Source organism: Brevibacillus brevis (assembly GCF_001039275.2).
Taxonomy (GTDB): domain Bacteria; phylum Bacillota; class Bacilli; order Brevibacillales; family Brevibacillaceae; genus Brevibacillus; species Brevibacillus brevis_C.
On record NZ_CP030117.1, the window covers coordinates 2,285,343 to 2,343,013 of the forward strand.

58 protein-coding genes and 1 riboswitch (2 of these 59 cut by a window edge) are annotated in these 57,671 nt (G+C 47.5%); of the genes, 33 read left to right on the top strand and 25 right to left on the bottom strand.

Translation table 11 applies throughout. The features are described from left to right. From AB432_RS11550 to AB432_RS11560, 3 genes are all read left to right on the top strand, one after another. Positions 1–726, top strand: partial view of a patatin-like phospholipase family protein gene (locus AB432_RS11550; RefSeq protein ID WP_235617666.1) — the 3' portion only. The gene continues 210 nt to the left of window position 1, outside the view; 726 of the gene's 936 nt are visible here — the last part of the coding sequence; its start codon lies off the left edge, out of view; the stop codon is at positions 724–726. Between the two features lie 119 nt (positions 727–845). Further along, on the top strand, positions 846–1,907 hold the full coding sequence (locus AB432_RS11555) for an HD-GYP domain-containing protein (protein WP_048032402.1): 1,062 nt from the start codon (positions 846–848) through the stop codon (positions 1,905–1,907). A gap of 163 nt (positions 1,908–2,070) precedes the next feature. After that, entirely contained in the window at positions 2,071–2,937 is an 867-nt protein-coding gene (locus AB432_RS11560) for a universal stress protein (protein ID WP_048035772.1), read from the top strand. 57 nt (positions 2,938–2,994) lie between these two features. Here AB432_RS11560 and AB432_RS11565 read toward each other — a convergent pair whose 3' ends face one another. Continuing rightward, the gene (locus AB432_RS11565; RefSeq protein WP_048032403.1) at positions 2,995–4,242 is read right to left on the bottom strand and encodes an MFS transporter; all 1,248 of its coding nucleotides are present in this window, start codon (positions 4,240–4,242) and stop codon (positions 2,995–2,997) included. A gap of 62 nt (positions 4,243–4,304) precedes the next feature. After that, positions 4,305–4,898 (bottom strand): TetR/AcrR family transcriptional regulator, encoded by a 594-nt coding sequence (locus AB432_RS11570; RefSeq protein ID WP_048032404.1) that lies wholly within the window; start codon positions 4,896–4,898, stop codon positions 4,305–4,307. A 141-nt stretch (positions 4,899–5,039) separates the two neighbouring features. On the opposite strand from AB432_RS11570, the gene AB432_RS11575 reads away from it, so the two are divergent. From AB432_RS11575 to AB432_RS11630, 12 genes are all read left to right on the top strand, one after another. Beyond that, positions 5,040–5,882 (top strand): deoxyribonuclease IV, encoded by an 843-nt coding sequence (locus AB432_RS11575; protein WP_048032405.1) that lies wholly within the window; start codon positions 5,040–5,042, stop codon positions 5,880–5,882. Positions 5,883–5,933: 51 nt separating this feature from the next. Next, complete coding sequence (locus tag AB432_RS11580) at positions 5,934–6,335, top strand: hypothetical protein (protein WP_048032406.1); 402 nt, start codon at positions 5,934–5,936, stop codon at positions 6,333–6,335. Positions 6,336–6,690: 355 nt separating this feature from the next. Next, positions 6,691–7,812 carry an ABC transporter substrate-binding protein gene (locus tag AB432_RS11585; protein WP_082195907.1) on the top strand — a complete coding sequence of 374 codons (1,122 nt, stop codon included), beginning with the start codon at positions 6,691–6,693 and terminating at the stop codon, positions 7,810–7,812. 11 nt (positions 7,813–7,823) lie between these two features. After that, positions 7,824–8,642, top strand: coding sequence for an alkaline phosphatase family protein (locus AB432_RS11590; RefSeq protein WP_048032407.1), 819 nt, complete (start codon positions 7,824–7,826; stop codon positions 8,640–8,642). A gap of 73 nt (positions 8,643–8,715) precedes the next feature. Further along, the gene (locus AB432_RS11595; protein WP_048032408.1) at positions 8,716–9,558 is read left to right on the top strand and encodes an ABC transporter permease; all 843 of its coding nucleotides are present in this window, start codon (positions 8,716–8,718) and stop codon (positions 9,556–9,558) included. Beyond that, complete coding sequence (locus tag AB432_RS11600; RefSeq protein ID WP_048032409.1) at positions 9,555–10,361, top strand: ABC transporter permease; 807 nt, start codon at positions 9,555–9,557, stop codon at positions 10,359–10,361. The genes AB432_RS11595 and AB432_RS11600 overlap by 4 nt, the downstream gene beginning before the upstream one ends. Continuing rightward, on the top strand, positions 10,358–11,377 hold the full coding sequence (locus AB432_RS11605) for an ABC transporter ATP-binding protein (RefSeq protein WP_048032410.1): 1,020 nt from the start codon (positions 10,358–10,360) through the stop codon (positions 11,375–11,377). The genes AB432_RS11600 and AB432_RS11605 overlap by 4 nt, the downstream gene beginning before the upstream one ends. 17 nt (positions 11,378–11,394) lie before the next feature. Continuing rightward, positions 11,395–12,201: a DeoR/GlpR family DNA-binding transcription regulator gene (locus tag AB432_RS11610; RefSeq protein ID WP_048032411.1), complete on the top strand. Its 807-nt coding sequence runs from the start codon at positions 11,395–11,397 to the stop codon at positions 12,199–12,201. Positions 12,202–12,216: 15 nt separating this feature from the next. After that, positions 12,217–12,993, top strand: coding sequence for an HAD family hydrolase (locus tag AB432_RS11615; RefSeq protein ID WP_048032412.1), 777 nt, complete (start codon positions 12,217–12,219; stop codon positions 12,991–12,993). 48 nt (positions 12,994–13,041) lie between these two features. Continuing rightward, the gene (locus AB432_RS11620; RefSeq protein WP_048032413.1) at positions 13,042–13,383 is read left to right on the top strand and encodes a DMT family transporter; all 342 of its coding nucleotides are present in this window, start codon (positions 13,042–13,044) and stop codon (positions 13,381–13,383) included. Next, the gene (locus tag AB432_RS11625; protein WP_048032414.1) at positions 13,383–13,697 is read left to right on the top strand and encodes a DMT family transporter; all 315 of its coding nucleotides are present in this window, start codon (positions 13,383–13,385) and stop codon (positions 13,695–13,697) included. Before AB432_RS11620 ends, AB432_RS11625 begins: the two co-directional genes overlap by 1 nt. Positions 13,698–13,719: 22 nt before the next feature. Continuing rightward, positions 13,720–15,087: a D-serine ammonia-lyase gene (locus AB432_RS11630; RefSeq protein ID WP_048032415.1), complete on the top strand. Its 1,368-nt coding sequence runs from the start codon at positions 13,720–13,722 to the stop codon at positions 15,085–15,087. A gap of 490 nt (positions 15,088–15,577) precedes the next feature. On the opposite strand, the gene AB432_RS11635 is transcribed toward AB432_RS11630, so the two are convergent. Continuing rightward, on the bottom strand, positions 15,578–16,999 hold the full coding sequence (locus tag AB432_RS11635; protein WP_048032416.1) for a sigma-54 interaction domain-containing protein: 1,422 nt from the start codon (positions 16,997–16,999) through the stop codon (positions 15,578–15,580). 281 nt (positions 17,000–17,280) lie between these two features. On the opposite strand from AB432_RS11635, the gene AB432_RS11640 reads away from it, so the two are divergent. The 6 genes from AB432_RS11640 to AB432_RS11665 are packed head-to-tail and all read left to right on the top strand — an operon-like array spanning position 17,281 to position 22,154. Further along, entirely contained in the window at positions 17,281–17,946 is a 666-nt protein-coding gene (locus AB432_RS11640) for a CoA transferase subunit A (RefSeq protein WP_082196042.1), read from the top strand. Beyond that, positions 17,946–18,608: a 3-oxoacid CoA-transferase subunit B gene (locus AB432_RS11645; RefSeq protein ID WP_048032418.1), complete on the top strand. Its 663-nt coding sequence runs from the start codon at positions 17,946–17,948 to the stop codon at positions 18,606–18,608. The genes AB432_RS11640 and AB432_RS11645 overlap by 1 nt, the downstream gene beginning before the upstream one ends. A gap of 44 nt (positions 18,609–18,652) precedes the next feature. Further along, positions 18,653–19,471, top strand: coding sequence for an ABC transporter substrate-binding protein (locus AB432_RS11650; RefSeq protein ID WP_048035774.1), 819 nt, complete (start codon positions 18,653–18,655; stop codon positions 19,469–19,471). A gap of 49 nt (positions 19,472–19,520) precedes the next feature. Next, positions 19,521–20,186, top strand: a complete 666-nt coding sequence (locus AB432_RS11655) for an amino acid ABC transporter permease (RefSeq protein WP_048032419.1) — start codon at positions 19,521–19,523, stop codon at positions 20,184–20,186. Positions 20,187–20,203: 17 nt separating this feature from the next. Then, on the top strand, positions 20,204–20,944 hold the full coding sequence (locus AB432_RS11660; protein WP_048032420.1) for an amino acid ABC transporter ATP-binding protein: 741 nt from the start codon (positions 20,204–20,206) through the stop codon (positions 20,942–20,944). A 28-nt stretch (positions 20,945–20,972) separates the two neighbouring features. Beyond that, complete coding sequence (locus tag AB432_RS11665) at positions 20,973–22,154, top strand: thiolase family protein (protein WP_048032421.1); 1,182 nt, start codon at positions 20,973–20,975, stop codon at positions 22,152–22,154. Positions 22,155–22,237: 83 nt separating this feature from the next. On the opposite strand, the gene AB432_RS11670 is transcribed toward AB432_RS11665, so the two are convergent. The 3 genes from AB432_RS11670 to AB432_RS11685 all read right to left on the bottom strand — a co-directional run bounded on the left by AB432_RS11670 (position 22,238) and on the right by AB432_RS11685 (position 25,402). Further along, complete coding sequence (locus tag AB432_RS11670) at positions 22,238–22,600, bottom strand: hypothetical protein (protein WP_048032422.1); 363 nt, start codon at positions 22,598–22,600, stop codon at positions 22,238–22,240. A gap of 125 nt (positions 22,601–22,725) precedes the next feature. Continuing rightward, on the bottom strand, positions 22,726–24,441 hold the full coding sequence (gene argS, locus AB432_RS11675; protein WP_048032423.1) for an arginine--tRNA ligase: 1,716 nt from the start codon (positions 24,439–24,441) through the stop codon (positions 22,726–22,728). A 466-nt stretch (positions 24,442–24,907) separates the two neighbouring features. Then, positions 24,908–25,402: a hypothetical protein gene (locus AB432_RS11685; protein WP_048032424.1), complete on the bottom strand. Its 495-nt coding sequence runs from the start codon at positions 25,400–25,402 to the stop codon at positions 24,908–24,910. Between the two features lie 198 nt (positions 25,403–25,600). Between AB432_RS11685 and AB432_RS11690 the strand changes: the two genes are divergently transcribed. Together AB432_RS11690 and AB432_RS11695 are read left to right on the top strand one after the other, a co-directional pair. Further along, positions 25,601–26,173: a sigma-70 family RNA polymerase sigma factor gene (locus tag AB432_RS11690; protein WP_048032425.1), complete on the top strand. Its 573-nt coding sequence runs from the start codon at positions 25,601–25,603 to the stop codon at positions 26,171–26,173. Beyond that, positions 26,164–28,368, top strand: coding sequence for a YcdB/YcdC domain-containing protein (locus tag AB432_RS11695; protein WP_048032426.1), 2,205 nt, complete (start codon positions 26,164–26,166; stop codon positions 28,366–28,368). The genes AB432_RS11690 and AB432_RS11695 overlap by 10 nt, the downstream gene beginning before the upstream one ends. A gap of 67 nt (positions 28,369–28,435) precedes the next feature. Here AB432_RS11695 and AB432_RS11700 read toward each other — a convergent pair whose 3' ends face one another. Then, positions 28,436–28,543 carry a YjcZ family sporulation protein gene (locus AB432_RS11700; protein WP_007724452.1) on the bottom strand — a complete coding sequence of 36 codons (108 nt, stop codon included), beginning with the start codon at positions 28,541–28,543 and terminating at the stop codon, positions 28,436–28,438. Between the two features lie 213 nt (positions 28,544–28,756). After that, positions 28,757–28,858: riboswitch (SAM riboswitch) on the top strand. A 121-nt stretch (positions 28,859–28,979) separates the two neighbouring features. Between AB432_RS11700 and metH the strand changes: the two genes are divergently transcribed. After that, a complete protein-coding gene (metH, locus tag AB432_RS11705) occupies positions 28,980–32,426 on the top strand; it encodes a methionine synthase (protein WP_048032427.1) in 3,447 nt (1,148 codons plus the stop codon). A 31-nt stretch (positions 32,427–32,457) separates the two neighbouring features. Then, entirely contained in the window at positions 32,458–34,323 is a 1,866-nt protein-coding gene (locus tag AB432_RS11710) for a bifunctional homocysteine S-methyltransferase/methylenetetrahydrofolate reductase (RefSeq protein ID WP_048032428.1), read from the top strand. 62 nt (positions 34,324–34,385) lie between these two features. Here AB432_RS11710 and AB432_RS11715 read toward each other — a convergent pair whose 3' ends face one another. The 7 genes from AB432_RS11715 to AB432_RS11740 all read right to left on the bottom strand — a co-directional run bounded on the left by AB432_RS11715 (position 34,386) and on the right by AB432_RS11740 (position 40,252). Then, the gene (locus AB432_RS11715) at positions 34,386–35,372 is read right to left on the bottom strand and encodes a phosphotransferase (protein WP_048032429.1); all 987 of its coding nucleotides are present in this window, start codon (positions 35,370–35,372) and stop codon (positions 34,386–34,388) included. Between the two features lie 73 nt (positions 35,373–35,445). Next, positions 35,446–36,024, bottom strand: coding sequence for a mismatch-specific DNA-glycosylase (locus AB432_RS11720; protein ID WP_048032430.1), 579 nt, complete (start codon positions 36,022–36,024; stop codon positions 35,446–35,448). Positions 36,025–36,137: 113 nt separating this feature from the next. Continuing rightward, positions 36,138–36,287 carry a hypothetical protein gene (locus tag AB432_RS30715; protein WP_016739809.1) on the bottom strand — a complete coding sequence of 50 codons (150 nt, stop codon included), beginning with the start codon at positions 36,285–36,287 and terminating at the stop codon, positions 36,138–36,140. A 131-nt stretch (positions 36,288–36,418) separates the two neighbouring features. Then, complete coding sequence (locus AB432_RS11725; RefSeq protein ID WP_053079570.1) at positions 36,419–37,381, bottom strand: hypothetical protein; 963 nt, start codon at positions 37,379–37,381, stop codon at positions 36,419–36,421. 143 nt (positions 37,382–37,524) lie between these two features. After that, positions 37,525–38,244, bottom strand: coding sequence for a 3-ketoacyl-ACP reductase (locus AB432_RS11730; RefSeq protein ID WP_048032431.1), 720 nt, complete (start codon positions 38,242–38,244; stop codon positions 37,525–37,527). Between the two features lie 203 nt (positions 38,245–38,447). Further along, entirely contained in the window at positions 38,448–39,569 is a 1,122-nt protein-coding gene (locus tag AB432_RS11735; protein WP_048032432.1) for a sensor histidine kinase, read from the bottom strand. Further along, a complete protein-coding gene (locus tag AB432_RS11740) occupies positions 39,566–40,252 on the bottom strand; it encodes a response regulator (RefSeq protein ID WP_048035776.1) in 687 nt (228 codons plus the stop codon). Before AB432_RS11740 ends, AB432_RS11735 begins: the two co-directional genes overlap by 4 nt. Positions 40,253–40,678: 426 nt before the next feature. Between AB432_RS11740 and AB432_RS11745 the strand changes: the two genes are divergently transcribed. After that, entirely contained in the window at positions 40,679–41,083 is a 405-nt protein-coding gene (locus tag AB432_RS11745) for a DUF6223 family protein (RefSeq protein ID WP_048032433.1), read from the top strand. Between the two features lie 212 nt (positions 41,084–41,295). Here AB432_RS11745 and AB432_RS11750 read toward each other — a convergent pair whose 3' ends face one another. Further along, complete coding sequence (locus AB432_RS11750) at positions 41,296–42,822, bottom strand: carboxypeptidase M32 (RefSeq protein WP_048032434.1); 1,527 nt, start codon at positions 42,820–42,822, stop codon at positions 41,296–41,298. A 275-nt stretch (positions 42,823–43,097) separates the two neighbouring features. Between AB432_RS11750 and AB432_RS11755 the strand changes: the two genes are divergently transcribed. Both AB432_RS11755 and AB432_RS11760 read left to right on the top strand, forming a co-directional pair. Continuing rightward, positions 43,098–44,696 (top strand): peptide chain release factor 3, encoded by a 1,599-nt coding sequence (locus tag AB432_RS11755; protein ID WP_048032435.1) that lies wholly within the window; start codon positions 43,098–43,100, stop codon positions 44,694–44,696. A 70-nt stretch (positions 44,697–44,766) separates the two neighbouring features. Continuing rightward, entirely contained in the window at positions 44,767–45,363 is a 597-nt protein-coding gene (locus AB432_RS11760; protein ID WP_048032436.1) for a histidine phosphatase family protein, read from the top strand. Here AB432_RS11760 and AB432_RS11765 read toward each other — a convergent pair. From AB432_RS11765 to AB432_RS11775, 3 genes are read right to left on the bottom strand one after another with little or no spacing between them, the layout of a single operon-like run. Then, positions 45,360–45,899, bottom strand: coding sequence for a GNAT family N-acetyltransferase (locus AB432_RS11765; RefSeq protein ID WP_082195908.1), 540 nt, complete (start codon positions 45,897–45,899; stop codon positions 45,360–45,362). The two genes, AB432_RS11760 and AB432_RS11765, sit on opposite strands and share 4 nt — an antisense overlap. After that, positions 45,900–46,988, bottom strand: coding sequence for a M24 family metallopeptidase (locus AB432_RS11770; RefSeq protein ID WP_048032437.1), 1,089 nt, complete (start codon positions 46,986–46,988; stop codon positions 45,900–45,902). It lies immediately after the preceding gene. A gap of 49 nt (positions 46,989–47,037) precedes the next feature. Further along, positions 47,038–47,589, bottom strand: a complete 552-nt coding sequence (locus AB432_RS11775; protein ID WP_048032438.1) for a helix-turn-helix domain-containing protein — start codon at positions 47,587–47,589, stop codon at positions 47,038–47,040. A gap of 170 nt (positions 47,590–47,759) precedes the next feature. Here AB432_RS11775 and AB432_RS11780 point away from each other — a divergent pair, with 170 nt between their 5' ends. Further along, on the top strand, positions 47,760–48,908 hold the full coding sequence (locus tag AB432_RS11780) for an MFS transporter (RefSeq protein WP_048032439.1): 1,149 nt from the start codon (positions 47,760–47,762) through the stop codon (positions 48,906–48,908). A gap of 197 nt (positions 48,909–49,105) precedes the next feature. Then, complete coding sequence (locus tag AB432_RS11785) at positions 49,106–50,089, top strand: ABC transporter substrate-binding protein (protein WP_048032440.1); 984 nt, start codon at positions 49,106–49,108, stop codon at positions 50,087–50,089. Between the two features lie 51 nt (positions 50,090–50,140). Here the strand turns inward: AB432_RS11785 and AB432_RS11790 are convergent, their stop codons facing one another. From AB432_RS11790 to AB432_RS11810, 5 genes are all read right to left on the bottom strand, one after another. Further along, positions 50,141–50,935 carry a DUF817 domain-containing protein gene (locus AB432_RS11790; RefSeq protein ID WP_048032441.1) on the bottom strand — a complete coding sequence of 265 codons (795 nt, stop codon included), beginning with the start codon at positions 50,933–50,935 and terminating at the stop codon, positions 50,141–50,143. A 39-nt stretch (positions 50,936–50,974) separates the two neighbouring features. Next, on the bottom strand, positions 50,975–51,778 hold the full coding sequence (locus AB432_RS11795; RefSeq protein ID WP_048032442.1) for an alpha/beta hydrolase: 804 nt from the start codon (positions 51,776–51,778) through the stop codon (positions 50,975–50,977). Beyond that, complete coding sequence (locus AB432_RS11800; protein WP_048032443.1) at positions 51,775–52,776, bottom strand: ABC transporter substrate-binding protein; 1,002 nt, start codon at positions 52,774–52,776, stop codon at positions 51,775–51,777. The genes AB432_RS11795 and AB432_RS11800 overlap by 4 nt, the downstream gene beginning before the upstream one ends. Positions 52,777–52,822: 46 nt before the next feature. Further along, positions 52,823–54,013 (bottom strand): helix-turn-helix domain-containing protein, encoded by a 1,191-nt coding sequence (locus AB432_RS11805; RefSeq protein ID WP_048032444.1) that lies wholly within the window; start codon positions 54,011–54,013, stop codon positions 52,823–52,825. Between the two features lie 150 nt (positions 54,014–54,163). Then, the gene (locus AB432_RS11810) at positions 54,164–54,991 is read right to left on the bottom strand and encodes a sulfurtransferase (RefSeq protein ID WP_048032445.1); all 828 of its coding nucleotides are present in this window, start codon (positions 54,989–54,991) and stop codon (positions 54,164–54,166) included. A 99-nt stretch (positions 54,992–55,090) separates the two neighbouring features. On the opposite strand from AB432_RS11810, the gene AB432_RS11815 reads away from it, so the two are divergent. After that, positions 55,091–55,690 (top strand): DUF502 domain-containing protein, encoded by a 600-nt coding sequence (locus tag AB432_RS11815; protein ID WP_048032446.1) that lies wholly within the window; start codon positions 55,091–55,093, stop codon positions 55,688–55,690. Positions 55,691–55,854: 164 nt separating this feature from the next. Here the strand turns inward: AB432_RS11815 and AB432_RS11820 are convergent, their stop codons facing one another. Beyond that, the gene (locus AB432_RS11820; protein WP_007724492.1) at positions 55,855–56,097 is read right to left on the bottom strand and encodes a hypothetical protein; all 243 of its coding nucleotides are present in this window, start codon (positions 56,095–56,097) and stop codon (positions 55,855–55,857) included. A gap of 65 nt (positions 56,098–56,162) precedes the next feature. Continuing rightward, positions 56,163–56,606: a DUF2621 domain-containing protein gene (locus tag AB432_RS11825; protein ID WP_048032447.1), complete on the bottom strand. Its 444-nt coding sequence runs from the start codon at positions 56,604–56,606 to the stop codon at positions 56,163–56,165. 167 nt (positions 56,607–56,773) lie between these two features. Here AB432_RS11825 and AB432_RS11830 point away from each other — a divergent pair, with 167 nt between their 5' ends. Both AB432_RS11830 and AB432_RS11835 read left to right on the top strand, forming a co-directional pair. Further along, positions 56,774–57,148: a hypothetical protein gene (locus AB432_RS11830; protein WP_048032448.1), complete on the top strand. Its 375-nt coding sequence runs from the start codon at positions 56,774–56,776 to the stop codon at positions 57,146–57,148. Between the two features lie 54 nt (positions 57,149–57,202). After that, a protein-coding gene (locus tag AB432_RS11835; RefSeq protein WP_048032449.1) for a tetratricopeptide repeat protein crosses the window boundary here: on the top strand, positions 57,203–57,671 show its start. Its footprint extends 491 nt past the window's final position; the window shows 469 of its 960 coding nt (coding positions 1–469); its start codon is at positions 57,203–57,205; its stop codon lies beyond the right edge, outside the window.

The window sequence follows — 57,671 nt, forward strand, 5'->3', positions numbered from 1 at the left end:
GGAGCGGCATACTTGGCGAGGCAGTGCGGATTGGGCAAGATTTATCATACGAAATACATTCACGATCCCCGTTACTTTCACTATAAAAACTTAATTACGAAGCGCTCGCTGTTTGGCATGGATTTTATTTTCAATGAAATGCCTTACAAGCTGGAGCCGTTCGCCTTTGATCGGTTTCGTGAAGCAAAGGAACAGTTTGTCGTCGTCACAACGGATTGCGCGACAGGGGAAGCCGTTTACTTTACGAAAGACGACTGTGAGGATATTTTCCATGTGATTCGAGCTTCGTGCAGTCTTCCGTTTCTATCACCAAAGGTTACGGTCAATGGACGTAAGCTATGGGATGGGGGCATTGTGCATCCGGTACCTTTCATGAAGTCCATTCTTGATGGCAATCAAAAGCATATTATTGTGCTGACTTCTTCTTGTCCGCCAGGTGAATGGATGCGCAAGCTTTCGCGTGTCGAGCGTCTTTTTTCCAGAAGTACGAGCTTGTGCCAGGCGTTCATTCGCCATTTTCGCATCTATTGCGAGGCTATAGAGCAGGTCAAAGAGATGCAGAAGGAAGGCAGAGCGTTTGTCATCGCACCACCAGCGGGTACCTTTTTACGAGGTTTTGAACGTCAAGAGGAGAAGCTCGAGCATTATTACCGGCAAGGCTACCAGGATGCACGCGCCCAATTTTCTGGGCTTTGTACATGGCTTGATCTTGGCAGGAACAAGTGAAAAATGAGGAGGCATTGTCCCGTGGATGTTTTTTCGGCAAAATCATGCGAAAAAGGTTTTTCCAAAGCGAAGATAGGGAAGAAGCATCAGGGGAGGATGGAATCAGGAGGAAAGACCCCATGAAATATGTGAATGTAGACCTAGTAGAGCCAGGGGACGTTTTGGCTCGAAGCATTTATACAAGCGAGGGCTTGACGCTCTTGCATGCAGGTGTCCAACTGACTGTCGGAATGATTAATAAATTGCGTCGGTTTGGCGTCACGATGCTAAGCATCAAAGACCCGCTGCTCGATGAAGTGAAAGAGCAGGAGGTCGTCACGGAGACTACTCGGAAGGACGCCATCCGCAATCTGTCGCAAGCGATTTCGTGTGTACAGACTGGAAAAAATTTTGATGTCCGCGGTATTCAAAAATCAGTGGGAAGTATTATCGACGAAACCTTGAGAAATCGCCGCGTGCTCTTGAATCTGGGAGAAATTCGCACGAATGACAACGCTATGTACATTCATTCCTTGAATGTGTGCATGATGGCAACCGTAATGGGCGTAGGTTTAGGCTATAATTCGGCTCAATTAAAAGAGCTCGCCATCGGAGCCCTCTTGCATGACATTGGAAAGCTGTCAGTCGACAAGGAAGCCCCAGCCTACAAAAAGAACAGCAAAACCAATCATCATACGTGGCTGGGCTTTAATCTGTTGCGAAAAAAACATGAAATGAGCATTGTCTCCGCACACGTTCCTTTGCAGCATCATGAATGGGTGGATGGTAGTGGGCAGCCACGAGGATTGACTGGCGATGAGATTCATGATTTCGCCAAGATTGTTGCGATTTGCAACTACTATGATAATCTCATCTCGCCTTTCTCAGAGGAAGAGGAGACGTTGCCAGCGTATGAGGCTTGCGAAAAAGTCATGGGGCTCGCGGAGAAACGCTTTGATCATAAAATGGTCATTCACTTTTTGCGCTCGATTGCCATGTACCCGACAGGAACCTCGCTGAAGCTGTCGACAGGAGAGATCGGTGTGATCATTGACCAAAATAGAGGCTTGCCTTCGCGCCCAGTCGTTCGGGTCATTCGAAGAGACCAGCAGGCGAATCGGCGGATGGTGGATGATCATGAGATTACGGATATTGATTTGAGTGAAAAGCCTACTATTTTTATCACAGCTATCATGGACTAGAACCTGGAAAGAATAGGACTCCCTATCAGGGAATATCCCTACCAAGATCAGGGAATACCCCTACATACACGTAGGGCTCACAGGGCTACAATGAACTCAAGGCAGATGGATACATAGAGTAACACCACATTTGCCAGATGAAAAAGAGGAAGGACGTGTCATTATGTCCCGTATTCTAGTCCCTGTCGATTTCTCAGCGCAGTCCATTCAGGCGGTCCGCTTCGCGCTGGCCTACGCCAAAAATAAGCATGATATCACATTGCTTCATGCCATCCCGCCGTTCCCTTCACGCAATGTTGTCAGAAGGTTGGGACGAGAGGTCGTTGAAGATTATCAATTGGATGAAGCAAGAGATGATCTGAAAAAATTCCTGTCGATCGTAGAAGAAGCCGGTATCACCTATGAACTGGAGATTGAGTTCGGAGAGCCGCATGAAGTCATTGCGAAGCACGCAGCGAATGACTATGCTGCCATCGTAATGGGTACACATGGCTACGGTCGCATTACAGGCTTCCTGTTGCAAAGCGTCAGCTATCCGACACTCCACGATGTCAAAGTTCCGGTCTTCCTCATTGCGGAGGAGACAGATGAGAGTCGTTTCCCTTGGAATCAAGTACTCATTGCAGTAGATGGCTCCGATCATTCGATGGAAGCTGCGAAAAAAGCCATCGAGATGGGGCAGCATCTCCCGGATGTATCGTATACGCTCCTGTCCGTAGTCATCCCACCAGTCACATACGCAGGTGTGTACGGCGTAGGCTGGGATAACATGAATACACTCGAAGGTTGGGGACGTGAAACGCTAAAACCTTGCGAGGAGTTGCTTGAAGCTGCATCGCTTCCTTTTGAAAGCAAGGTTGTAGTTGGAGATCCAGCTACTGTGATCCGCCAGACGGCAGAAGAAATCAACGCTGGACTGGTTGTGCTCGGTCATCATGGCCAAGGTGCAGTTGCAGGGACGCTGCTTGGTAGTGTTACATTTAAAACGATTCATCGTACGAAAACACCACTCCTCATTGTAAAAACATAGCATTTAGTAGAAAAAGCTGTCCGTATGGTGGACAGCTTTTTGCTTGGGCGCATTCTCTTACGATAGAGTTTGCGCTTGTTTGTGTTCGAGCAGATGGCTAGCCCCATCTGGTGTAACCTCTGGCGAATCCCACTTGATTCGTGCACATCCCCATGCAGCGAGTAAAATGATTACGGATGCTATCAGAAAAACCGTGATCAACGAAGTTATCTGCATGAGTGGGCCTGCCAAAAAAGAACCGACCATCATGAGTCCGATCATGAGCGGTGAAATCGTTCCATTCACTCGTCCAATAAACGCTTCATCAACGAGCTTGATCATGAACGTACTGATCACGATCTGTAAAAATGCCATTCCAATTCCGGTGAAAAAGCGCATCGCTGCGGTTACGTATACCCAAATAGAGAGAACTTCTACGGCGACAGAGAGCGCGAAGAAGATTAATCCACCTGTAATAATCCAGCGACCATTCAGGCGATCGAGGTAAATGGAAGCAATAATGCCGCCCAACAGCATCCCCAATCCGTCTAAAGCAGTAAACCATTGAATGGCTTCTTTGGAGAGTAAAAGACGATCCGTGACGACGAATACCTCTAGCGAATTAATAAACCCCGAGGATAACCCCAGACATGCAAAGGTAATCGCGATCCCGCGCAAGGCTGGTCGCTTTTTTACATAGGCAAAACCTGCTTTAATCTCAGAAAGGAGGGTTCCGCCTTCTTCTGTTGCAGTGGCAGTTGAGGTAGGGAGCGTCAAGAGAATCAGTGCCGAGACGAAGAAGAGGCCAGCCATCGTTAACAGGGAAGGGTAGATGCCCCACTTTTCAAAGAAGAAAGTACCGACAATCGGGCCAAGCAGTAGAAAAATAGAACCCGTACTTTGTGAAATGGACACAGCTGCGGCAACTTGCTCATCAGGAATATAACGCTTCATCATCTTGGCAGAAGAAGGCTGGGAGAACTGCGACGCCACAGCAGAGATAAATGTCGCAAAGAATACAGCAATCCACATTCCTTGCCAGAGCAAATACACGATGACCAAAACAGAGAGGGCGCTTAACAGGTTCCCGGCTATCATCGTTCGCTTCGGATTCCAGCGATCAGCCAATGCCCCGCCAATAATCGAAAAAACCAGGATCGGTGCAAGTTCGATAGCGGTCAAGAGCGATACGGCAGTCGGATTGTTGCCACTCGTCTCCATCACATAGTAGAGCAAGGCCATGTTCCGAATCCATATACCGATATTTTCTAATGTATCCGTGATAAAAACGGTGAGAAAAACTTTGTTTCCCCAAAGACCTTTCATAGGTCATATCACTCCCAAAAAGTTATACCGAACGTCCGGTCTAATTAAAGGTGAAAAAAATGCTACTTGGCAATAATGCCATGCAGCAAAACGTCAATGCTCCTCTTCAACAGTGCATGAAGACGCTCGTCATCCATTTGATAACCTACGTTAATGATTCCGTTCATGAGCCCCTCCAGTATCATCGCCATTTCTTCGGGATCGCATGGAGCGAACTCGCCTCGGTCGATTCCTTCTTGGAAGAGGGAAGTATAGAGGGTATACGTGGAGCCGAGCATTTCCAGCACTTGTTCCAAAATGACTGGATCAGCGAGCTGGCTACCGGAGAACTCTTCGCCTGCTTTTTTTAGAGGGTGGGACAAAAAATCCTCCAGGAAAAAAGCAGCTAAGCCGTACAGTTTATCGATGGATGTCTCGAATTCTTTTTCTTTTTCCTGCCACAGATCTACCCATTCGTTGTATTGCTTTTCAAGCAGATGAAGGAACAACTGCTCCTTGTTTTTGAAGTGGTAATAGAGGCTGCCCTTACTCGCTCCAGTTGCTTGGCAAATGTCCTCAATGGAAGTGGCTGAATAGCCTTTCTGAGAAAATAACTCGGTGGCTTTCTCTACGATATGTTGTTTGGTTTTCTCCCCATCGAGACGACGCTTTGACATTTTAGAAAAGCTCCTTATTCTAGACTGAACGTTCGGTTTAGTTTTAGTTTATTCGATCTGACAGGGATACGCAAGTGCTCGATTGAGAAAAAGGGACAGAGGGAAAAATGATAAGAAGCTAGCGAGAGAGGAGGGATTGCCTTGCAAATCGGTTGTCATGTCAGTATTCGTCATGGGTACGAGGAGGCGGCAAGAACTGCATACAAAGAAGGAGCGTTAGCATTTCAATTTTTCCCGAAAAACCCGAGAAGCTTAGGTATCAAGCAATTCGATGCCCGGGACGCAGAGCGGTGTCGCTCGTTTTGTCAGCAAAACGGTATGCTATCGATCGCTCATACGCCATACCCGGTGAATCTTTGCGTCGAGGAGCAGGAGCTATTCGCCGTCACAGTGGGCTCCGTACGAAATGACCTTGAAATTGCCGAAGCTTGTGGAGCGTTGGGCGTGGTTGTTCATTTTGGCCAATATAAAGGCGTTGATGTACTAACCGGTTACAAAATCATGATCCAGATGGTCAATCAAATACTGGATGGCTGGAATGGAAAAGCCCAGCTGTTAATCGAAAACAATGCCGGGCAAGGCAACCGGATGGGCACGACACTCGAAGAGCTTACACAGGTTCGACAATTGTTTGCTGAGCCACAGAAGGTAGGCTTTTGCTTAGATACGTGTCATGCATTTGCCAGCGGATTGTGGAAAGGGAATGATTGGGGGGAGGTAGCCGATCACATGCGTGAGCTCGATTATTTCACGAGCTTGCGTGCCGTTCATCTGAACGATTCCGTTTATCCGAGTGGTTCCTTTCGTGACCGGCATGCCTCCATCGGAAAAGGGATGATCGGTGATGCAGCCATCGCCACCTTTTTGCAAACACCCGAATTGCAAGGACTTCCCATCGTCCTGGAAACGGCGAGAGGCTCAGAAGGGGGACATCGCGAAGAAATCAAACATGTTCGTCTGCTTAGAGACAATTGGCAGGGCTGACCATGTTGTGGTAGAGTGTGAAATGATGTGTTCAACACGGGAGGGGTACCTATGAAAAAGCGTATTAAGGTGACGATTGCGGATTTTACTCATCTTACAGAAAACTTGAATAACCCGGAGGAGCTCGCACTGTACGAAGCGGCGAACGGAAATACATACGATGCTGAAATCGAGCATGATGGCTATGCGATTGTGGATGTGACAGACGAGGATTACATCGAGCTGGCTCCGGGAGAGTATCAGCTGATGATCGAAGAGTGGACAAGCGCCGGACAAATCGGTGAGTGGACACTGCAAACCATGTCAGACCCAGCAGATGACAAAGCTTTGCTGTACCGCACAGTGGACAAGGCCGGAACGGAAATACAAGCACCACAATCATTGCCGAAGCAAGTAGTCGAGCTGGTTGCGAACACGTGGTTTGGCAAAAAAGCAAAGAAGATTGAGGAGTAATTCATGAAAGAAGAGGAGCGCTGCGAGATAGCGCTCCTTTTTTTTATACAGATAAGAATTTATAAGTTTTAGGGAACCTCTTTTGCTGTTTTCGACTATCGCTAAATAAATCATTTTAAATTCCCGATGTGACTAAACTCTCTTTATTATCCGGTTCAATACTCTATTATTCAGTCTAAAACTTTATTGTCGCTGCGCATTCGCTCCGGGTTTTCTTATGTTTGCATCCTCCATTTACATGAAATTAATCTTTTAAACAAGATAAATTCATATGTGTTTAATATTGCGATTTTATATTATACATGTAGCAAATCACAACCAAACGCACACGAACCGCAAATTGGAGGGGAACGAAGTGATAAGAATATCGGCTCTGAAAACAGTACTGGCAATGGGTTTAATGACAATTACCATTACGGGATGTGGAGGTCAACAAAATACTGCCACTCCAAATACGGCATCAGATGCAACAGCGGAGCACACAAGAAAAGAACTGTCGCTCGAAGAGATCACCAATCTGGCGAAAAAAGAAGGAAAAGTTGTGAGTTTGGGAATGCCAGACGGGTGGGCCAACTGGAAGGATACTTGGACTGATCTTGACAAGAAATATGGGTTGCAGCACATCGATACAGATATGTCTAGTGCAGAAGAAATCGCAAAATTTGAAGCTGAGAAGGATAATCCAACAGCGGATATTGGGGATGTCGGCATCTCATTTGGCCCTGTCGCAGTCGAAAAAGGGGTAACAATTCCATACAAAACATCCTATTGGAACGACATTCCTGATTGGGCAAAAGACGATCAGGGACACTGGACAGTTGCTTATCAGGGAACGATCGCGGTTCTCACAGACAAGAAGCTTGTCAATAACCCACCTACATCATGGGATGATCTGCTAAAAGGCGACTATAAAGTAGTTATGGACGATGTTGCAGTATCGAATCAGGCACAAATGACCGTTTTGGCAGCCGCCATGGCACGCGGCGGAAATGAAGGAAATATCCAACCTGGTTTGGACTTTTTTGCGGAGTTGGCGAAGCAAGGCCGGTTAGCATCGATGGATGTAAAACCAACTAACCTGGAGAAGGGGGAAGTGCCAGTTGCGCTTTTGTGGGATTTTTCGGCTTTGGGGTACCGGGACAAAATCGATCCAAACCGTTACGAAGTATCGATTCTAAAAGAGGGCAGCGTTGTCAGCGGTTATACGACTATTATCAATAAATATGCGCCGCATCCACACGCAGCGATGCTTGCCCGTGAGTACATTTTGAGTGATGAAGGTCAAATCAATTTGGCCAAAGGCTACGCTCGACCAATACGAGCAAATGTAAAGTTGCCGGAAGATGTAATGAAAAAAATGATTCCATTCGAGCAGTATCAAAATGCGAAGCCGATCAATGATTACAAAGTCTGGGCAGAAACAGCAAAACGGCTTCCTCAAATGTGGCAAGAACAAGTATTAGTTAACGTACAATAGGAGGATTTGACATGAACAAAGTGATTATGGTCGTGATTGACGGCTTGCAGTATAAAGTTGCCACTTCCCAAATGGGCTATTTAAACCATCTGGTTGAACTGAATAAAGCCGCATCGTACAAAGTAAAGTCCGAACTGCCAAGTATGTCGAGACCTCTTTATGAGGTGCTGTTGACTGGTACCCCATCATCTGTTAATGGGATCACAAGTAATGACACGGTTCGACTGTCTACCCAAAAGAGCCTGTTTCATTTGACAAAAGAATTTGGGATGCGCAATGCAGCAACCGCTTTTTATTGGGTAAGCGAGCTTTACAACCAGGCTCCATTTGACAAATTTGTTGATCGCCACCAGGCGGATGAGTCTAAGGCCATTCAATACGGTTCGTTTTATTACGACGATTTCTATCCGGATTCTCATCTTCTGTTGGACGCTGAAGCACTGCGCAGAAAACATGACCCTCACTTTCTCTATATCCATACCATGGGGGTTGACAATGCAGGACACCTGTACGGATCAGATTCGAAACAGTATCGAAAATCTGCTATTAAAATGGACAGCTATTTAGCCGAGTTGATCCCTCTATGGTCGCAGGAAGGATATCACATCGTCATTACGGCAGACCACGGGATGAATACGGATGGGGATCACGGTGGTACCGGTAGTGATGAGAGGGATGTTCCTTTGTTTATCATTGGTGAACGAGTGAAGCCGGGCTATCATGAGCAGGTGATCCCGCAGCTTGCAATGGCGCCATTTATTTGCCAGTTGCTTGGAATCTCTAAGTCCGAAGTGATGATCGATTATGATTTTTCAGGAATGATCGTTTAAATCTGAACCAATCACAGGAAGACCATTGCTAGAAGGGAATGGTCTTCCTCAATTAAAGCTAGGAGTTGTCCAAATGAAACAGAAGATAACCTGGTTCTCCGTGCTTGCATTGCTGCCTTTTGCCGTGCTGGTCATTGCGTTTGAAATCGTGCCTCTCATTGGAATGATCCTCGACAGCTTTCAGTCTGATAATGCATACAGCTGGGTTCATTATGTAACAGCTTTGACAAATCCCTATTATTTTAAAGGAATACTCAATAGTTTGCAGATATCCTTGTATTCCAGTCTGATTGGGATTGTAATTGCCCTGGTCGCCTCTTATTCCATTACGCAAATGCCAAAAAAGATTCAAACGATCATGATTACATTCTCTAATATGACTTCTAATTTTTCAGGAATTCCACTTGCCTTTGCTTACATCATTTTACTTGGAAGCAGCGGGGTGTTTACCTTGTTATCCAAGGAACTAGGTTGGAATATACTCTCTTCCTTTGATTTATATAGCTGGAGTGGACTCGTAGCGGTGTACGTCTATTTCCAAATACCATTAGCGATACTGATGCTCTACCCGACATATTCCGGCATCCAAAAATCCTGGCGTGAATCCGCGGCTCTCTTGGGAGCCTCTCCATTGCAATTTTGGTGGCATATCGGACTTCCAGTGATTTTTCCAGGACTTGTTGGTACGTTTAGTATCCTCTTTGCTAATGCCATGGGGGCGTATGCAACCGCATTTGCGTTAGTAGGGGGCAGTTATAATATCGTGCCGATACGCATCGGTGCTTTGGTAAGCGGAGATGCTATCAGCCAGCCCCATTTGGGAAGCGCGTTGGCTGTCATCTTGGGCTTGATGATGATTGGAGCGATGTGGTTTAACGAACGAATGATGCGTCGGGTTAGGAGAGATTTGCAATGAGAAAAGGATCAATCCACTATCTTGTCATCTTCGTGGTAGGGATGTATCTTTTCCTGCCTTTGGCCGCAACATTTTTGTACTCGATATCCAATACGTGGGCGAATACGATCTTGCCTTCAGATTTTACGCTCTCATGGTACCAAGAGCTGTTTTCCGATCAGCGCTTTATCCTGGCGATGGGAAGAACCTTGCTGATCTGTATCCTGGCTCTCTTCGTCAGCATGATTACCATGGTGATGGCTGTTTTTACGATCACCGTCTATTTTCCAAAATGGGAACGTTTTATCCAGGCGCTAGTGATGCTTCCGTATGCTATTCCAGGTGTGGTAGCTGCTGTGGGACTGATCAAAATGTATTCCAGCAAGCCGATTGTCCTGACGGGAACCGTATGGATCATCGTTGGAGCTTATTATGTGTTGATTCTTCCATACATGTATCAGGGGATTCGAAACAGCTTGAGAACGATTGATGTCAAGAGGCTGATCGAAGCCGCAGAGATATTGGGAGCAAGTAAATGGATAGCTTTCCTTAAAGTGATAGTGCCTAACATTATTCCAGGAATTCTTGTTTCGTCTCTGTTATCTCTTTCGATTTTGTTCGGAGAATTTGTCTTGGCTAACATTCTCGTAGGCGGGCACTTTGAAACGATTCAAATCTATCTAATGAAACGCCTTAAAGAAAATGGGCATTTGTCCAGTGCGGTTGTGATAACGTATTTTGTGATCGTTCTGATCAGTTCGCTGGTGATGTTGAAGCTGGGCTCAAGACTTCAAAATGGAAAGACAAAGGAGAAGGTGTCATGAGTTATGTACAGATTGAAAGGGTTGAAAAAAATTATGCTGGCACCAGCGTGCTTCAGCAGGTCTCCCTTCAGATTGAAAAGGGTGAATTTATCACATTGCTTGGTCCGAGCGGATGCGGAAAGAGTACATTGCTCCGTTGCATTGCCGGATTGGAAACAGCAGACAGCGGAACGATCACAGTCAATGGTACGAACATTACCAACCTATCTCCCCAAAAGCGGAATGTCGGGATGGTATTTCAATCGTATGCATTGTTTCCTAATATGACGATATTTGATAATATCGCCTTTGGATTGAAAATGCAAAAGATGGACAAGATCCAAACAGAAAGAAAAGTGCGTCAGGTAATTGAGCTGATTCATCTGTCAGAAAAAGAAAAAGCCTATCCCCACGAACTTTCCGGAGGACAGCAACAGCGTGTAGCGCTTGCGAGAGCGATCGTGACAGAACCAGATATATTGTTGCTGGATGAACCGCTAAGCGCACTGGACGCAAAAATCCGCAAAAGCCTGCAAATGGAACTCAGAAACATTCAGAAGAATTTACAAATGACGATGATCTTTGTAACGCATGACCAAGAAGAAGCGATGACCATTTCAGATCGGATCTTTGTGATGGACCAGGGTGAGGTTGTACAGAGTGGGGTACCGGAGCATATTTATGCGTCGCCCAAAAACGAATTTGTTGCCCGCTTTATCGGTAGCTATAACGTATTAACTCACGCAGACATTTATCGATTAACGGGGGAGTCGCTTCAAGCAGGAACCTATGCTGTTAGGCCCGAAGTAATCGGATTATTTGACAGCAGTATTCCTTCCAAGATGAAAACATCAGGTTATTGGGTAAACGGATGTGTCATGAGTGTAACCATCAAAGGAAACGTACGTCGTTATGAAATTCAGGCGAATGATTGCTTGATACATGCTGACGAACTGAACGTGCCTCAAACCTCATCCTTAACAGTAGGCATGCAGGTTCAAGCCTGGATACCGGAAAAAGAGTGCATATTACTTTAACAGAAAGGTGAGTCCCGATGTCGATTCAGGCTGTAGAACGAAAAAAAAACATTCTCGATCAGTTGCAAGCTACCGGAAAGGTGAACGCATCTACATTGGCTCGATTGTTTAATGTTTCCATGGAGACAATTCGTCGAGACCTTGATCTTCTGGAGAAGGAAGGTTTATTAAAACGCGTGCATGGTGGGGCAGTCAAAAGCAATTTTGAACTTGGAGAGCCTCCTTTTGTGCAAAGGCAAAGTCTTATGATCGAGTCCAAACAGCAAGTCGCAAAACGTGCGGTACAATTGATCCAAAATGGAGATACGATCGTACTTGGTGGAGGCACCACGATCGTGGAACTGGCGCATGCGATTCGCGGCCTGACGAACCTCAACATTTTAACGAATTCACTCCCCACAGCTAATGTCTTATTGGATTCGTTGTACCAAGGAGTTTTCCACGGGAATGTCATCCTATTGGGAGGAGCGTTAAACGTGGAACAGCACTCAAGTGCAGGGACCATTTGCGAGAAAACGTTAGAGGTGTTTCATGTAAACAAAGCCTTCATTTCTCCGGGTGGAATCTCTTTGAATGGAATTACAGAGTACGCTCTCGAAGAGTCTGCAATTTCCAGGAAGATGATCGAAGTAGCGAAGGAGGCTGTCATTCTCGTAGATCATTCCAAGCTCGGAATGGAAGCCTTTTGCAAGGTTTCACCAATACATGGGGTTGATGTGATTGTCTGTGATCAGGATATGCCTGCAGCATGGAAAAAGCAAATAGACAGCATTGAATGGATAACAGCAGGAAACGAACAAGAAGGTAATTCCGCGGCATCGTAAAGAGAGGCAGAAAGGTTGGGTGCATTAGAATTGGGTCAGATTAAAGGAATCCTTTTTGACAAGGATGGTACGTTACTGGATTTTCATGCTTTCTTTGTTCCAGTAGCCAGACAACTGGTTACTCAATTGCTTGATGATTTGGGATTATCAGATGATCGCCAGTTGGAACAAGAACTGTTGAAAGTGATTGGATTAAGGGAGACTCAGGTAGATCCAAAGGGAATTCTCGCCAGCGGTACATCCCGTGACATTTATGAAGCCTTTTCTGAATTGCTTCAGGATAAACATGTGAGGGCGGACCGACTGAAACAATTGGAGTCCTGGGTTCCCGAAAAACTATATGAACTGACCAAATCAAGCGCTGCTCAAATACAGCCAACTGCTGATTTAAAAAAACTGTTTGCACATCTCCAGTCCCTTGGAATGAAGGTAGGGATCGCAACCGCAGATGATTGGGAATCAACTGTTTACGGTTTGAAAAGCTTGGGAATTCATAATTATTTTGAATTCATTGGAACATCGGATCACTATGATAAAAAGCCAGATCCATGCATGCTTCATGCATTCTGTGAAAAACATCAGTTGGATACGACTGAAGTAGCTGTGGTCGGGGATACGGTAGTAGATCTTCTGCTTGCCCGAAATGGGACGGCTGGTCTCGCAGTTGGAGTGCTATCCGGTGTAAGCGGAACAAGTGAATTGGAAGAATTGGCCGATATCCTGTTGCACTCCGTTGGAGACATCGTTCGAGAAGATGGATGCTTGATATGGGAAAACAGCATCATTCGCTAAATGCGAGTGATGTTGTTTTTTAGGAACTGTCGCTGGGGAGATGAACGTATGAATGGAAATTGGGTATACATTCTTGTCGCTGGTTTTTTTGAAGTGTTATGGGTAATTGGATTGAAACATTCATCGAACGGGTGGATGTGGCTAGGTACGATTGTAGCGATCTTCCTTAGTTTTGCTTTTTTGATCCGTGCTTCCAAACAATTGCCGCTGGGGACGGTCTATGCAGTCTTTACTGGTATTGGAACAATGGGAACAGTATTGATAGAAATACTTATTTTCGGAGAGCCGTTCAAGTGGATAAAATTGCTTTTGATTCTCATTCTGTTAGCAGGGATCGTCGGCTTAAAGGTAATCACCAAAGACATGGACACAAAAGGAGAAGCCGCATAATGGGATGGGTATATCTACTCTTGGCTGGTGTATGTGAAGTGGTTAGCGTAACAAGTATTCATCATGTAAACGTAGGTGGTGGCTGGAGGGCAAAGATTGTGTTGGTTAGTGGTTTTACGTTAAGTTTTTTACTCCTTTCCCTTGCCATGAAAACCATTCCGATGGGGACCGCGTACGCAATCTGGACTGGAATAGGGACAGTAGGCAGTACAATCGTATGCATGGTAGGATACGGGGAATCAAGAGATTGGCGTCGAATGATCTGCATGAGTATGATTTTATTTGCAGTAGTCGGTTTAAAGATCGTATCCTGACATGTCGGAAGGAGAGAAGTATATGAGAGCAGGTAAGCTGATCGCAGGAAAAACGATCAATCACTGGATTGCCGAGCATCCTCTGTTGGAAGATATCATTTCAACCAAAAAGGTTTTCTGGTCAAATCCAGATAATGGCTTACAAAAGGGAGAGCCCTGTTCTTTGGGAGCAGAGGACATAAAGGATGCAGAGGAGAGATTGTTGAGATTCGCGCCGTATCTCGCGAAGGTATTCCCGGAAACAAAAGGGACAAACGGAATCATAGAATCACCCATTATGCCTATTCCCAATATGAAAAGATACATGGCGGAACGTTACAAGCAAGAGATCCCAGGGAGATTATTTTTGAAGTGTGACAGCCATCTCCCCGTCTCAGGATCAATTAAAGCCCGGGGCGGAATTTATGAAGTGCTGAAACACGCTGAAGCCCTGGCATTTGCACATAACATGCTTACGATGGATGATTCCTATGAGATGATCGACTCGGAAAGGTTTAGGCAAATTTTTTCTCAGTATTCCATTGCTGTAGGCTCTACCGGGAACTTGGGGTTAAGCATAGGCATTATGGGTGCCAGAATGGGATTTAACGTGACCGTTCATATGTCAGCCGACGCAAAACAGTGGAAAAAAGACTTGCTTAGAAGCAAAGGCGTAACGGTTATTGAATATATGTCGGACTATAGCAAAGCAGTAGAAGAAGGAAGAAAACAGGTGGAAGAAGATCCAACCTGCTATTTTATTGACGATGAGAATTCAAAGCATCTTTTTTTAGGGTACGCCGTCGCAGCCCGAAGATTACACAAACAATTGGATGAGTTAGGGGTCATTGTTGATGAGGACCATCCATTGTTCGTATATCTCCCCTGTGGTGTAGGCGGGGGCCCAGGAGGCATCACGTTTGGATTAAAATTATTGTACAAGGATCATGTACATCCCTTCTTTGCTGAACCTACCCATTCCCCATGCATGTTGCTAGGTTTATTAACTGGATTGCATAACCAGGTCTGTGTGCAGGACTTCTGCATAGATAATCGAACAGAGGCGGATGGGCTTGCAGTAGGCAGACCTTCACGCTTTGTCGGCAAGACCATTGAGTCCTTACTCAGCGGAATATATACTATTGATGACGATTCGTTGCATGTACTATTGCAAGCGCTGACTGATATCGAAAACATAAAGCTTGAACCGTCTGCCTTGGCAGGAATGCTGGGTCCCGTCAATCTGATTGGAACCGAAGCAGGCAAACAATTTCTCGCAACGAATCATCTGGATTCGAAAATGAATCAAAGTACACATATTATTTGGGCTACTGGTGGAAGTATGGTACCGCCAGAAATAATGAAAGAATATTACGAGAAAGGGCTGCTTTTATCAAAGGGCAGCAGGTAAGCTTTTCATTTTGCCCCAGTAATTCTGGTTGTACAGGATAAACTCCGCTTGTGTAATTCAGCTGTCGGGAAATTCTCGACAGCTATTTTAATATATCCCGGGATATTGCAGCATTTTTATAAGACGGCTACGAATGTGTAGACTTTCCTTCCGATAACAGTGATTAAGTCAGTACAATGAAGCTCATAACATTTCCCTATCGTGCTAGTATAAGATACTTGGTATAAGAAGTAAAAAGGTACCGATGAACAAAAAAAGCTGGTGAGAAGAAAAAGCGCAGGACTCGCAGACCTTGACAACGCCTACCCAGTCGGAACTTAAAAAAGGGGACCACGCTTGTCGAACACTTCTTCCCTGAGAAACGTCCGCCCGTAGGGTGGCTTTGGCTCGACGGTCCCCTTTTTTAAGTGGAGACGGGCAGCCAATCCCCTTTGCGGGCGTGTCAGAGTCGAAGAGAACTGCGCTTTTTCTTCTCCTCCACAATGTTGACTCACTCGTCCTCAGAATCCAGCTGAATCCCATACTTTCTAATCCGCCGCATAAGTAGGGACTGGGTTATGCCGAGGGCCGCTGCTGTTTTGCGAGTCGTTTTGTGTGTACGCAATGCTTGCAGAATAAATTCCATCTCTATTTTCTCCATCCGCTCTGTAAGAGAAAGAGAACCGAGCGAAAGAATTCCGTCCTCCAGCTCCCGAATACTCCGCAGTTCTTCTGGCAAATCACTGACTTGGATTTCATCCAGTTTGGACGTAATAACGATTCGTTCTACCAAATTTTCCAACTCCCGCACATTCCCAGGCCATTCGTACTGATGCAAAACATCCAGCGCTTCCGGGGAAAAACGCCGTTTCTGGTTATGCTTGCTATTGAAACGCTGTAAATTGTGGTGGAGTAACGGGAAAATATCGTCCTTTCTCTCCCGTAATGGCGGAACATTGATTGGCAAAATATTAAGACGATAGTACAGGTCGTGTCTGAATTTGCCCAGGCGCACGAGCTCCTGAAGGTTGGCATTGGTTGCCGTTATGATGCGGATGTCAGCTGTGTATGTTTTCGTGCCGCCGATCGGCATAAACGTTTTGTTTTGCAAAAGCAGCAGTAATTTCGATTGCAAGTGGTAGGGTAGCTCGCTGATTTCGTCCAAGAAAAGCGTCCCTTTGTCCGCCATTTTCACTAATCCGATTTTCCCTGAGTGACTCGCCCCCGTAAAGGCCCCTTTGTGGTAGCCGAACAGCTCTGACTCGATCAAGGTTTCAGGAATGGCGCTACAGTTGACGTGGACGAATGGCCCGCTGCTTCGTTCGCTCAACAGGTGGATTTGCTCGGCAAGATAGCTTTTTCCTACACCTGTTTCACCTGTAATAAATACGGTCGTGTCGACAGGGGCTGCTTTTTTCATTAATTCCAGCAGGGCGAGATAGGAACGGCTGTTGCCAATCAAGGTTTGGGAGGAGCTCTGGCTCGCTTCCCACTTCATGAGCTGAATCTCTTCGCTGTACCTCTTAAGCAAAGCAACCGTCTCTTCTAGTTGTGAACTGGCACGGGCTGCCTCCGTGATATCGCGTGAGTGGGAAACGATCAGCTCCGGTCTCCCCTCCTCATCCGGGATGATATGTCCAGTCACCAGAAATTTCCCCTTATTATTGACGAGCTGAATGGTTGTGGTCGGTTTTCCCGTTTCCAAAACCAAGCGGGTGACAGAAGGGCTGAAAATCCCCATTTCTTCAAGGTCGGATACGTTTTGCCCGATGAGTTCGGCTTTTGGTAGACCACACAGGTTTTCACTAGCATTGTTTAGCCATAAAGTAGTTCCCTGCGCATCAGCAATGAATATGCCATCTGCCAGTGTGTTCAGGATGTCAATAAAACGATCAACAGAAGACAGTGCTAGTATCTCCGCAGCTTTTTCCATGTTGAGTAGCTCCCCGGTTTTTCAACTGATTGTACAAGATGAAATTGATTGTTGTATAGTGAGTCGAATTTAAAATTAGTTGAGTCGAAATCGATTCGAGCGAAAAGTTAGACTTTTCCTGCCTTTTCGATTCAAAAGTGAGTCTATTTCGACTCGGCAATAGGAATTGCTTTTACCTTGATTGTGCTTTCTTGCCGTTTTGAGGCTTGGCACAAGAGTTGCTATTACATAGTGGGACGTAAGCGATCTACCCAAGAATAAGAGATAAGGAAATGCATGCGATGTTATCAAAACTGGTGACGCACGAACAAGCAGTGGAGCATGTTCTGGATGGCACGCGGCTGATGTATGGCGGATTCGGCACGATTGGCTCCCCAGCACACTTGATTGATGCGATCTTGCACAAAGGCGTGCAAAGTTTGACACTCATCGGAATTGATGCGGGGTATCCGGAAATCGGGATCGGAAAGCTGATCAGTCATGGACGGGTGAGGCGGCTGATAACTACACATATTGGCTCCAATCCCGAGGCAGGTCAACAAATGATGGACGGAATGCTGGAAGTGACATTTTGTCCACAAGGAATTTTCGCAGAAAAGATTCGGGCAGGAGGTGTTGGCATTCCGGGAATCGTTGTAGATGCACATGTGAGAGGAGAGCGAATGGAAGGAGCAGAGCCGTTTGCTTTTGCCGGAAGAACTTGTCAGATTGAGGCCGCCCTTACAGCGGAGGTAGGAATCGTCTATGCGAAACAGGCGGACACCTACGGAAATCTCATTTATGACAAGGCGGCAAGGAATTTGAATCCGCTAGTAGCGATGGCAGCAGATATCACGATTGCTGAGGTGGAGGAGATCGTTCCAGCAGGAGAGCTGGACCCGGATAAAATCGTGACGCCCGGCATTTTTGTGGATTATATCGTGGTTCGTAGCGGAGGGAACAGCTAATGGGGTTGGAAATGGATCAGCGAAATATGGTTGCGTGGCGTGCAGCCAAAGAGGTCGCTCCAGGAATGGCAGTGAACTTGGGGATCGGGATACCTGAGCTCGTCGCTGATTTTATCCCGTATGAATGGCAAGTCATGTTTCACTCAGTGAATGGAATCTTGGGTGTCGGACCTACGCCATTAAAGGGAGAAGAGGACCAGCATGTTTCCAACGCAGGTGGAGCACCTGTTACGGTTGTTCCGGGGGCATCGTATTTCGACAGCACCATCGCGTATGGCATGATCCGAAGAAGAAAGCTGGATGCAGCGTTTATCGGAGCTTTGCAGGTGAATCGCCGAGGAGATCTGGCAAACTGGATTGTTCCTGGCTCACGCGTACATGGAGTTGGTGGAGGAGCGGAGCTGGCTTATTACGCCAAAAAAGTGATCGTGCTCATGAGCCATGTCAATCAAGCAGGTGAGCCCAAAATACGCAGGGAGTGCACATTGCCGCTGACGGCGAAGGGCTGCGTCGATCTCATTATCACCGAAAGGGCCGTTATCGAGGTCACGCAAAGAGGCTTGCTTTTGACAGAGGTAATGTACCCGTACACTTTGGAGAATGTCATCACGAATACTGGAGCACCTCTAATGATTTCAGAAAATTTACAAATGGTGGAGTAATGAAAAATGTAAGCGCGAACAAAAAGAATTGGGGGATGGAACAGATGAAAAAAACATGGAAAACAATCGCAGGAGTTGTATTCTCGTTGTCACTACTTGTAAGCGGATGTAGCGAAGGCGCTTCCACTAACAGTGCGGGAGGTCAAGCGGGTGGGGCTCCTGCTGGAAATGTATCGTCTATGACAAAAGAGGCAGGCGTATTTGTTTACGCGGCTTCCGGTGAATATCAACCATTCAGCTACTTCAAGGATGGTCAATTGACCGGATTTGATGTCGAGATTGGCAATGAGATCGCCAAACGCTTGGGGCTTGAGCCAAAGCCAGTAACATCACCTTTTTCCGGCATTATCGCAGGGGTAAAGGAAGGACGCTACGACGCAGCGATTGCCAGCCATGCGATTACAGAAGAGCGGAAGCAGCAGGTTGATTTCGCAGACCCGTACTACTTGTCCGGTGGTCAACTGTTCGTTCGCCCGGATGGGACGATTAGCACGCTAGAAGGATTAAAAGGCAAAGAAGTGGCAGTCGCACTCGGCACTACACATGAAAAGATGGCACGGGAGTATACGGATAACATCAAAACGTATGACAGCGATGTAACGGCTCTGCGTGCCTTGGAGCAGGGAAAACACGATGTCGTGATTACAGATAGCGTCGTAGGGGAGATTGCCATTACGCAAGGCTTGAAGCTCAAGAAAAGCGGGTCGCCACTCTCGGAAGTCAAGCATGGAATCGCAGTGCGCAAAGGAAATACGGAATTGCTGAACAAGATCAACGAAGCGCTCAAGCAAATGATGGAGGATGGTACCTATGTTAAATTGAGCGAAAAGTATTTCAAACGCGACATCAGCAAAGCCGAGTAGTGAGTTGGTATGACGAGTATATTCCATTACGAGTGAGGGGTGGCATCAAGTGCCCAGTTTTGCCCATCTGACAGAAGAGTTTTTCCGCACATTGCCGTTTTTTTGGAAGCCGTTGCTGCTGACATTTCAGTTGACAATCGCTTCTGTTATCGTTGGCTCGATTATCGGATTGTTTGTCGCCTTGTTAAAGGTATCCAAGCTTCCAGTAGCACGTTTTATCGCCAATGCGTACATCATGATCATTCGTGGTACGCCGCTGGTCGTGCAAATTTTCGTTTTGTATTTCGGTTTTTACAAAATCATTGACCTCGGTCAATTTTGGTCGGCAGCGCTCGCTCTGGCGATTCACAGCGGAGCCTATATCGCAGAGATTTTCCGGGGCTCTATTCAGTCGATTGATAAAGGACAAATGGAGGCTGGGCTGTCTTTGGGTATGTCTGCTCGTCAGACCATGCGTCGGATCATTTTGCCGCAAGCGATGAAACGATCGATCCCGCCGCTTGGCAACCAATTTATTTTGTCTTTGAAGGAATCGTCTCTGGCCGCTTTCATTGCCATGGATGAGCTGTTCTCACTGGCCCGCCGCTTGTCTGCGGAAACCTTTGATGAAATGACGTACTTTTTGATTGTGGCGCTCTATTACTTGGTTATTGTCATGGCGTTTACGTATGTGGTCCACATCATGGAGAAGCGTCTGGCAAAAGGAGAGGCGTAAAGCGGAGGGGAAAGACGATGGAAAAGCAAAGAGAAATGATACGCGTGCAAAATTTGAAGAAAAGCTTCGGAAAAGTGGAAGTTCTCAAGGATGTTACCCTGGAAGTCGGAAAGGGCGAGGTCGTCGTTTTGATCGGTGCCAGTGGGTCGGGGAAAAGCACATTGATTCGATGCATTAATTTTCTGGAGATCAAGGACGGCGGAGAGATTTATATCGAAGGGAAAAGCATCGATCCGAAAAAGGATGACTTGACCAAAGTACGGCAAAAGGTAGGAATGGTGTTCCAGCACTTCAATCTGTTTCCACATAAAACCGTTCTGGAAAACATCATGGAGGCACCGCTGATTGCGAAGAAAGCGGACAAGGAAGAAACGAAGCAGGAAGCGCTCCGGTTGCTGAAAAAGGTAGGTCTTTCTGAAAAAGCGGACGCTTACCCGTCGAGCCTCTCCGGTGGACAAAAGCAACGCGTGGCCATTGCTCGTTCGCTGGCGATGAAGCCTGAGATCATGCTCTTCGACGAGCCAACCTCAGCGCTTGACCCAGAGCTGGTAGGGGAAGTGCTGGAGACAATGAAACAGCTCGCGCAAGAAGGAATGACGATGATTATTGTGACGCACGAAATGGGGTTCGCCAAGGAAGTGGCGGATTGGGTGGCGTTTATGAATCAAGGCAAGATCATCGAGATGGCTAGACCCCAAGAAATTTTCAACAACCCGAAAGAAGAGCGCACGAGAGAATTTTTGAACCGTGTACTGTAATGGCGTAAAAACGAAGGGGAGCTGTAGCATGAGAGACGTGGTCATTGTCGCGGGTGTGCGCAGTGCTGTGGGTGCATTCGGAAAAAGCCTGCGTGATGTACCAGCAACAGAGCTGGGGCGGCAAGTGTTGGAAGGCTTGATGAATAAAGTTGATTTGCCGAAGGAACAGGTTAATGAAGTGATTTTTGGCAATGGGTACGTACACGGGGGAGGACTCAATGCTGCACGTATCAGCTCGCATCTGGCGGGATTTCCACGCAATGTCTATGGTCACATCGTCATCAAAGCGTGTGGTTCAGGATTGAAGGCGATTGGCAACGGTGCGCTAGCGATAGCAGCAGGTCAAGAGGACGTGGTGATTGCAGGGGGAGTGGAGTCCATGAGCAGTGTTCCCTACCTGGTGAAGAACCGCTGGGGCAGCAAATTCGGCAATTTGTCCATGGAGGATGCTCTCTTGTCCGATGGTTTGATCTGCTCGCTGACCGGTGAGCATATGGGGATGACGGCAGAAAGGCTGGCTGTACAGTACGGTATTTCCCGTGAAGAGCAGGATCGTTATGCCTATGACAGTCACGTAAGAGCAGCGGCAGCAATCGAAGCGGGCACGTTCACGAATGAGATCGTACCGATTGAAATCAAGGATCGCAAAGGCACCCGTGTTTTTGCGCAGGATGAATCCGTGCGCCATGATATTAAGTTGGAAGAGCTGGCTAAGCTGAAAAGTGTTTTTCAAAAAGAAGGAACCATCACTGCCGGAAATGCGTGTCCGATGAATGACGGTGCAGCCGCTGTATTGATGATGTCTCGTGAAAAGGCGGAGGAAGCGGGGTTGACTCCGCTCGTGAAAATAAAGGCTTTTGCCAGCGCAGGAGTCGAACCTGACGTGATGGGGATCGGACCAGTTCCCGCCACGCAAAAGGTACTGGAAAAAGCGGGATTGACGCTGGGTGACATTGGGCTCATCGAATTGAATGAGGCATTTGCCGCTCAGGCTTTGTCTGTCATCAAATGCTTGGAGTTAGACACGAGCAAGGTGAATGTCAATGGAGGCGCGATTGCCCTGGGTCACCCCGTGGGAGCAACTGGTGCCAAATTGACTGTGACATTGATGAACGAAATGATCCGCAGACGGGAGAAGTATGGCATGGTGACGCTGTGCATGGCAGGTGGCATGGGGATGTCAGTGATCTATGAAAATTTGACGATGTAAACTTCTCATATGCATAGGCAAAAGCCCCGAACGTGGATATGTCGGGGCTTTTGCCATGAAGGCGTGATCGCTTATGAGGAGAACTACTGTTCGTGTACATGTTTTCGCAGTGTGGCTGCTACTTCTGTTGGGTTTTCCAACTGTACAATGACGTGCTGATATTTGACATGACCCTCTACCTCCAGGATCAACAACGAATCCGTCTGGGCAAAAGAAAGGAAGTACCATTCATTTCGATGCTGAAAGCTTCCTTCATAAATGTTCAAAGGTCCAATCGACGTTCCTGGCAAGCGCAACATCCATTTTGGCGGAACAAAAGAACCGACCTCGACATGCTTGATCGATTGATAAGGTAGCGTGATCGTGTTCTTCAAGGCTAAGAGCGTATGCAAGCCAGTGAGACGCAAGGTAAAATCCGTTTTGCCAAAATGTACACTTCTTCCCATCGTTGCTCACCTCATTCATCTGCCATCGTTCCATTATCGCACAGATGAATGAGGATGACACGGGACAATCAAAAAAGCCGGCGTTTCCCCAAAAGAGGAAGGCAACCGGCTTTTCGTATTCTTTCTTACATTTCTTCTGGAGCAGCCAGACCGAGCAGACGCAGACCTTCCTTCAGTACAGCAACGACTGCTGCTACGAGCTGGAGACGGGATGCTTTCACATCTTCTTCTTCAGCCAGGATGCGTACATTCGCATAGAACTTGTTGAACGTTTGCGCCAGGTCGATTACATACTTGCCGATTTGTGACGGATCGAAGTGATCGGCAGCACGTTCGATTACCTCTGGGAACGCGTTCAAGAGGGTAATCACTGCCCAAGCCTCTTTGCTGTCGAGTGCACCGGAAGCCAGGTTCACTGTCGTTGCTGGCTGGTAGCCACCTCTGCGCAGCAGCGAGCATGCACGAGCGTGTGCGTATTGCACGTATGGTCCTGTTTCCCCTTCGAAGGTCAGCATCTCTTCCCAGGAGAAGTTGACATCATTCAGGCGGAAGTTTTTCAAGTCATGGAAAATGACTGCGCCTACCCCGACTTGACGAGCCACTTCTTCTTTATTGGCCAGCGTAGGGTTTTTCTCTTCGATGACTTTTTGGACATCAGAAATGGCTTGTGCCAACACTTCTTCCAAGAGAACAACTTTCCCTTTACGGGTGGACATTTTCTTGCCGTCCTTGAGCATCATGCCGAATGGGATGTGGTGCATATTTGCGGACCACGCATAGCCCATTTTTTCCAACACTTTATAGAGCTGCTGGAAGTGGAGGCGTTGCTCGTTTCCTACGACATAGAGCGCTTTTGCAAAATCGTACGATTCGTGGCGGAAGAGGGCAGCAGCCAGATCACGCGTTGCGTACAAGGTAGCGCCGTCTGATTTTTTGATCAGGCATGGCGGCATGTTGTATTCATCGAGGTTCACGACCATCGCACCGTCGGATTCAGTCAAGAGACCTTTTTCCTCGAGCAACGTAACGACGCGATCCATTTTGTCATTGTAGAATGCTTCACCATGTGTAGAGTCAAAGGCTACGTTCATCAGGTCATAAATCTTCATGAATTCCTTGAGAGACTCATCACGGAACCATTTCCACAGATGCTGTGCTTCTTCGTCGCCATCCTCGAGCTTTTTGAACCATTCACGGCCTTGGTCTTCCAGCGTAGGATCGTTTTCGACTTCTTCGTGGAAGCGAACGTAGAGGCTGAGCAGCTCCTTGATCGGTTCTGCCTTTACCTTTGCTTCGTCACCCCAGAGGCGATACGCAACGATCAGTTTACCGAACTGCGTTCCCCAGTCACCCAAGTGATTGATGCGCACTGGCTCGTAGCCTTGCTTTTCCATGATGTTGGCAATCGCGTTTCCGATTACAGTAGAGCGCAGGTGTCCCATGGAAAACGGCTTCGCGATATTTGGGGAGGAGAGGTCGATTGGTACTTTGCGTCCATCACCGACATTGCTGCTTCCGTATGTGCTGCCTTGGGTAAGGATGGTTCCGATTACTTGCTCTGCCACATTTTCTTGATCCAGGAACAGGTTCACGTATGGACCAACTGCTTGCGATTCGCGCAATGGTGCACCGGAGAGCTGTCCAGCCAGCTCTGCTGCGATCATCGGTGGAGCTTTGCGCAATGCTTTTGCCAATTGGAAGCATGGGAAGGCAACATCGCCCATCGCAGAGTTTGGTGGTGTTTCCAGCATGCCGTATACGGCTTCTTTGGTCAGTGTGTCTACGCCCATCGAGGAAAGCGCAGCGGCAATCTTTTCAGCGACCTGGTGTTTGTAACTCATCTAAATTTCCCCTTTCGAAAAATACGAAAAACACTATCGAGGCCTCCCAAGGAGGAGCGACCGCGATATAGCGGAATTTTTTCCGCTATATCAGGAAGCCATGTCAGTGCAGTTATTACTTTCTGATATAGTAAAAAAACCTCTACGTCTCCTGTGAAAAAGAGACGAGAGGTTATACTCCCGCGGTGCCACTCTTGTTGTTTTTCCCTTCCATCAAACAGGAAGGCAAAAACCGCTTGATCTGCTGTAACGGGCAGTCCCGGCATAAGCCCTACACGATCCGTTGCCCATAATAGCTAGCGTAGGATGTTCAGGCCGCATCTCCGAGGGGCGCTTCCTCACATGGTTTGGCATCGGGCTCACACCGTCCCCGACTCGCTTTCGTCCTCACACAAGGAGTACTTTCCTCATCAACGATTCGTTTGTGTCTCTAGAATTATAGCTGTATTAACCGTCAGGATGCAACTCACTGTTGCGGTTTTTTCAAAATCTTATCTAATTCCGCGAAATATTGCTTGGTCAGCTCCTCCTTTTCTTCCGTGCTGAGGTTATCCGCGTTCATCATTTGCTCTTTGTATTGTTCCAGCTTTTCGAGCATGGCCAGCTCGGCTGCAGCGGCCTCGTCCAGATCGTAATTTTCCGATGGATCGAACGGGATCAATCGATTGTCGTTACCACTCCGCAAATAAGCGGAGCGCCAGTTCTCCGGAAACTGGTATGGCTGTTCGCCAAACATAATCGCTAAAATATCGTCGGATTCAATCGGCAGGAAGTGATCGTAATCGTCTCTTCTTCCTCCCTCGGACAAGTTAATGTGGGACAAAAAATAGTGGAGATAATGTTCCCCGGTTTCGGTATTCTTAACGATGGAATAGGTTTCAAATTCGGATTTGGATAGTTCTTTTATAGTCTCCAAACAGGACAGAAATTTATCTTTTTCTCGTGCTTGCAAGTCATCCATGTCATCTCGTTCCTTTCGCTCTACAATAAGCCTCATGATAGCAAAAGCAATGTGCGCTGACAATGAAAGCAACGCAACGGAGTGCAGCAGTAGAAGAAGGGAAAAGGATTATAGATAAAATAGTTGGATAATCTTGTCACAAAAATAAGCCAGCTGGATCAAATACATATCAACACGAAACAAGGAGGTGAACAGCGCGTGAATGCAAGTGCCAAAAGTAGCGAAGCGGACTGGACGCTGCAATTGACCAACGAGGAGAAGCTGACAAGACTCATGAGCGAGTACGGAGACAACATCGTGCAGCTCGCCTACCTGATCGTCAAGGATCGGGGAATCGCGGAAGACATCACCCAGGAAGTGTTCCTGAAGGCGTATCGGGGTCTGGATCAGTTCCGCCATCAGAGCAGCGTGAAAACGTGGCTTTACCGAATTGCGATCAACGAGTCCCGCAAATATTTGCGTTCGTGGTCCTTTCGCCAGATTTTTTCTACATACCTCTCCAAAGAGGAAGCACCGCCGGAAAAGGTGGACAACGCAAATGTTGAATCGGCTGTCATCGGACAAATGAGCAAGGTACAGGTAGCGGAGCAGGTGATGAAGCTCTCGCCTTTATACCGAAAAGTTATGGTACTTCATTACTATGAAGATTTGTCGATAAAAGAGATTGCGCAAGTGTTGGATATTTCAGAAGATGCCGTACGAACCCAATTGTCCCGCGCCCGAAAACATTTTAAGGCATTGTGTGAAAAGGAGGGATTGGAATGGACGTAGATAAGCAAATTCGCGAAGCGGTACGGAATGGGAGTCAAGAATCTCTCGAAGAAGTGAGGTTTACAAAAGAGATGGAGTTGCGGATCAGAGGTGCGATTGCACAGAGCAAACACAAGAACCGAAACAGAATATTCATGGCAGGATCACTTGCTGCTTGCTTGGCGGTAACTGCTGTGGGCATGCACCAGCAAGGCTGGTTTTCGCAGATGCCGAGTGGAAAAAATTTAGCGAGTGCGGTCGCAACGACTGGAACGGATAAAAAGAATACAGAGGCAAAGCAGAACGGCGTAAAGGTATCGGCAGAAGAGGCGATTTTGCCCTTGAAAAAGGCGATCCCAGCTTTGAGCAACATGACAATAAGAGTGGATCGTACAAGCCATGGAATCAGTGACCTCATGTTACTGGAAGGCGATAATGCGCGTGCCAATGTTGCTTATGATATACAGACAGGACAAATTGAGAGCTTTACAATCAATGGTGATCGAGGAGAACAGAAGGAAGAGAAATTGCCATCAGCCAAGACTGCGGAGAAAGCAGCAAACGCATTTCTACAAGCTTTCCTTGGGGAGGGAAGCCAGTCCTATCAGCACGTCGAGACTCAGATCTATACCGACGAGTATAAGGTAAAAGGCCCATGGATGAGCGTGAATTATCAACGTATGGAAAACGGCCAGCCCGTTCCGTTCGACGTATTGTCGGTTGGAATTGACGAACGTGAGCAAGTCGCGTTTTTCGGGCGATTAAACAAGAGCGAACAAGCCTTTTTCACCAAGCTGACAGATGCCATGCCCGATTTGAGCCCATCCCTTCTTCTTTTGGATAAAGAAAAGAACCACGATGGCATGTCATTCATCTTGGGGAAAACGAACAAGGAGGGGCATCAGGTTTCGCTTGTGATCTATGGAAATGGTCAAGCACTGGAATCGTATAGACTTTTGAATAGGGATGAAAAGGAAGCAGCGAGCCGGAAAGAAGCAGAAGGAGAAAAAGCCTTGCAGCAAGAGCGACAGTTCCTGAACAAACTGCTCGGTGCGGATAGTGATAACTATCGGTTATTGGACGCCAACGATCCAGGGTTGTATCTGCGATATCATAACGAACTGCCAGTGTTGTCTGATGAAATTAGCATAATAACAACTGACTCTGGCCACGTCCAATCTTTTAGGATGGAGCCCGAAACATTCGAGCCGTCGCAGTACCCGGATGTATCGACTGCTGTGTCAGAAGAGGAAGCCATCAAAGAGCTGAGTGAGCATATGAAGCTTCGATACGTGCAGAACCCGAGAATACGGCCAGAATCAAGACAAGGGGAGAAGTGGCAACCTATTCTGGAGTACACACCCGCTGTTTCCTTCATGCAAAGAGGACGTGAAGATGGTACGGAGTGGCATATCGACGCGACCAATGGCAAGATTGTGTATGGAACGGGAGATAACGGGCTTGCTTATGATCAGTTGAATACGAAGGAAGCACATCCGATCGAATCTCCAAAGGAATACGTCAAGGTTCGCTCCAAGGATGAGGCAAAAGCGTTGCTGCAAGCGGAATTCGGCATACAAGTGGATGACTCGACCTATAGAGAGAGTAACCGTGACGGACGCAAGGAATACGTCTGGAATGATAAAAATGACAAGTATATCGGCGTAGAAGTTCTCGCAGAAACAGGCAGTGTCGTCGGGCTGGGATCACCGCGATCCGATACAGCAGTGACAGTCAAACGCGAGCAAGCGGAAGAGGCTGCACTTGCCTTTCTGCCTAAATACGTTGATCCAGGCATAAAAGAAGTGCAATTGGCGCAAGTCATACAGCCAGGCGAAGCGAATCCTGTGTCATCGGGCGAATGGGAATTCAGATATCTCATGAGCAAGGATGGCATTCCAGTACAGGATCGCGGGCAAAAAGCGGCTTATTCAGTAACAGTCGATCCGTCTTCTGGCAAAGTGACAAAGTTTGAAAACTACAGAGAGACGCACGAATTGGTGGAGCTTCCAGCATCCGACGAAATCGTCTCGAAAGACAAGGCTGTTGAGGCGTATTTACGCGTCATGCCTTTGAAGCTGGTCTATTTGATGAAAGATGTGGATGGGCAAAAATTAGCTCAACCAAAGCTGGCGTATGTGCCGTGGAGCGACGAAAAGCTGGCGGGCAAATATATTACTCTGGATGCCGTGACAGGCAAGATCATCACCAAATAACAAGAAAAAAAGGCTATCCCGCAGCCATTCCTGATGGCTTTTGGGATAGCCTTTTTTACACACTTATCTAACAGTCGTCACACGAGCACCCGATAATAACCAACAGGATAAACAGCACGAGCACGATTGCGAAGCAGTCACCGAAGAATCCGTTACCGCAGAAAGATGTACTCATCTTTGTTTCCCCTCCTTTCCGTTATACTCCAGTCTATACACGAATGCCGATATTGGACTGGGCGGATGCCCAGCTTAGGCAAAAATGGGCGCGTAAGAGGAGAGGCTCAGTAAAAAATAGACAATTCACAATTGACGAGGAGACAACGGGGGTGTTAAGATACTTGCAAACATTCAAGACATTACGCATAACAACTAAATGACAAGTGTACGACTCTTATCCAGAGAGGCAGAGGGACTGGCCTGATGAAGCCTCGGCAACCGGTAAAAATCCGGTGCCAATTCCAGCAAAGCTACGTGCTTTGAAAGATAAGAGGATGTCTCAGGCGTTTTCGTATCTGCTGACAAATCCTCTTCTTTCAAAGAAGAGGATTTTTTTATTTTATTTACCCAATTACAGAGAATAAGCCGATGCTAGGGAGAAAAGGGGCACGTCAATGAAACCAACTTTTCGCGAACAGCTTTCCCGGAAAATTCTGATTCTGGACGGTGCAATGGGCACCATGCTTCAACAGGCGAACCTGACTGCTGATGATTTCGGCGGTGAAGCCTATGATGGCTGTAATGAACTCCTGAACCTGACCAGACCAGATGTGATCCGTTCCATTCATGAGAAATATTTAGAGGCGGGCGCAGACATCGTCGAGACAAACACGTTTGGTGCTGCTTCCATCGTTTTGGCCGAGTATGATGTGCCGGAGAAAGACCTTGAGATCAATATAGCGGCAGCTCGCTTGGCCAGAGAAGCGGTGGATGCCTATTCCACAGAGGAGTGGCCGCGTTTTGTAGCAGGTGCAATGGGACCTACGACCAAAACCCTTTCGTTGACAGGCGGTGTTACATTCGAAGAACTGGTCGAGGCGTATTATCGTCAGGCAAAAGGTCTGATTCTCGGCGGCTCCGATGTTCTTCTTTTGGAAACCTCGCAAGATACGTTGAACGTCAAGGCTGGTGGAATTGGGATTCGCAAAGCTTTTGAAGAGCTTGGACAGGAGCTCCCGGTGATGCTGTCAGGTACGATTGAGCCGATGGGCACGACACTGGCGGGCCAAAACATCGAGGCGTTTTACATCTCCTTGGAGCATATAAAGCCAGTCTCCATCGGTCTGAACTGTGCGACAGGCCCAGAGTTCATGCGTGATCATCTGCGGACACTGTCAGGAATTGCCCAATGTGCGGTTAGCTGTTATCCAAACGCAGGCTTGCCAGACGAGAACGGCCATTACCATGAAACGCCACAAGGACTTGCCTCCAAAATGCTGGCGTTTGCTGAACAGGGCTGGATAAACGTCGCTGGCGGCTGCTGCGGAACAACGCCTGACCATATTCAAGCGATGGCAGAAGCATTGAAAGACTGCAAGCCGCGCAGTGCAGCCGTAGAAACGCTGAGCGCGGTCTCCGGGATCGAGGTCGTTTACGTCGAAGATGACAATCGTCCCCTGCTAGTAGGGGAGAGGACCAATGTCATTGGTTCCAAAAAATTCCGTGAAATGATTGCAGCTGGTCACTATGAAGAAGCATCCGATATTGCCCGGGCCCAAGTAAAGCGAGGCGCACATGTCATCGATATATGCTTGGCTGATCCTGACCGTGATGAATACGAAGATATGGAAAAATTCCTACAGTTCATCGTGAAAAAAGTAAAAGCGCCCCTCATGATCGACTCGACAGATGCCAAGGTCATGGAGCTGGGACTTCGCTACTCACAAGGGAAGGCCATTCTCAACTCGATCAACTTGGAAGACGGGTTGGAGCGATTTGAGGAAGTCGTTCCGCTTATTCACAAGTTCGGTGCCTCCGTTGTCGTTGGAACGATTGAGGAAGCAGGTATGGCTATCACGCGCGAAAAGAAGCTGGAGGTCGCGCAACGCTCATATGACCTTCTTGTCAACCAGTATGGAATAAAGCCACAGGATATTATTTTCGATCCACTCGTCTTTCCAGTAGGGACAGGGGATGAACAATACATCGGCTCTGCAAAGGAAACGGTAGAAGGCATTCGTTTGATCAAACAAGCAATGCCTGCTTGCAAGACGATCCTGGGTGTCAGTAACGTTTCCTTCGGCTTGCCTCCTGCGGGTCGGGAAGTGCTGAATGCGGTCTTCTTGTATCACACGACTCTCGCAGGGCTTGATTACGCCATCGTCAACACGGAAAAGCTGGAACGCTACGCTTCGATTCCAGAAGACGAGAGAAAGCTGGCAGAAGCCCTTCTATTCGAGACAAATGATGAGACATTGGCGGCCTTCACCGAATTTTATCGCCAAAAGAAAAAGGAAGTCAGTGTGGAAGTATCCTCGTTAACACTCGAGGAACGCTTGGCCCGTTATGTTGTCGAAGGCTCCAAGGATGGTCTGGTGGAAGACCTGAAGCTGGCTTTGGATAAATACACACCGCTCGAGATCATCAACGGTCCGTTGATGACTGGGATGGAAGAGGTCGGTCGCCTGTTCAACGGAAACCAACTGATCGTGGCAGAAGTGTTGCAGAGCGCGGAAGTGATGAAGGCATCCGTATCGTTTTTAGAGCCATTCATGGAAAAAAGCGATGCCGCTGCCAAGGGGAAAATCTTGCTGGCGACAGTCAAGGGCGATGTACACGACATCGGAAAAAACCTCGTGGAAATTATCTTGTCAAACAACGGCTACAATGTCGTAAACCTGGGGATCAAGGTACCGCCAGAGCAACTGATTGCCGCTTGCAGAGAAGAAAAGCCGGATGCCATCGGTCTTTCTGGACTCTTGGTAAAATCCGCACAGCAAATGGTCATTACTGCACAAGACCTGCGTGATGCAGGCATTGATATCCCGATGATGGTAGGCGGTGCGGCGTTGACGCGCAAGTTCACATCGAACCGGATCGCACCGGAATACCGTGGAATTGTTTTATACGCAAAAGATGCCATGGATGGTCTGGAGCTCGTGAATCGTCTGCAAAATCCGGAGGAACGTGATCGCTTGGTAGAGGAACAGCAGCATCTGCTGGAAGCAGTTGCAACGGCTCAGCCTGTTGTCGAGGAGAAAAAAGCACCATTGCCAGCTCGCTCAGCCATCAGCAGAACCGTTCCAATCCATCTGCCGCCTGATTGTGAACGACATGTTTTGCGACAATATCCGCTCAGCCATTTGCAACCATATTTGAACCTGCGGATGCTCCTCGGAAAACACCTCGGTGTTCGCGGAAATGTAGATAGATTGATAGAGGCAGGCGACGAGAAGGTACTGGAACTGTATGGCATTGTGGAAGAACTATTAAATGAAGCGAAGCAAAAAGGAACCATTACGACACACGGTGTGTATCAGTTCTTCCCGGCTCAGTCAGATGGCAACGATATTTTGGTCTATGATCCAAAAGACCACAGCAAGCTGCTGGAGCGCTTTTCGTTCCCGCGTCAATTGGAAGAACCTCATCTTTGCCTGTCCGACTTCTTGCGACCAGTGGAGAGCAAGGAAATGGATTATGTCGGATTCCTGACCGTAACGGCTGGGGGCGGGATTCGCGAAAAATCTACAGAGCTAAAAGAGCGTGGTGACTACTTGCGCTCTCATGTCCTCCAAGCCTTGGCATTGGAGCTGGCAGAGGCATTTGCTGAGCGAATTCACCACGTCATGCGCGACGTGTGGGGCATACCGGACCCGGTTGAGATGACGATGCTTGAGCGCTTCGGTGCTAGATATCAGGGCATTCGTGTCTCCTTCGGTTATCCTGCTTGCCCGAACCTGGAAGATCAGGCGCAGTTGTTCCGTCTGTTGCGTCCGGAGGATATCGGCGTTCAGCTGACAGAGGGCTTCATGATGGAGCCAGAAGCTTCCGTATCGGCGATGGTATTTGCTCACCCTGAAGCGCGTTATTTCAATGCAGGTCCATCCATTTTTGAAGTGTAAAGATAATGAATATGGGAGAGAAGGGATTGAGTTGACGACGAGAAAGAAAGATTTACGAGCCTATTTGAAAGACCACTTGCTAGTCGGAGATGGTGCGATGGCGACCCAGCTGCACGGGCTGGGCGTCCCGGTTGGCGTCAGCTTTGAGGAGCTGTGTTTATCCAATCCTCGTTTGGTACATGAAGTTCATACGTCCTACTATCAGGCTGGTGCACGTTTCCTGGAGACAAATACGTATTCTGCCAACCGAGATGCGTTGAGTCGTTACGGTCTGGAGCATAAGGTAGCACGAATTAACCGGCTCGCAGTCGCTATTGCACGGGAAGCCGCACAGGATGATGCTTATGTGGCTGGGAGCATCGGATCGATTTTGGCTGGACGGGTAAAGAAAAAGGTTTTGGATGAATACCGTGACCAGTATGAGGAACAGGCGATTGCACTGTTGCATGCGGGGGTAGACGGACTGATTCTGGAGACGTTCCTGGACTTGGAGGAGCTGCTTCTGGCGATTGAGGTTATCCGTCCACTCACAGATGTACCTGTAATCGCGCAGTTAGCCACATTGGAAGTAGGGCGCACACGTGATGGTTACGCTCTGACAGACGCTTTTTCCGAGCTGAAAGCCGCAGGCGCTGACGTGATCGGACTGAACTGTCGCCTTGGTCCCGCTGAATTACTACGCTCGTTTGAAAATACAGTGATACCAGAAGATGCACTCTTATCCGTATTCCCGAACGCGGGGCGTCTGGGGATGACTGACGGAGAATACGCTTTTAAATCATCACCTGAATATTTTGGACAAAGTGCACTTCGCTTGCGTGAGCAGGGGGTACGCTTGATTGGTGGATGTTGCGGAACCACACCTGCACATGTGAAGGCGATTGCGGATGCACTTGAGTCACTTGAGCCGCAAGCGCGTGTGAACCCAACCATCGTGGCTGGAGATCGTCCTTCGATTTCTGTGCAGAACACGAGGGAGAGGGAGAAACCAAGCATTGTCGAGCGCGTAAAAACAGCAACGACGATTATTGTCGAGTTTGATCCGCCGCGTGATCTGGATGCAGACCAATTTCTAGACGGATGCTGCGAGCTGCACAAAGCAGGAGCGGATGCCATTACGCTGGCGGATAACTCGTTGGCGACCGTGCGGATGAGCAACATGGCTCTCGGGGCACTCATGAAGGGCAGGCATGGAATCGATCCGCTCTTGCACATTGCTTGCCGCGACCGCAATCTGATTGGGCAGCAATCGCACTTAATGGGGCTGCACGCTTTGGGGATCGATCAAATATTGGTGATTACTGGCGATCCATCGCGTTTTGGGGACTTGCCAGGTGCCAGCTCGGTATTTGATGTAACCTCGTTTGATCTGATTCGCATGGTGAAGCAGTTGAACGAAGGTGTTTCGTTCTCAGGACGTCCGTTAAAGCAAAAAGCCCAGTTCATCGTGGGCGCAGCCTTTAACCCGAATGTCCGAAATATGGATGCTGCCGTTGCGCGTTTGGAAAAGAAGGTCGAGGCAGGCGCGGATTACATTATGACGCAACCTGTATACGATGCTGAGTCCATTCGGAATGTGTACGAGGCGACGAAGCATATCGGCATTCCTGTCTTTATCGGGATCATGCCGCTGACCAGCTCGCGCAATGCGGAGTTCCTGCATAATGAAGTGCCGGGAATCAAGCTGTCGACAGAGGCTCTCGACCGGATGAAAAAGGTACAGGGAGAGGCCGCCCGACAGGAAGGAATCGCGATCGCGAAGGAATTGGTCGACACGGCCGTACGTTACTTCAATGGCATCTATCTGATTACACCTTTCAATTATTACGAGATGGCGGCAGAGCTCATTCAATATACGCGCCAGCAAAGCTCATTGGTGAAGCTGGCCCAGATTTAACGGTATACGCCAGTTAAATAGAGAAGGCCTATGTGTATAGACAGGCTATAGCCTTGTGTCTATTATACATGGGCCTTCATTTCGTCTAACATAAAGGCAGTCTTGAGAGCTTCCCGATTGCAAAACTGTTGGATCTCAGCAAGGCTCATCTGGGCATACAGCTTCTTGCGTAAAAAACGTTCAATAATATGTGGGAAAGCGAGATCGATAAAGAGCAAATGCAGTTGCTCAATCGACAGGGGATTTTCTTGGAGATAGCCACGCAATAAATGAGAGAACAATTCCTCGTTCCACTGATCATTTTTTCGCATAGCAAGGGATAGAACACGGGCAATGTCTTTGGACGGGAAATCGTAACGAACGTCCTCCCAGTCAATGATCGCAATTCTTTGATTACTGACGAGCAAATTCCCATTGTTAAAATCGCCGTGACAGAGAAAGTGGTTGCGCAGTGGTTCCTTTTTCCACTTCGAGAAGTACCGAGAGGATAGCAAATGTTCTTTGGCTGTCCTGCCCGCTTGTTTAAAAAAAGGAAGGTATTCCGCGATAACAGCGTATTTTTGATCTTTCTTCCCGGCATGTCGAAGTTCCCACTTCTCAATAGCAGCTAAATCTGCCTTGTACTCCCCGGACCATTTTTCTGCGCCATGGTAAAGCTCGCCATACCTGGAGGAAAAACCGAGCGACCTTGCATGAAATTTGCCTAATACGATGCCGATCCGTTCCATTCGAATAGGGGAGTTATACGCAATATTTGCCCAGGATAGCCTTTTATGGAGAACGAGAACCTTTTCTTTATGAGTTATGTAACGCTTATTGTTTTCGGTACGTTGAATGTCGGGGATGAGCACACCGTTTTTGCGCAAATGCGCTTCTGCATTCAAAATGAAATGTAAACGTTCCTTTTCCATAGTGAAAACTTTTCCGATGAATTTGCCATTGGTTGTTTCCAGGTAAATGACAAGTGATTTGGATGTATCCCGAATGGTTTTGTGATGCAAAACAGTCATGGCGTATCTGTTCTGGATTTTTTTGATGAGGTCGTCCACTGCTGATGACCCTCCTTGCAAACAGAGCTACAAGTATTGTACGGAAGAAGAGCAGTGATTGACACAGAAGGAACTATTCACCAGGCAAGGGAAGAGGGTGCCAATTCATCTCGCGTAAAAAATGACTCAGCTCCGTAAACTTGGCGATTCGTTCCTCACGGGTAAAAGATGCGTTAGCCCCACTGGTAGACGGGACGACAAACACATAGCTGCCAGACCAGTCCTCCGTCCCAAAGTACCTGATTGTCTGTAGCCCCAGTGATATTGCTTCTTTCTTTTGTCCGGTCGCGTGACGAAAAGCAGTAATGCCGTTAAAACAAATGACACGAGGTCGGTAGGTCTGGATCATTTGGACGAACAGCTCTGCACCTGTGGCATAATCCTCATTACGCAGGTCTGTTGCGGAGCGGGTAGGACGTGAGACCAGATCGGTAATTCCATAGTTGTAATCTAAAAGGGTAGCGGTTTCCTCGGGCAAGAGCTTGTGAGGGGTCAGGCCGCCTTCGTACAATCCGCGCCAAAACAGGTTGGCTGGATTGGCGTAGTGGAAACCCGTCGTAGCTGATATACGTCCTGGATTGATACCGCAAAATAAAACCGCCAAATCGCGGCGAATGTATGTGGGCAACCATTTTTCTGTGAACTCGACCAAATTGACCCCTCCTGTTTACCACATTGTAGCACATCAGTGAGCGCTTTCAGAAAGGAGCAAAAAAAGCTGCCAGATTCGGCAGCTTCAGGTTATATTGGATCAAGTATTGGATCTTATAACTGGGGAAGCGGATACGGCAGCACTTGCTGTGGCTCATTGAACGTGAATTGCTCCATTTCATTCCGAACGTATCTTTTCGTCTCGAATGGAACGACTTCTTGTTCTTCATTCCCCCACAACCAATTCGACAGCATTTGTATCATAAGGATACCCTCCACTTTGTGGAAATGTTTTACATGTTCATCATACTCCATTTGAGGGCATTTTTGGTTGGGCAGGTGTGAATAAGGCGTGAAGAAATCGTGGATAGAACGTGAACAAAATTGAAGCGATTTCACGCGGCAATGATTTGAAAAGCGAAATCCAAAACCTGCTCTTGTGTTAGTCTGTCATTGGCTCGTATGTGTATGTGATAGTCATATTGCGACTGCTTCCAGTGTATCTGCCATGCTGGAACTGTTGTTGCCTGCTTACATAAAATGACTTCTGTATTTGAAACGTTTCGCTTCTCCATGTTCCATTTTGTCCGTGTTCCCAGACTTTTGCCTACGGTGAGTGGAAAGGGGCTTCCCAAAGACTTGGGAGCCTGCCAAACCCATATGCAATCGGTTAGATTATCACGGTCACGGTACAAGAATTGATACTCCATGCCATCAGCATGTTGGTAACTTCCTGCTGAATCACAGAGGAAGGATTGCAAATGCTTTGGAAAGGGTAGAGATGGGGCGGATACATCTCTGTCTTCGAGAAAAGATGAGCTTAGCCATTTTACACGATTGATCGGATCGTCTTCACTCCAGCGAGGAACTCGGAATCTGGCCGTATGACTCGTTAACGCGAAAGATTTCTGACCGATTTCATGAATGGCTTCATGTACAGAGGGGACTAAGCCTTCCAAGAATGAAAGCAACTCCTCTTCCTCAAAGTGTCCTTCTTGTACGGACAATTCTATTTGTGTAAACCATCGCGCATGAGCTGCTGCAACATTTCCTTTATAATCGATACCTACAAAGCCAGCGATATTGTGCAAGATAAATGGCTCACCTTGACTAACCAGATTTGAATCTGCATGTATTCCCGGGATGGACCAATCATAAAAAAATTGCTTGATGCGAAAGGAGCGGTTGGTTCCTGAGATTTCAAAACGTATGGATGAGCGCACGGTAGGTGTTTCTTTTCTGACACTAATAGCTGATACTTTTGTGCCGAATGGAAGCAGGGTTGGCTCAAGGATGACAAAATTGACATAGGCTTGTGCCTCATGAAAAGAAGAAGTTGTAAGCAAGTGTTTTTGCAAAGGAAAACCTCCTTTTTTAACAAATGATACTTAATTATTTAAATAGTTCCTTATTTGTTGGGGAAATCCTTTTTCTAAAGAAAAAAGCGAAAAGAAATCCGCCTGTACGAGCGGACTCTTTTCGCTTTTTTGCCATGCCATTTCTATGGATTGGTGGACCAAAGTCCAGCGGATTTTACAAAGATGCGTTTATTCAGCTTCAACTGGCTAACCACGAACTCAGCAATATCCTCAGGCTGCATGGTCTTTTCTGGATTTCCGTCGGTCAGACCCAAGTCAATTGCCATATCGGTTGCTACTGTGCTAGGCGTAAGCGCCGTTACGCGAATGTTGTGTTTGCGAACTTCGAGGGCCAACGATTCAGTCAGACCAAGAACACCAAACTTGGATGCACTATACGCGCTGGTGACAGGAGCGCCTTTTTGCCCAGCAGTAGAGGAGATGTTGATAATGTCACCGGAGTTCTGGTCAATCATGCCAGGGAGTACAGCGCGAGTCACGTAGTACACACCCATCAGATTGACTTGGATGATTTGCTCCCATTCGCTGGTTTCCAGCTCCAGGAATTTACCGAATTTAGCGACGCCTGCATTGTTGAGCAGGATATCAATTTGACCCAGTTCATTTTTGATAGAGGTAACCGCTGTCGTGACGTCATCATAGTTGGAAACGTCTGCTGTCGCAATCGCGACCTTCACGCCGTATGCTTCTACTTCCTTGGCTACTTGCTTCAAATTTTCCTCAGAGCGAGCCAAGAGGCCGAGATTCACGCCTTCTTTTGCCAACGCAATTGCAGTAGCGCGACCGATGCCTTTACCTGCACCTGTAATGATTGCGGTTTTTCCTTTTAGATCGATAGCCAATCGATAACACTCCTTTTTCAAGACAATAGGAATCTCATGTATATTGTGCAGTGTACTATCATTTATCCGCGGGGGGAAGGATGCACTTTTATGTACGTAGGTTACGAAAGGTAACTAAACAATAAAAAATGTCCTCCCAATAAGAAGGTGTACAGAGATAATAAAGTTTTAGACTCGCATTCTGGGCCGGGGTTATCAATTATTTAAATATCATGGCCTATAGGCAGATAAACGGTAAATACAGCGCCTTCGTCAGGCTGACTTTCAACGCGGATGAAACCGCCGTGGGCTCTTACAAAATGATGGACGATAGATAATCCGAGCCCCGTACCGCCTGTATGCCGCGAGCGTGCTTCGTCTACGCGGTAAAATCGATCGAATAGGTGGTGCAGATGTTCCTCCGGTATCCCGATGCCGGTATCGATCACCGAGACACGTGCAAAGAACGCATTCCGTTCAACGACCCGGTTTTCGATTTCAACCGTAATCTTCCCTTCACGTGGCGTGTAACGAATCGCATTGGTCAGCAAATTAAAGAAAACCTGCGTAATTCGTCTTGCATCGGCCATCACGGTAACCGGCCTTGTAATTGTATGAAGGCGAATGTCCAATCCATTTTCTTCTGCTTCGAATTTCAAGTCGTCCACGATTCGTTCTAGGTGTATCGTCAGATCGAGCGGTTTGCGATCGAGCGATAACTGGCCCGCTTCTGCCAACGACAAGACATGAAGATCATCTACAAGCAGGCTCATTCGGATCACTTCATCATGAATCCGAAGCAGCATTTCAGGCGGGACATGATGACCGGCCTGCTGATAATTCTCCAATTTAAGCTGCATAATCGACAGCGGCGTGCGAAGCTCGTGAGCAACATCGGCCACCAATCGTCTGCGGGTTTCTTCGGCTTCACGCAGACGAAACGTCATATCATTGAACGTTTGGCTGACTTTCCCATACTCATCTTTCGTGTCTACAGGTACTTTGACGTTCAAGTCGCCCTGCGCCACGCGCTCTATGGCGTCTATAAGCTTTTTGAGCGGGAGGGTCAGCACTCCCGATATCCAAAAAATAAAGGACAACCCGATCAAAACAAAAATGGACGCTCTAAGCAGTACGTTCAGCTCCATTTTGTCAAGGACATATGATTTTAATTTTTCGATTTGCTCTTCGGGCGAGGCGCTCAAATAGTTGTCATCGATTTGTTCCCTTTGAAATTGATCGAACAAGCCGCCTGTGTAAACTTGCGTTGTAAGGGAGATAGTGTTACCCACAATGAGCAAAAGCAGTCCCATAGCAAATATTTTCATCCGGACCGTCATCTTCATGAGCGTTCACCGAATCGGTAACCGAAACCATATACCGTTTGAATATATCGAGGATTGGCAGGATCGTCTCCCAGTTTGCGGCGAAGATTCCGGATATGGGAGTCCATCGTTCTTTCGTATCCCATGTATTCATCCGCCAAAGCAGCCTTTAACAATTGCAAACGGCTAAAGACAATGCCAGGACGACCCGCCAGTGTGAACAGAATTTTGAATTCGGTAGGTGTCAATTGGATTTCCAGACCGTCTTTGAATACCTGACATTTGGCCTCGGAAATGATCAAGTTGTCTCTTTCCAAGAACATCGACTTGTCTTCAGGTCCGCGTAAGCGGCGAAGTAAAGCTCGGATGCGCGAAGCGAGCTCGCGCAAACTGAACGGCTTCGTCAAATAATCATCCGCGCCGATTTCCAGACCGACGATTTTATCCGATTCATCCGATCGGGCCGTGACCATAATAATGCCGCATTGCAAAGTTTGCCTGATTTCGAGGCAAACGTCGATGCCGCTTTTCTCGGGGAGCATCCAATCAAGCACGATGAGATCAGGCCGTTCAGACCAGGCAATCATAAGCGCTTCCTTGCCAGTACAGGCGGTTAATATTCGGAACCCTTCACGTTGCAAAAAGGTCTGCATCTCCTCCAGCATGCCTGGTTCGTCCTCCACAAGCAACAATTTCGCTTCCATTCCCATCACATCTTTCCCTTTTAGTCTGCTTTCATTGACGAGAGTTAAATTGCTTACCGAAATAATACCGTGATTTGGAAGGTTCTTGAAGAAATCCACGCAAAGAGAGGAAGATCTGCATAAGTTCTCGATATTTGTTTTATAAACTGGCTGTGAAAGGAATGAGCAGTGGATTGTGTGTGATGTCGATTGAAAGGCGCTACTGGAACTAGGAGCTAAGGGGGGATTTATCCACCAATTACGTAACAATTGAGCTGAAATGGAGTGATGGTTATGAATGCTTAGGAATATTTTACACTTTATACACCTAAACGGCTTTGTCGAGACTCTGCGTAAAGCATGCCTACGCTTCCGCAATGATATTGATGAAATAAACATTGTAAGATTTTTATTCGGTTCGCAAAAAAAAAGAGGAGTAATTAGCAAATGAAAACGAAGCTAGTTTCATTCGGAATACTTTGTGCACTTTTGCTTGTTCCAACTATAGCCTCTGCTGAAGTAACCAACGGTAATGTCGTATACGGATTAACCCCCGGGCGACTCTGGGCCACGATGGACGCGGTGGTGGGGCTGATCAGTGCGGTCATCGGCGGGCTGTCTCTGGCCCGCTCCGCCGGTCGCTTCGGCACCGGATCAGGGAGACGCGGGGCCATCGTGGCTGCGGTGATGGCGTTGATCGTCATAGTTTACGCTGGGCTTCATCTGGCCAACTTTACCGGTGATTTCGGCACCGGTAGCGGGCGAGCCGGGGCCATTGTGGCCATCGTGATGGGGCTGACCGGCATGGTTCTCGCTGGGCTAACTTTGGTTCGCTCCCGCCGTTCCATCTGACCCGATCATGGTGCCCTATGCAGTGTTTCATGTCCTTCCTGGATGCTACCAATAACATCGAATGCTTGGAAACTAACGGCTATCGATCGTTCAAAAGAATTAGCCAGTCAAAACTGAACTGCACCTCTAACTGTTAGATGTGTCTGACAATTGGGGGGCGGTTCACGTGTTTGACTGGCTTTTTGTACGAAAGGATTGAGCAGTCGAGAAACTTATTTTTCTAGCTTGTATACGTCTGTGTATTTTTTCTCCAGATAATTCATCAAGTAAGTCGCATTTGTACTTTCGCCTGTAATTGCTTGAACGAGTTCACGAGGGCTCTTCATTTTACCGTACTGATGAATTTTTTCCTTGAGCCACTCACGGATCGGAGCGAAATCGCCTTTTGCGATCAGCTCTTCGTAGCCGTTGATCTCCCGCTCCATAACGTGGACGAATTGTGCCGCATACACATTACCCAGCGAGTAAGTAGGGAAGTAACCGATCATTCCGCCTGACCAGTGTACATCCTGAAGCACACCCAGTGCATCTGTCGGTGGCTCAACACCGAGGTATTCTTTCATTTTTTCATTCCAGATTTTTGGCAGATCAGCTACTTGAATGGTTTGATTGATCAAGCCTTTCTCGATTTCGTAGCGGATCATGACATGCAGGTTGTACGTCAACTCATCTGCTTCAGTCCGGATAAAGGAAGGAGTAACAGCGTTAACCGCACGATGCAGGTCTTCTACAGACACACCCTCGAATTGGGTAGGGAAAGCTTTTTGCAAGTCAGCGAAAAAGTGATTCCAGAACGGCAGACTGCGTCCGACCATGTTTTCCCAGTAGCGGGATTGAGATTCGTGAATCCCCATGGAGGTACCATCGCACAGAGGAGTGAACAGCAAGTCAGGATTGATATTCTGCTCATACATCGCGTGGCCAGCCTCGTGAATACAACTGAAGAGCGCAGAATTGAAATCATTTTCAGCGTAGCGCGTCGTAATGCGGACATCACCAGGGTTGAAGGTGGTGCAGAATGGATGAGCACTGCGATCCATGCGGCCAGACTTGAAGTCGTACCCGATTTTCTCGAGGATATAACGGCTGAATGTTTCCTGGTCTGCCACTGGGAAGTTTTTCGTCAAGAATGATGTGTCTGGTTTGTTCGGGGAGTCGGCGATCGCTTTTACCAGCTTGACCGTTTTCTCGCGCAAGGTGGCAAAGATCGGATCGAGCTGATCGACAGTCATACCAGGCTCATACATGTCCAAGAGGGTGTTGTACTTGTTTTTGCCGTCATGACCCCAATACTCGATGAACTCGAGCTGGAAGTTCACGATTTTCTCCAGGTACGGCTGGAACATGGAAAAGTCGTTGTTGGCACGAGCTTCTTCCCACACTGTTTCTGCCTTAGCGGTCAGCACGACGTACGCTTGATGTCTGTCAGCAGGAATTTTCCTGTTGCGGTCAAATTCCTTTTTGCATTCCAGCACACTATGACGGGTAATTTCATCCAATGTTTCGAGGACAGATGGCTCACTCAGCTCCGTCAAAAGCGCTTCCATTTCTTTAGACGTCGCCAGCTTGAATTGCTCGCCAGCCAATGTCCCGATGATTTCGGAACGGGCATCCATACCATTGCGAGGCGCTTGTGTAGCCTTGTCCCAATACAGAACGTTCAGCGCTTGCGTGTAGCTGGTTATTTTCTTCACATAGTCACGAAATTCGGCCGCACGTGTTTCCACAGTCGTTGACATAGGGTTCCTCCTATCGTTTTGTCATATCTTGGTAAACAATATGTAAGTCATGCAGTCAAAAAATTTTTACTACTGAAATATTATAACGGTTTTTAGGAAGCTTGGCTACGCAAAGCCTTGTACGTGGCCTTTGTTGCGCTTATACTATCATCCTTGAAATCATTATTTTTGCCGAAAGTAGATGAAAAATTACGAGGTGGATGCGGCAAGCATTTGTCGGTATAATCGTAGAGGAAACGAAAGTGTTACTTATTTGCGATGACAGGAGAATGAAGATGAGTCAATCCAATCCCCAATGGGAAAATGAGATAGCAAAACGCCGTACCTTCGCCATCATCTCCCACCCGGATGCGGGTAAAACGACAATGACGGAAAAGCTGCTCTACTACGGCGGAGCCATCCGTGAAGCAGGGATGGTCAAAGGGCGCAAAAATTCCAAGCACGCCACCTCCGACTGGATGGAGATCGAGAAAAAGCGTGGAATCTCCGTTACGTCCAGTGCGATGGATTTCGAATACAACGGACATCACATCAACATTTTGGATACACCTGGTCACCAGGACTTCAGTGAAGATACGTACCGCACGCTGACGGCTGCTGACGCTGCTGTGATGATTATCGACGTAGCAAAAGGGGTAGAAGCACAGACGATCAAGCTGTTCAAGGTCTGTCGGATGCGGGGTATTCCAATCTTTACGTTTGTAAACAAGCTGGACCGTCACGGTAAAGATCCATTCGAGCTCTTGGAAGAAATTGAGCGCGTACTGGGTATTCGTTCTTATCCAATGAACTGGCCGATTGGGATGGGCAGCTATTTCAGCGGCGTATTTGACCGCATGAAGTCTCGTGTCGAGATGTATCAAAGTAATACACAGCACGAGGACATTTCCTTTTTCCCTGTAGAGGGAGCAGAAGATCCACTGATCGGTGAGCGTGTCGGTCAAGAACTGTGGCAGCAATTGCAGGACGAAATCTCCCTGCTGGATGTTGCCGGAGATGAATACGATCCTGAACTGATCAACAAAGGGCAACTGACGCCTGTTTTCTTCGGTAGTGCCATCAATAACTTCGGTGTACAAACATTCCTGGACAACTTCCTGCAAATGGCACCAGCACCTTCTGCGAAGAAAAGTACAGAAGGCTTGATCGATCCGTATTCGAACGCGTTTTCCGGCTTCATCTTTAAAATCCAAGCCAACATGAATCCAGCTCACCGAGATCGCATCGCTTTCTTGCGTATTTGCTCCGGCAAGTTTGAGCGGGGAATGTCAGTCAAGCACGTCCGTCTTGGCAAAGACATCAAATTGGCACAGCCGGTACAGTTTATGGCACAGGACCGCGAAATAGTCGATGAATCGTTCGCGGGAGATGTCATCGGTCTTTTTGACCCAGGCATTTTCCAGATCGGCGATACACTCTGCGTCGGAAAATCGTTTGAGTACGAAGAAATGCCGCACTTCTCGCCGGAGTTTTTCTCCAAGGTGATGGTGAAGGACGCCATGAAGCACAAGCAATTCCAAAAAGGGATCATGCAGTTGACCGAGGAAGGAACGGTGCAGTTATTCCGTACCCATCCGATGGAAGAGCTGATTCTTGGCGTGGTAGGTGTACTGCAGTTCGAGGTACTGGAATACCGTTTGAAAGCCGAGTACGGGGTAGACATCATGCTGACGCGTATGCCGTATCAAATCGCTCGCTGGCTCGAAGGGGAGAAAGCAGACCTCGATGTTGTCAAGAACAGAACCGTTTCTGACCGTTATGGCCGTCCGGTTATGCTGTTTGAGAGCGAGTACCAGTTGCGTGTCGCGATGGATAAGTACTCGAATATCAAGTTCCACGAGAGTTCTCTTGGCTTGAAATCCGTTCATTCTTAATTGAAAAAGGAATTACAGGGCCTCCCGATCACGGTGAGGCCCTCTTTATCCCTCAGGAGGAGGCAATACAATGCAAATTTTGTTGATTCGACATGGACAATCCGAAGCTGACATTTTGAATGTACATGAAGGTAAGGCAGATTTTTCTTTGACAGAAGAAGGGCGTAAACAGGTACGGCTCATGGCAGCACGTGTTCTAGAGCAGTTTCCTCCAGAATTTATTTGGGCGAGCACACTCAAGCGAGCCAGTGAGACCGCCTCTATTTTGGCTGAGACAGTGGGTTGTCCGGTTCAGTACATACCCGAGCTGCAAGAGCACAATAATGGGGACCTGGCAGGCAAGCCCTTAGAGGAAGTCCCGTTTCCTTGGGGAATCTTGCCGCACGAAAAGCTGGGCGGAGATGGCGAGAGCAAGATTGAATTCCGCGCACGCGGGGAGCAAATCTATTCCGCAATCAGACATCTTAGTACTTCCTATAAAAGAATTGCGATTGTTTCCCACGGAGGCATGATCTCAAGAATCATCGAAAGCTTCTTGCAACTGCCTGTCTTGCACGACATTTACTTTGCCACAGGCGACACTGGTATCCACTTGTTGGAGTATAACGAATACGGACGTCTGATCCATTTCACCAATTCTACGACTCACTTGGACACCATAGCCTAGAATTCGATGGCAAAAAACCTGACCTCCTTCGTATCATTGGGAAGGGTGATCATCCCTTTTTCTTGCAGGCCGATTTTCTTTAGAAGATTGGCAGAAGACTCATTATCGGGGTTGGTGATTGCTACGATGCGCTGTAAGCCGACAACTTCTTTTCCGTGGGCAAGAACGGCAGAGGCTGCCTCATACGCGTAGCCTTTACCCCAGTATGCAGGCAGAAAGGCAAAACCGATATCAACATCCTCCAACGAATCTCTCTTAATCAGTCCACATAAACCGATCGGAACATTTCCTTCCTTCAGTTCTGTCAAATACAGACCAAAGCCAAGACTCTCGTACATTGCGACAGCACCATTCAAAATATAGTTGCGGGCGTCTTCCGTCGTACGAAGACCACGATTGCCAATAAATCGAATCCAAGAAGGTTCATTCATCAGTTTCAAGACAAAATCAGCGTCTTCGGCCGTTTGCCAGCGGAGGATGAGACGATCTGTTTCCAGCACTTTCAATGGAACGACACCAGCCTTTTCTTTTATCATTTATCCGAGGATTTGCAACTCTTTGGGAAAAGACGTCAATACTTCTACGCCATCCTTCGTGACGAGCACATTGTCTTCAATACGAATGCCACCGATCTGCGAATGATAAATGCCCGGTTCAATCGTGAAAACCATGCCTGGGATGAGTTCTCCTGCTGCCTGGCTGTGAACGTACGGGGCCTCATGAAGCTCCAATCCGATCCCGTGGCCTACACGATTGATGAAAAATTCTCCATAGCCCCGGTCCGCAATGACAGCTCGTGCAGCTAGGTCTACATCTGCGATCGGAGCCCCCGGGTGAACGGCCTGTATCCCGGCCAGATTCGCTTGCAAGACTGTATCGTACATGTCTAGCAATTCCGCACCCAGTTGACCAACTGCAAAAGTACGAGTCAGATCCGATACATACCCATCGACATACACCCCTGCGTCAATCAACAAAACTTCTCCTGCCTGAATCAGCCGATTCCCCGGGTCACCATGGGGCAGTGCTGCTTTTTCTCCAGCTAGTACAATCGTGGAAAAGGAAGGGCCTTGGGCTTTTAGCTTTTTCATCTGGTATTCCAGCTCTGCGACGACGTCCAGCTCCGTCATTCCTACGGATATCAGAGGGAGCGTACGGCGTAGGGATTCCTCCATCACCCAAATCGCTCGCTTGATAGTAGCGATTTCAGATTCATCCTTAGCCACGCGTATATTGCACAGCAATTCTCCGACATCTACTGCTTCTATAGCTTGCACGATCGATACGAGCGACTCATATGTTTTCGCTGTCAAATGGTTCTTCTCCACACCAATGTGAGAGAGGGGAGTCGGCAGCAAATGCTTGAGCACGGTTAGCGCATCCTGTGAATCGTCATGCGTGTAAATCATAATGGCAGGACAAGCCTCCCGTGCTTTTTCACCGTCCAGCAATGGAACGAAGAGGAAGGGGGACTCGCCTCTCACTAAAACGAGACCCATAAAACGTTCATGTGGCTCTGTCAAAAATCCGGTAAAATAGTACACGTTTTTGGGGTGCGTAATAATCAATGCGTCCAGGTTCCTGCTTTCCATATACGCGTGCAGCTTTTCCAATCTTTCCTGCATCCAGATCACCCTTTTTTATTGGTAGACAATGCGGAAACGACACGTTGCGTTAGGTTCTAAAAATAACAGGCGTCAAAACGGACAGGATCTCGGCTTCTTCAACAGTGGAAGGATTGTACCACGTATGAAGGAGAGAGGAAGGGAAGTGAATCGTGTCTCCTTGCTCGAGATGGTATTCCGTTTCGTCGACGACGATGGTGACACATCCTTTTACGACATAGTAAAATTCTTCACCGGGATGCTGAAAGGCGACATGCTTCGTCTGTCCGGGTGGCAACACGTTGAGGAGAGGCTCAAGCGCCCTGTCAGGAAAATTCCCACCGATTCGAACGTACTTCACAGGTGACCCTTCAATCTGCAACGTTTTACGCTTTGCTATGGGCGTGTGGTACGTGACATCTTTTTCTACTTCAAAGAAGTACGTAATGGGGACGCCCAGACATTCCGCAATTTTTTGCAGAGAAGTAATCGCGAGCGAGCTGTTACCACGCTCTACTTGCGATAAGAAACTGACGGAGAATCCTGATTTCTCACTTAAATCCTTTAATGTAAGCTCCTGCTGTATACGAAGCGCTCGTATTTTTTTGTAAACTTGCTCCAAAAAGTCACCTCCTGCACAAAATCGATTACAGTAATACAGTAAATATTACGGCAATACAAAATTAATTGCTACACTTATTCTGAATCTTCCTTCTTCTTTTTGTATCCTACTTGTACCATTCCCTTCATATACTGGGACAAAGACAGGCCGTTTGAGAGGAAGGGAATGCTTTGAGGGCTCTCTTGTTAGTGGTTTTGTTTCTGGTTGCCTTTGACATGCATGCGCAGACGCCTCTTCTTGCGCCGTATTTAAACGTATTGGGTGTATCCGCTGCGATGATCGGCTTCGTGCTCGGCGGTTATGCGATCAGTAATTTGACAGGAAACCTGCTCGCTGGCCCTTTTCTCGATCGCTATCCGAAAAAATGGTTTATTGCAGGTGGATTGATTTTGGCTGGGGTGATGCTGATTGGTCAAGGCATCGTGCAAAATACCGCGGGTTTCTTTACCTTTCGTCTGATGCTCGGGTTCTTGATGGCGTTTGTATCGCCTGCTTGTTCTGCCTTGCTCGGAGAAACAGGGAAGACGGCACTTGAGCAGGGCGAGATCATGGGCAAAAAGGGATTGGTCCTTACCTCGGCAGGTATCGTATCCCCGGCAGTCGGTAGCTTTTTGGCGGTGCAGTTCGGCTATGGTCAATCGTTCGTAATTCTTGGCTACATGATGATCATTGCTGGTGTTTTCGCATGGATGATGCTGCCGGATAGAGTAGAGGGAAGCACGCCATCCCCGCCACGGATCAAAGGTGGAGGCAAGAAGAGCCTTACCGCCATCCTGGAAAATCGAATGCTGTACCCTGCGTTTCTTGGGGGATTTGCGATCATTTACGCTCAGGGAACGATCATCTACGAAGTGCCCTTGCTCATCCAAAGACAAGGGCTGTCCCCGGCTGTTACTGGCATATTGTTCAGTTTGAAAGGATTGGGGGCCCTTGCGATTTTGTGCCAGTTTTGGCTACATCGTGTACCCGTTGAGACGAGAACATTTGCTGGATTGGGTGTGCTTAGCCTTCTTTTATACGCCCTCGCAATCGGTTTGGCGATTCCGATTCATGTGATGATGTTTTTCTTCGGTGCGTGCTTTGGGATGCTGTTCCCGGCTTTTGCGACCATTTTGACGGTACATTCACCCCGAGAGCAATACGGTAGCGTGTTTAGTATTTACTCAGCGGTATTGTCGATCGGTGCGGTATTGAGCCCAGTATTGGCAGGCTTGCTGGGGAATTGGCACCATTCGTACTTCATTGCGTTTTTTGTAACAGCCGGTGTTTGTCTGATTGGGGGACTGCATCGATTCTTGTTAAGCGGGGTTCCGCGATAAGGCTGCAAGACGGATAGAAGAGGGACTTTCTGCTTCGCAGGCAGGAGGTCTTTTTTCGTTTCGATAAACAAAAAGTTGAGCATCTCAGCATAATCCGCTATAATACCCATTGTGATTTTGATTATTATTCTCAATGTGATTGTGGTCGAGTTAGCAAGATTGGCTTGATGACAAGGCACAGATGGAGGAACAAACGCATGAAGAAAATAACGAAACATTCGATAGCCAGCATGGTATTAGCAAGCTTAGTGCTCATTGTGAGTGCTTGCTCTGGCCAGCAGAACCCTTCAAGTCCAGAGGCACAAGCGGGCAACAGCCAGACCGTGGCACCAGCGGCGGAATCTCCACGGGTACTGAAGGATGCGATGGGAAATGAAGTAACAGTCCCAGCTCAACCGCAACGCGTGATCGCTTCTTATCTGGAGGATCATTTAGTAGCGCTGGGAGTGAAGCCAGTTGCTCAATGGTCAGTAGGGAACAGCCAGGTACAAGGCTACTTGCAAAAAGAGCTGGCGGGTATTCCAGCGATTCCTTATGATCTGCCGCCAGAGGTCGTGATGAGCCACAGCCCCGACCTGATTATTTTGGAAAGCGCATCCCTGATCCAAGGGGATAAGTATAGCCAGTACTCGAAAATCGCTCCTACTTACACCATTGGAAAAGAAAAGAACAGCGATTGGCGTAAAGAGCTCCTGACAGTAGGAGAAGTCCTCAACAAGGGAGAAGAAGCGAAGAAAGTGCTGGCAGATTATGAGACATTTGCAACCGAGTCCAAACAAAAGCTGCATCAAGCGATCGGGGAAAAATCAGCGGCAGCACTGTGGATGACGGGGAAAAATGTGTACGTAGCACGTCAGGACTTGTCTAGCGGAGATGTCCTCTACAAGGACCTCGGGTTTAAGGCTCCTGCCATCGTTCAGGAAATCTCCAAGTCAGGAGAAGCAAACTGGAACGCGATCTCTATGGAGAAATTGGCTGAACTCGATGCCGAGTACTTGTTTATCGTAACCAGTAATCCAACTGCTGTGGAACAGCTACAAAAAGATCCAGTCTGGGCGAATATCCCTGCTGTGAAGAATGGAAATGCCTATACGTTTGCGAAAGATTCCAGTTGGCTGTACACAGGCGTCATTGCCAACCGCCAAATGATTGAGAATGTACTGAGCAACGTTAGTAAGTAAGAAGCGAAAGCCTATCCACCCTTTGACGTTTCGTAAGAGTGGATAGGCTTTTTACATGTGTTTCTTGCTATCATGGGACTGGGATCTTCTGGATTTTACGTGCTTCAATTCCGCCACGATAATGAAGCTCACGATGACAAGTAAAAACCACGAGCTGATTTTACTGAGATGCACGAGCTCCCAGCCTGCTTTTTGATTCGGATAATTCCAGGCGCCGAGGAACGTTGCTATATTTTCGGCAATCCAAATGAAAAAACCGATCAAAAAGTAACCAAGAGGGATGGGCATGAAAAATCGCTCGTTCGCGACGCTAAAATAAACACGTGTTTTCCAGAAGACAATGAAAATAGCTGCCATCAGCACCCAACGCAAATCCCAAATATAATGGTGGGTGAAAAAGTTCAGATAAATCATGGCGCCCAAAATGGTGGCGATAATCTGATTCGGCCAGCCAGAGAGAGAGACCTCAAGTCGGCGCCACGCTTGACATAAGTAGCTCGCGACACTGGCGTACATGAACCCACTGTAAAGAGGAACGCCAAACACCTTACTGTACGCATCCTCTGGATAGCTCCAAGATCCCATATGTACCTTGAATATTTCCAAGCACAGCCCGATTACATGAAAGACCGTGATAACCTTCAATTCGTCCCGAGACTCCAAGCCACTTTTCACCATGAAGATCTGGAAGAGTAGGCAGAGCAAAAGCAGGAGGTCATACCTCGGCAAACCAGGAATGGTGACGAGCTTGGATAAGGCCAATGAAGCAAAAATAAAGACTGGAAACAAGCAAGACATGGCTTCTTGATAGCCGAAATGAAGCAATAAACGAATATATCGTATCATTTGTCTGTCCTTTACGTTTACGAAAGTAGTATCAGAAGGCTAATCCGTAAGCACAAACCGCACAAGTCTATTAATAGCGGAAGGCAGCACGCTTACGTGGCCCTCATCTTCGAATTTGATGTAGCTCACTTGAACACCTTTGGTAACGAGTGGTTCCATGCGCTCGACGACCCGTTGTGCACCCTCGACCATGAAGGAAAGCTCATCACCGCCAACAATGACCAGCAGCTTTCGTTCGTAATCCCCTTTCCATTGGGCGATGAAGCGCTCTTGTTCCCTCAAAACCTCGTCGTTGCCCCACCAGATGGAAGGGCTGCCTGATACGATGTGAGTAAATAGCTTCGGACGCGAGAACATCGCATACAGTGTGAAATGACCACCCAAGGAGTGGCCGAAAATCGCCTGTTTGTTCAGATTTATTTTCCACTCGGAAGAAATAGCTGGCATTAGCTGCTGTTCAAGGAAATCGAGGAACAAATCAACTCCGCCATGCTCTGGCCACGGCTGCCCATTTGGTCGGTCAGGAAGCGTAGCTGCGTCCACAGGCATGGTCAGATCATAACAACGGCGGTCCATGTCAAAGGGGAGACGTGATGGATAGCCGATTCCTACAACAATGGCTGGGTTGAAGCCCTTGGGCTTACGGGTTTGCACCTTCACTGTCTCGGCAATCGTTCCAAACATCGCATCGCCATCCACAGCATAAATAACCGCATACCCTTCAGGAGGGGCCTCAGCTTCCGGAATCGCAATCATAATCCGATAGTCACGACCTTGGCTTGATTGCAGTGACCACTCTACACAATTACGAGGGGAGTAGCTGTTTTTCTCTATGATTCTCATTTTGCAATCAATCCTTTCACATCGTCAATGACTTTCCTATGTGCGATTAGGCCGCCACTTAACCAGTGATCTCCCTCTACTTTAAACGTACGACCGTTCTTCACAGCCTCCATGCTTTTCCACACAGGACTCTCTGTCAAATCTTTCTCGAACGTATCCCCCGTATTAGCGTCATTGATGAGGAAAATATAATCCGCATCCAAATCAGGCAAGCTCTCTAGTGATAAATGAATGTCACCGCCGGATACAACCTGGCTCGGCAAAAAGCCTAGCTCATTGGTAAGTACGTATCCACTGAAGAAATCGTATTTGATGAAGAACATCCCTCTGCCATTGAAGCGAATAATCGCTGCTTTTTTGCCTTGGATATGGGGGGCCAGCTCCTTTTTGGCTGACTCGACATGCTCCTTATATTTCTGCAAAGCTTCTCCAGCTTCCGCCGACTTGCCCAACAGATCGCCAACCACCCGTACGGAAGATTCCAGATCAGCATTTGCTTGCTTGAACACATACGTCGGAGCAATCATCTTATATTTATCATACACGCCGCTTTCGATATGGTTGGCATTGTGCAAGAGGATGAGATCTGGCTCATGGGCCATAACCGCTTCCGGCTCTGGAGGCAATCCACCTGCGAAGGTAATGGATGGAACATCTTTTAGCTGATCTTGCAAATACATTTTTGGTCTTGCGCCAGTTGACCACTGCACGACCGGAGCAACGCCTAATGCGACCAATGTATCTTCCAGATTGGGAGCGAATATTTTGGTAGGTGCGGCTGGTAATGTCACCTCGTTACCCATTTCATCTTTTAGTACCCGCGGGTAGGCAGGTTGTTCAGAAGAGCCTTTTGTCGATCCTTCAGCACTCTCAGTGGTAGACGAATTGGCCTTCTGCGTCACTGCCTCACTGCTTGCGTTGTTCCCGCATCCTGTTGCAAGTCCAGCAACGAGCATCGTCGTGGTCAGCATTAGCGCAAGGCTAGTTTTCTTTGTCATACTCGTGGAATCCCCTCTCGATGATAATGTTTCTCACTGGAAAACATTATAATTCACACAAGAAGGGGGCTCCATGGACAACACCTTGAATTGCATTTGGACTTTTCCCCGTTACCATCAGCACCATCTCATCCAGCATGCGGTTCATGGCAACCGGTGAATACTCGTACCACGGATTAGAAGGCAAGGGGTAGAGATAGCCATTTTGAACAGCGCGAAGTCCTCTCCAAAGCGAATGATGTTGTAGTGTCAGCCAGCTTAGGCGTGTCGACTCATCCAGACAAACGAACAACAGGATTCGCTCCGGGTCTAAGCTCGCAAGCTGCTCGAGCGTGATGGGCTGATTGCAAGGCTCCGTTTCCTCTTCCACAAGAAAAAGCTGCAAATCATCGCACAGAAGCTCCTTCATTCCCTTGTTGTTGTAGAGATGGATACCATCCCGATAAAGTCGAATGATCGCAAATTTATCTTGCTTGAGCACGGACAAAAGCTCTGCGCGAGCGTCAGCAGCCTTCGCTTCATAAAAAGCGATCCAGGAGTCACCAGCAGCTTCTTTGCCCGTGTAACTGGCAACTTCACGTAATTGCTCTCTCCAGTCAGAAGATTGGAGGGTCAAGACGTCTATGGCGTGTGCGGACAAGCGTTGCCTAGTAGTTTCGGGAAGTTCTCTGTGGCTAATGACAACATCCGGTTTGGCAGCCAAAAGCATCATTTCCTGATCGCCATCGTTCCGTGTTGTTTCGACCGATTTTAGATGAACGGCAATTCGCTGCTGATACTGCTGATAATAGTAGGGGGTCCACTTCGCATCCAAAGGAGCAGCGACTGGTATAATCCCCAGTACCATTAGATGACCTAACAGGGAAGGGGAGTAAACGGCAACTTTGCGTTCGGAAGCTCTTTCATACGCAGACGGGGATACACCCACTTCCTTCTTGAACTTCCGACTAAAGTAAAACTCATCGCTATACCCGATTGTTTTCGCAATATCCCGCAGCTTCATATCCGTCTCGCGTAACAATCGTTTGGCATGATTGATACGCAGACTCGTTACATAGTCCATGACACTTTGTCCGTAAGCCTTCCTGAACGAATCACCAAAATAGCTCGGACTCAAGTTCGCCATCGCTGCCAACGTAGTTACGTTTAATGGACGATCGAAGTTACAGATCATATATGAGCGAACCTCGTGGAGTGACATATGACGACTAGGCTCGTATTCTTCGTTATGCTTCATGAATCCATCCACCTTTTCAGGCAAGTGCTAATACTTTTGATAATGATAATTATTATCTATGAATAATAACGAAAATGATAGTGGAAGAAAAATAAGGCGACCGCTTCTCAGTATCGTAAGGAAGCGATCGCCGACAGTCCAATTATGGAATTACTCTTCGCCGGTAGCTACCGGATTATCTGGATACGAGCTCCAATCACTCCAACTGCCCACATACAATTTCACATCTGTTCGACCAGCAGCATGGAAAGCAAGTAAATTGGAGCAAGCCGTCACGCCTGAACCACAATAGACGATCAATTCTTTGTCAGCATAAGGGGCGAGAAGCTTTTGCAGCTCGTCTGCCGGAAGCATCGTCTGATCAGCAGTGAGGTTGTCCTTATAAAAGAAATTGTGCGCCCCGGGTATGTGACCTGCTTTTGCGTCGATCGGTTCGTTCTCGCCGCGGTAGCGTTCTGGTGCACGAGAATCGAGCAGTACAGTGTGCTCGCTGCGTTTTTTGACACCTTCCATGTCAACCAGCATGTCGTGGCGGACATGAGGGACGAACTGACGAGCTTGTACAGTAGGTACTTCTGCTGTTACCTCATAGCCAGCCTTTTTCCAAGCAGCGTATCCACCGTTGAGTACAGCTACCCGATCGTGACCAAGGTATCGCAGCAGCCACCATAGACGTCCTGCCATCGCCATTTCCTGATCATCGTAGGCGATGACAGTCGTGTTGGCATCGATTCCCGCATTTGAAAAATGGGCAGCCAGCAGATCCGTGTCTGGTAACGGATGACGCCCACCATGCTCGCTTTTGGAGCCAGAAAGGTCACGGTTCAGATGAAAGTAGAGGGCTTGCGGGATATGGTCCTTTGTGTATTCCTCTGCACCTGCTTCAGAAGCACTTAAAGCAAAACGACAATCGACGATCACCAAATTTTCATCGTTCAGATGATCCTTGAGCCATTGAGGTGTGACAAGTGCTTGCATCAATCTCCCTACTTTCTCTTTTTTTCTTCATCATAGCAGATGGCAATCTAATCAGGTACAATAATTACGGTAAGGTGGTTAGGAGAGAGGAGCAGAGAGATGAAGCGTTTCATCCGCTATTTTTTAGAAGGGTTATTGTTTGTCATTCCTTTGGCAGTGACGATTTATATTTTGTACTGGATATTCACGACAGTAGATAACTGGTTCTATCTGCTGGTCAACAACTGGTTTAATCTCCAAATTCCAGGGCTTGGCTTCCTCTTGACGATACTAGGCATCACGATTGTAGGTTTTCTGGCATCCAATGTGCTGACACGCGGAGTGCTTTCGCTCGTGTCCACCGTTTTCGAGAAAGTGCCGTTTATCAAACTCATTTATACGTCCATCAAGGATTTGATCGGAGCGTTTGTAGGGGAGAAGAAGAGCTTCGACAAGCCGGTGCTCGTGACGCTATCCAAGGATGGAAATGCGAAGGCCATTGGGTTTATTACAAAGGAAAGCCTTGATTCTTTTGGTCTCACAGACCACGTAGCGGTCTATCTGCCACAGTCGTACAATTTTGCAGGAAATCTCTTGCTGTTTCCGAGTGATCAGGTACAACTGCTTGATACGGAAAGCTCAGAAGTCATGGCATTCCTGGTATCGGGTGGAGTATCCGGAGGGCCGCAAAACGTAAACAAAAAAAGCAGCGATGCGTAAATCATACAAACCTCCAACGCCACGAGTCTTGTGGTTTTGGAGGTTTGTTGCTTTCGTTTCTGTCCACCACTGCTTGATTTGCATGTAATTACAATCTAACCTCGATTTTTCCACATAAAAAAAGACACTCAAACGGGTTTGAGTGTCTTCTCATTTTCATTACGTTAACTGCTAAAAAATCCACTATGGCTGGAATATTTGCGACGATAGTGACGATGACCGTATGTTCGATGCCCCATCTTCCAAAAAGGGCGATATCGGTAATCGCTGCTGCTGTACTTGTGATAGCCACGTCCGGTCATTTTCCACAAGAACCGTGCGCCTTTCTTAAAGAGGACCGCCACAATGACAATCGCAACGATCAATATAACGAAACCGATCCCCAAAATCGTGAGTAGGACTGACATCCACATCGTCTCCTTGCCAAAAAGGTCTTACCCTTTTTTACGGATGACTCCACGGGAAGTTTCACTTATCCCTCGGCATTTAAATATTTCTCATAGGGCGTGTAATCGATTTCTTTGGATTTCAGGTGGGCAATGAGCCATTTATGGTCACGCTTGGGGGTAGCTACGATGTACCCCTTTACAATCAAATCTGTCGTAATGGTAGTTGCTTTCTCTTCCAGCGCGATCTGCCCTATTTTCGCTGCAATGGAACGTCTCGCAACATCACGAAACAACTGTGGCACAGGATCAACCAATTCATTGAGCAAGGTCAGACCCTCATCTGTCCAGAGTGCACGTGTCTGATCAATGAAATGATCTTGCCAATCCAAGTCAGATTTTCCGTCTTGCTTGGGCATGGACTTGAGAAATTTGCGGAACATGAAATACCCGCCAATCGCCATAAGACTTACGAGAACAATGGTCCAACCAACGATAAACAGGGAAAACCCTGTAGACATTTCACCCATACCTTGTACACCTCATTACCAATATCCATTCATTTGTAAAAATTGTACCTTATTTTGGTTCGAGCAACAAACTTTTTGTGTGTTTACCCATCCTTGGGGTTTGCTCTTCCCAAGAACACATACAATTTAGTATGATTAGAATTAATCTTTATTGGGAGTTGACGCTCATGTTCAAGCTTGGACAACGCGTCGTCATTGTTGCCGACTCCTTCGAGCAAGGTTTGCCTTTGGGTGAATATGGATACCTGATTGCTCGTGACCGCAATCCGGACAGCGCATTTTCCTGGGTTTTACGCATTCCGAAAATTGATAAGCATATCGCCGTTGTAGAAGAGGATATCGTCTTGGAGGAGCAATTGCTGGAGGAAGAAGCAAATCGCATCTCGCATGAGGCTTTGCTTGATTTTGCATTGGCGACAAGGAACGAAGCACTGTTTCGACAACTGATGGGCATGGAAGATGCAGAAGAGGCAAATGACGAACCCGCGAAGGAATCAATGGAGGAATTTATCCGTAAAGTAAATATCAAAGCATGGATCTAATTGGCGGTACAAGCATTTGAAACTTTTGTGAGGAAATGAAAGCGAGGCTGTTTCATGTCTGAATTTGTGACGTTTACCAATGAGTTCGGTCAAACCATCGATATGTCCCGAGAGGATTACCAGAAAAAAATCATTCCGCAAAATCTGGATAAGTACTGGGATGAAAAAGATAAGCTTCGCGATTTTGCGATGGAGTTGGTGAAGGGTCAATTTCATGAGCAAGCCGCTGTCGCTGCCGACAGGCTTCTCGAATTATACGGTCCAATCGAGTCTGCTCTCATTTTCCGTGCAGTCGTTCATATGCAGGCGAGAGAATTTGAAAGCGCTAAAAAAATTCTGACAGATTGTCTGGAACGATTCCCTTCCTCGGGTACGGCTTGCACCAATTTGGCAAAAATCTTCGCGTTTGAGGGAGATGAGCCAAAAGCGTTCGAGACCCTACATACAGGTCTGCACAAAGACCCTAATCAAGAAAATGGCTTGAACATGTTTGTTGAGAGCTTCTTGCAAAGAGGGAAGAAGG

What these genes read in the sequence shown, in the direction of transcription:
- AB432_RS11630 (WP_048032415.1), top strand. Translation starts at nt 13,720, where the DNA reads ATGAGAGCAGGTAAGCTGATCGCAGGAAAAACGATCAATCACTGGATT.
- AB432_RS11795 (WP_048032442.1), bottom strand. Translation starts at nt 51,778, where the DNA reads ATGAGAATCATAGAGAAAAACAGCTACTCCCCTCGTAATTGTGTAGAG.
- AB432_RS11555 (WP_048032402.1), top strand. Translation starts at nt 846, where the DNA reads ATGAAATATGTGAATGTAGACCTAGTAGAGCCAGGGGACGTTTTGGCT.
- AB432_RS11820 (WP_007724492.1), bottom strand. Translation starts at nt 56,097, where the DNA reads ATGTCAGTCCTACTCACGATTTTGGGGATCGGTTTCGTTATATTGATC.
- AB432_RS11640 (WP_082196042.1), top strand. Translation starts at nt 17,281, where the DNA reads ATGTTATCAAAACTGGTGACGCACGAACAAGCAGTGGAGCATGTTCTG.
- AB432_RS11645 (WP_048032418.1), top strand. Translation starts at nt 17,946, where the DNA reads ATGGGGTTGGAAATGGATCAGCGAAATATGGTTGCGTGGCGTGCAGCC.
- AB432_RS11685 (WP_048032424.1), bottom strand. Translation starts at nt 25,402, where the DNA reads ATGGATGACTTGCAAGCACGAGAAAAAGATAAATTTCTGTCCTGTTTG.
- AB432_RS11620 (WP_048032413.1), top strand. Translation starts at nt 13,042, where the DNA reads ATGAATGGAAATTGGGTATACATTCTTGTCGCTGGTTTTTTTGAAGTG.
- AB432_RS11800 (WP_048032443.1), bottom strand. Translation starts at nt 52,776, where the DNA reads ATGACAAAGAAAACTAGCCTTGCGCTAATGCTGACCACGACGATGCTC.
- AB432_RS11755 (WP_048032435.1), top strand. Translation starts at nt 43,098, where the DNA reads ATGAGTCAATCCAATCCCCAATGGGAAAATGAGATAGCAAAACGCCGT.
- AB432_RS11660 (WP_048032420.1), top strand. Translation starts at nt 20,204, where the DNA reads ATGGAAAAGCAAAGAGAAATGATACGCGTGCAAAATTTGAAGAAAAGC.
- AB432_RS11605 (WP_048032410.1), top strand. Translation starts at nt 10,358, where the DNA reads ATGAGTTATGTACAGATTGAAAGGGTTGAAAAAAATTATGCTGGCACC.
- AB432_RS11595 (WP_048032408.1), top strand. Translation starts at nt 8,716, where the DNA reads ATGAAACAGAAGATAACCTGGTTCTCCGTGCTTGCATTGCTGCCTTTT.
- metH (WP_048032427.1), top strand. Translation starts at nt 28,980, where the DNA reads ATGAAACCAACTTTTCGCGAACAGCTTTCCCGGAAAATTCTGATTCTG.
- AB432_RS11740 (WP_048035776.1), bottom strand. Translation starts at nt 40,252, where the DNA reads ATGGAAGCGAAATTGTTGCTTGTGGAGGACGAACCAGGCATGCTGGAG.
- AB432_RS30715 (WP_016739809.1), bottom strand. Translation starts at nt 36,287, where the DNA reads ATGATACAAATGCTGTCGAATTGGTTGTGGGGGAATGAAGAACAAGAA.
- AB432_RS11815 (WP_048032446.1), top strand. Translation starts at nt 55,091, where the DNA reads ATGAAGCGTTTCATCCGCTATTTTTTAGAAGGGTTATTGTTTGTCATT.
- AB432_RS11735 (WP_048032432.1), bottom strand. Translation starts at nt 39,569, where the DNA reads ATGAAGATGACGGTCCGGATGAAAATATTTGCTATGGGACTGCTTTTG.
- AB432_RS11765 (WP_082195908.1), bottom strand. Translation starts at nt 45,899, where the DNA reads ATGATAAAAGAAAAGGCTGGTGTCGTTCCATTGAAAGTGCTGGAAACA.
- AB432_RS11560 (WP_048035772.1), top strand. Translation starts at nt 2,071, where the DNA reads ATGTCCCGTATTCTAGTCCCTGTCGATTTCTCAGCGCAGTCCATTCAG.
- AB432_RS11570 (WP_048032404.1), bottom strand. Translation starts at nt 4,898, where the DNA reads ATGTCAAAGCGTCGTCTCGATGGGGAGAAAACCAAACAACATATCGTA.
- argS (WP_048032423.1), bottom strand. Translation starts at nt 24,441, where the DNA reads ATGAGTTACAAACACCAGGTCGCTGAAAAGATTGCCGCTGCGCTTTCC.
- AB432_RS11670 (WP_048032422.1), bottom strand. Translation starts at nt 22,600, where the DNA reads ATGGGAAGAAGTGTACATTTTGGCAAAACGGATTTTACCTTGCGTCTC.
- AB432_RS11750 (WP_048032434.1), bottom strand. Translation starts at nt 42,822, where the DNA reads ATGTCAACGACTGTGGAAACACGTGCGGCCGAATTTCGTGACTATGTG.
- AB432_RS11610 (WP_048032411.1), top strand. Translation starts at nt 11,395, where the DNA reads ATGTCGATTCAGGCTGTAGAACGAAAAAAAAACATTCTCGATCAGTTG.
- AB432_RS11650 (WP_048035774.1), top strand. Translation starts at nt 18,653, where the DNA reads ATGAAAAAAACATGGAAAACAATCGCAGGAGTTGTATTCTCGTTGTCA.
- AB432_RS11590 (WP_048032407.1), top strand. Translation starts at nt 7,824, where the DNA reads ATGAACAAAGTGATTATGGTCGTGATTGACGGCTTGCAGTATAAAGTT.
- AB432_RS11825 (WP_048032447.1), bottom strand. Translation starts at nt 56,606, where the DNA reads ATGGGTGAAATGTCTACAGGGTTTTCCCTGTTTATCGTTGGTTGGACC.
- AB432_RS11600 (WP_048032409.1), top strand. Translation starts at nt 9,555, where the DNA reads ATGAGAAAAGGATCAATCCACTATCTTGTCATCTTCGTGGTAGGGATG.
- AB432_RS11785 (WP_048032440.1), top strand. Translation starts at nt 49,106, where the DNA reads ATGAAGAAAATAACGAAACATTCGATAGCCAGCATGGTATTAGCAAGC.
- AB432_RS11565 (WP_048032403.1), bottom strand. Translation starts at nt 4,242, where the DNA reads ATGAAAGGTCTTTGGGGAAACAAAGTTTTTCTCACCGTTTTTATCACG.
- AB432_RS11830 (WP_048032448.1), top strand. Translation starts at nt 56,774, where the DNA reads ATGTTCAAGCTTGGACAACGCGTCGTCATTGTTGCCGACTCCTTCGAG.
- AB432_RS11805 (WP_048032444.1), bottom strand. Translation starts at nt 54,013, where the DNA reads ATGAAGCATAACGAAGAATACGAGCCTAGTCGTCATATGTCACTCCAC.
- AB432_RS11665 (WP_048032421.1), top strand. Translation starts at nt 20,973, where the DNA reads ATGAGAGACGTGGTCATTGTCGCGGGTGTGCGCAGTGCTGTGGGTGCA.
- AB432_RS11790 (WP_048032441.1), bottom strand. Translation starts at nt 50,935, where the DNA reads ATGATACGATATATTCGTTTATTGCTTCATTTCGGCTATCAAGAAGCC.
- AB432_RS11770 (WP_048032437.1), bottom strand. Translation starts at nt 46,988, where the DNA reads ATGCAGGAAAGATTGGAAAAGCTGCACGCGTATATGGAAAGCAGGAAC.
- AB432_RS11625 (WP_048032414.1), top strand. Translation starts at nt 13,383, where the DNA reads ATGGGATGGGTATATCTACTCTTGGCTGGTGTATGTGAAGTGGTTAGC.
- AB432_RS11745 (WP_048032433.1), top strand. Translation starts at nt 40,679, where the DNA reads ATGAAAACGAAGCTAGTTTCATTCGGAATACTTTGTGCACTTTTGCTT.
- AB432_RS11810 (WP_048032445.1), bottom strand. Translation starts at nt 54,991, where the DNA reads ATGCAAGCACTTGTCACACCTCAATGGCTCAAGGATCATCTGAACGAT.
- AB432_RS11760 (WP_048032436.1), top strand. Translation starts at nt 44,767, where the DNA reads ATGCAAATTTTGTTGATTCGACATGGACAATCCGAAGCTGACATTTTG.
- AB432_RS11580 (WP_048032406.1), top strand. Translation starts at nt 5,934, where the DNA reads ATGAAAAAGCGTATTAAGGTGACGATTGCGGATTTTACTCATCTTACA.
- AB432_RS11700 (WP_007724452.1), bottom strand. Translation starts at nt 28,543, where the DNA reads ATGAGTACATCTTTCTGCGGTAACGGATTCTTCGGTGACTGCTTCGCA.
- AB432_RS11695 (WP_048032426.1), top strand. Translation starts at nt 26,164, where the DNA reads ATGGACGTAGATAAGCAAATTCGCGAAGCGGTACGGAATGGGAGTCAA.
- AB432_RS11635 (WP_048032416.1), bottom strand. Translation starts at nt 16,999, where the DNA reads ATGGAAAAAGCTGCGGAGATACTAGCACTGTCTTCTGTTGATCGTTTT.